The organism is Ferrimonas sp. YIN67 (assembly GCF_057219095.1).
Genome location: NZ_JBXVVJ010000004.1, coordinates 57,672 through 115,342, shown reverse-complemented (window position 1 = coordinate 115,342; position 57,671 = coordinate 57,672). Strand labels below are relative to the sequence as shown.

The following is a 57,671-nucleotide window of genomic DNA, read 5'->3' as shown; positions in this document are numbered from 1 at the left end:
TCCGTGATGGAAAGACTCGGCACCTTAAGCTCACTGGAGAGTCTTTCCGTACCTCCCTTGCGCGAAAAGAACCAGAATTTATGATCCGAGAAACACTGGAAAAAATGATGCAAGAAGCTGAACTGGAGTTTGTCCAACTGCCTCAAGCCGCTAAACAGAAATCCCCCCAACGACACACCAGCGCCAGGTACTGATCCACGTGACCTAAGGTGTCAGTGAATTGAAACCCTCGCTCTAAGGAGTCAGAGTAGGTTCAAGTCAGAACCAACAGGAGTCCCAAAGTGACAGACGCAAAGTTAATCGTGCTCCTAAAGAGCTGCATCACGATAGGGCTGCTCTTGATCTTACTCGGCCTCTATCTCCATAACTTCAGTGAAAAAATTGAAGCTATGGGGGTTACTGGGATCATCTTCAGTGCCATGTGCGTCGCTTTCGGGATGGTGCTGTCACTGCCGACAAAAATGTACCTGACCTTTCTTTTGGTGAAACGCGCAGCGGACAAAGTTCAGAAAAAGTAGCCCTCAGAGAGGGGCTAGGGGGCTCCCTCAGAGTCCATAACTCCCCGCCAAGCCCTGTGCAGCGGCGGCTTACGCTTCGCTAAGCCCTACCAAGCCAAAGCACCGCCCGGCACGCCGCGTCCCACGAACATTAAAAAAGCCCAGGGTCTCGAACCCTGGGCTTTTTTGATCCCGGCCGTTAGGCCGCTACATCAACTGGACATTTATTCCCACTCGATGGTGGCAGGCGGCTTACCGGAGATATCGTAAACCACACGAGAAATGCCATCGATCTCGTTGATGATGCGGTTGGAGACGCGACCCAGGAAGTCGTATGGCAGTTGGGCCCAGACGGCGGTCATGAAGTCGATGGTCTCAACGGCACGCAGGGAGACAACCCAGTCGTACTTACGACCGTCGCCCATCACGCCCACGGAGCGTACCGGCAGGAAGACGACGAAGGCCTGAGAGGTCTTGTCGTACAAGTCGGCTTTGTGCAGCTCTTCGATGAAGATGGCGTCGGCACGGCGCAGCAGGTCGCAGTACTCTTTCTTCACTTCACCCAGTACACGCACGCCCAGACCCGGTCCCGGGAACGGGTGACGGTACAGCATGTTGTACGGCAGACCCAGCTCCAGGCCGATCTTACGCACTTCGTCTTTGAACAGCTCGGTGAGCGGCTCAACCAGACCCAGCTCCATGTCTTCCGGCAGGCCGCCAACGTTGTGGTGGGACTTGATCACGTGGGCCTTGCCGGTGGCAGCGCCTGCGGATTCGATCACGTCCGGGTAGATGGTGCCCTGGGCCAGCCATTTCACGTTTTCGATGCGGGAAGCTTCCTGATCGAAGATCTCGATGAAGGTGTGGCCGATGATCTTACGCTTAGCTTCCGGATCCGCTTCGCCCGCCAGGGCGTCGAGGAAACGCTGCTCGGCGTCGACACGGACGATGTTGAGGCCGAAGTGATCGCCAAACATCTCCATCACCTGATCGCCTTCATTGAGACGCAGCAGGCCGTTATCGACAAACACACAGGTCAGCTGATCGCCGATGGCGCGGTGCAGCAGCATGGCCACTACGGAGGAGTCGACACCGCCGGACAAGCCCAGGATCACCTTGTCAGAGCCCACTTTCTCTTTGATTCGGGCGATGGCGTCTTCGATGATGGCACCGGAGGTCCACTTGGCTTCACAACCACAGATGTTGAGCACGAAGTGCTCCAACATGCGCTTGCCCTGCTTGGTGTGAGTCACTTCCGGGTGGAACTGCACGCCGTAGAACTGACGGGACTCGTCGGCCATGGCGGCGTAGGGGCAGGTCTCGGTCTGCGCAACCTTGACGAAGCCTTCCGGGATGGCGGTGACCTTGTCACCGTGGCTCATCCACACGTCCAGCAGCGCATTGCCGTCTTCGGCGATGGCGTCTTCGATGTTTTCAAACAGCTTGGTGGCTTCCAGCACTTCCACCTGGGCGTAACCAAACTCTTTCTTATCAGAGCAGGAAACCTTGCCGCCGAGCTGCTCAGCCATGGTCTGCATGCCGTAGCACACACCCAGGACCGGCACGCCAGCGTTGAACACGTATTCCGGTGCACGTGGCGAATTGTCCTCGGCCACGGACTCCGGGCCACCGGACAGGATGATGCCGGTCGGGTTAAATTCACGGATCTTTTCTTCGGAAACGTCCCAGCCCCACAGTTCACAGTACACGCCGATCTCACGGGTACGACGGGCCACCAGCTGGGTGTACTGGGAGCCGAAGTCCAAGATCAGGATACGATGGTCATGGATATTGCTCATGAGCTGTCATTCTCTTATCAGTTGTCCAAGCTTTGACGCTTGATATCAAAGAAGCAGGCATCGGTACTAAACCGATGCCTGCCTTGTAGGGATTTTTTTAGCCCAGACGGTAGTTCGGGGCTTCTTTGGTGATGGTCACGTCGTGGACGTGGCTTTCCTTGATACCGGCACCGGAAATACGAACGAATTCGGCTTTGGTGCGCAACTCATCGATGGTCGCGCAACCGGTCAGGCCCATGCAGGAGCGCAGGCCACCCATCTGCTGATGGATGATCTCTTTGAGATGACCCTTGTAAGGAATACGACCCTCGATCCCTTCGGGCACCATTTTATCCGCAGCGTTGTCAGACTGGAAGTAACGATCAGAAGAACCTTTGCTCATGGCGGCCAAAGAGCCCATACCCCGGTAGGATTTGAAGGCACGGCCCTGATACAGCTCGGTTTCACCCGGGGCTTCTTCGGTCCCGGCGAACATGCCACCGGCCATGATGCAGGACGCACCGGCGGCCAGGGACTTGGCGATGTCACCGGAGAAGCGAATGCCGCCATCGGCGATCACCGGAATGCCGTATTCGTCGGCCACGGAGGCGGCTTCGTTGACGGCGGTGATCTGCGGGACACCAACACCGGTGACGATACGGGTAGTACAGATGGAGCCCGGGCCAATGCCCACCTTGACCGCATCCACACCGGCTTCGATCAGCGCCTTGGCACCAGCCGCAGTGGCGACGTTACCGCCGATGATCTGCACGTCCGGGAAGGCGGCACGGGTCTCGCGAATGCGCTGCAAGACGCCTTCGGAGTGACCGTGGGAGGAGTCGATGAGGATCACGTCGACACCGGCGGCCACCAGGGCAGCCACCCGCTCTTCGTTACCGGCACCGGCACCGACCGCAGCGCCGACACGCAGACGACCCAGCTCGTCCTTACAGGCGTTGGGCTTCTCTTCGGCTTTTTTGAAATCTTTAACGGTGATCATGCCCTTGAGGGTGAACGCGTCGTCAACCACCAGGACCTTTTCGATGCGATGCTTGTGGATCAGGGCCTGGGCGTCGGTCAGCGGGGCACCAACCTGTACAGTGACCAGGCGCTCCTTCGGCGTCATCATCTCGGCAACGGTGGCATCCGGGGTATCAACGAAACGCACGTCACGGCCGGTGATGATCCCCACCAGTTCGTTGTTGTCGGCCACCACGGGGAAACCGGCAAAACCGTGCTGTTCACGCATCTCCCACAACTGACGCATGGTCATGCCTGGGGTGACGGTGACGGGATCTTGCACGATACCGGCTTCGTATTTCTTCACCTTGCGGACTTCATCCGCCTGCTGTTCGATGCTCATGTTTTTGTGAATGAACCCGAGTCCCCCTTCCTGGGCCATGGCGATGGCCAGACGGGCTTCGGTCACCGTGTCCATGGCGGCAGACAACAGTGGCAGGTTCAGACGGATCTTTTTAGTGAGCTGAGTACCGAGATCGGCAGTGTTAGGCAGAACGGTCGAGTGGGCTGGGACGAGCAGGACGTCGTCGAATGTCAGGGCTTCTTGCTTGATACGTAGCATGGCAACATTCCACCTAAAGTAGGGTTGGGAGGTTTGAAATATTGCGGCGAGATTATAGCGATCCGCTTGTCCTTGGGCAAATGAAAATTGTCCGGAGTGGGCGATCCAAGTCGCAGTTTCTCCCTGGTTTTCCTCAATTTGAACGACAAACTGAATAAAAAGACACCGACCCATGGCCGGTGTCTTTATGCCTGAGCCGGAAAGGCCTCAGTACCCCCGAAGCTCGATCTCGGCGAAGTTGTTCCAGCCGTGCCGTGATGCGCTGCCTGGATCATTGTTGCCGTTACAGATCAGCCGCACGTAGCGTCCCTGGACTCCGCCCAGATCATAGTCAACCAGGCCCGTGGAATTGCCCGGTGAGACCACGTCACGCACCTGGGTGTAGTTGACGTCATCCTCACTCACTTCGATGCTGAAGAAGTACTGGCGTACATCCCCCTTATCCTGAGCGATGCGGACCTGACTCAGGCTCCGCGACTGGGCGAGGGCCAGGGTGTAGGTGACGCCCAATCCCTCGGCTGACCACTTGGTGGACAGGCTGCCGTCGATGGCATTCGCCGCCGCCCCGCTGCCATTGGGGTTCTCGGCACTGGCCCAGACCGATTCAGGCACCAAGGGTCCGGCCTCCTGGGGCGGGGCAGTGTCCCCTGCCAAAAAGCCCAGGGTACGGCTGGCGAAGGGGTTGCTTCGGGATGAATTGAGAATGGGAAAGACGTATTCCAGTCCACTTTCGGTCAGCCCCAGCCACTGGCTCAGGGTCGCCGCCATCTGCTCATGGCCGAGACTGGGAATGAACCTATTGCCCATGGCGTTCGCCCCGCCCTCGCGAAACTCAGGGAAGCGGCCATAGGCTTTGCCGCCCTTGACCGGCCCCATCACCAAGTGGTTACCGCCCCAGCCGTGGTCCGTTCCCCCTTTGGAGTTATTACGAATGGTCCGGCCAAAATCGGACATGGTAAAGGTGGTGACGTGATCCGCCAGCCCAGACGCATTCAAGGATGCCTGGAACGTCCCCAGGGCCTCATCCAGGGTCGCCAGGTTGCCATTGTTGCTGCTGCTGTGGGAGTCCCACCCCCCCATGGCCACGTAGAAGACCTGACGCTGGTGTCCCAGGGACTCACCCGCCTCGATCATTCGTTTTACCATCTGTAATTGGCCGCCCAGCGAGCCGCCTGTGACGCTAGGATCCGCCGGGAAGTTATTGAGGGTCGAGTTAAACTCCTCGGCCACCGACAACATGGTCTGACGCCGCGTATGGTATTCCTGAACAAAGGGATTTGCGCTGCCCTCGGCCAAATAATCTTTCAGGATTTCACGAAACTCTGGCTCATCTTTCAATGCCTTATAATTGATGCTGCCCCCACCACTCAGGGTCAACTGAGGCGCTTGGTGACCGCGGTTCCAACCGGTCCCCCTAGTGGTCAGGCTTTCGGGGATCACCACGGCGGGATCGTACAGCAGATCCATGCCCATGCCGGCCCAGCCCTGCCCGCCGTAACGCCCGACGTCGGTCCGATAGCTGGTGCGCCAGTAGCTCTGTTGAGTGGAATGGGAGCCCAGGTTGCCAGGCTTGGCCGCGCTGGCCAGGTTATCCTTTGTCACCGGCTCGATCAGGACGCCCACATTGAGGATGGGCACCGCCTGCCCCGCCTGCATCAACTGGCTGACACGAGGCATATTGGGGTTGAGGCCCAGGGGGACACCGTTGTCCGATACCAGGCCGGTCTCCAACATCACGCTGGCGTCATGGCTGATGTCCGGCCGGGCGGTACGATAGTCATCGTAGTGCGGACCGGATTTGGGCAGCACCATATTGAAGGAGTCACAGCCCCCCAGCAGGAATACGCCAACCAGCACCTTGCGGCCTGGCTCGTCAGCGGCGAAGGCGTGCTTGGGCAGGACAAAGCTCATTGGCAGGGCGGCGCCGGTCCAGGCCGCGGCACCGGATTGGAGAAAACGTCTACGGGTCAGTTTCATGGGATCACTCCTGAACACGGAATTCGGATGAGGTGGCGGCAAAGTAGAGCATCTGGCGCACGGTATTCGTCAGATTGCCTCCGGTCTGCTGGGTGAAGATCTGATCCAACGCCCTCTCCAGTGGCGAGCTGAGACGCCCCTTGAGCAGTTGCCGCCCGATCTGAGCGATCAGTGCCTCTCCCCCTTGCGCCTCCGCCAGGCTCACCAGTTCGGCGATGCGAACGTAGATCTTGTTTTCGTCACTCTGATCACTGGCGTAGTCGCTTTGGCTCCACAGGTGGTCGTAGATCCCGTTGCCGATGGAAACCGAACGCAGCCAGTCGAAACCGTCGAGTTCCGGAGCGAGCAGCCCCGCCTGGGCCAGGGGGCCCGTCGGGCTGTAACTGGCATCGAAGAAGTTAAACACCGAGGGGGCAGACAACACATTCTGACCGTGGGCATTACGGAACGCCTTCTGGGCATGAAAGCCCTTGATGGGATCGCCGGGAAATGCCTTCAAAGCACGCAAAAAGGCGGTGATCTGCATGACCGGTTCTCGTGGGCGTGCCACCCTGGGCTCCCCCGTGTCGCGCAAGACTTCGCTATCGCTGAGGATGGCCTGGGCCACGGCCGCCAGATCGCCGCCTGTACTGCGGAACACGGCGGTCACCCGTGCCACGTAATCCGGGCTGGGGTTGGCCGTAACCAGTTTGGTGATCAAAAACTTGGAAACGAAGGGGGCGGTATTGGGGTGCGCCATCAGGAGATCGAGTACGGTATTGAGTTCGGTCTCCGCATCCAGCCCCGCAGGCACCAGCTGCCCCAGGATCCGCTTTTCATCGGTATCGTGCCAACTGCTGTTGGTCACCATGGGCCGGATCAGGCTTCGACTGTCCTGACGCCAGCCGGTAAACACCCGTGCCATCGCCTCCACGTCGGCATCACCATAGTTCTCAACCGGCTGATCATTGCCATCGAGGATCTCCTCACCCCCGTCGGACAACTGGTTGAGGCCGATGGTGAACAACTGCATCAGCTCACGGGCATAGTTCTCATCCGGATAGCTGCCGGAAGACGCGTAAGATTGATTATCGACATAGGTAAGATACACCCCCATCACCGGGGAGCGGCTCACCTCGTACAACAGATCCCGGTAACTCCCCAAGGCATGTTTGACCAGAATATCGTAGTAAGTGGCCATCTCCAGGTGTTTACCGGTGAGCGCCTCATCTTTGTCCGACACCACCAGCAGCTGGCTCAGGGCAAAGGCCATCCGCTGGCGCAGCTGATCCTGGCCCCAGACGGCGTGATCGATCCAGGCGCCCTGACGGTAGATGTACCAGTACTTGCTGCCCTTTAGCTTTAATTGGGGCACATGAAACGAGGGAGCCAGGCTTACCTGTTCGTCCAGCCAGCTGGCAATATCACTCTGCTGCAAGGCCTCGGCTTCCGCTTGAATCGGGCCAAACGTGGCGCAATCCAGGAAGCGAGCTGCCTGCGGGTAACTCAATTCGCTCATAGTTGTTACTCCTTTAACGCAATGAGATGGGGCTTCAAAAGCCTCGATACCCCCGGGTGGCAAGGGCGTGACCTCAAGCTCCCGCCCCCCAAAGGGTTATGTTGTTTTTCAGTGGTTCTTGACTCGCCGATCGAACCGATCTGTTGAATGGAGTAAGTCCCAAAAGGCCCACTCCGCTTTGCCTGCACAGATCAGGGCGCCCCACCATCCTTCCTCGTCACCGGGCAACGACTCCGAGGACTGGCAGGCGTCCCTGCCAGCTCAATGTGACCCGCCGCGGCGAGGCTCCGCCCTCGCCCGACCTTACGCGACAGACGGAGGGACGGCTCGGCACCCGCAACGGGCCAACCTTCGGCTTAGCTCAGGATCAGCTCGGCCCCTCGACCACTCTCCCAATCGGAGAAGCGCACGGCGGAGTACCGCTCATAGGCGTCGATTTGCTTGAGCAACAGGGTTACCTCTCCCTGGCGTCCGGCGATCAGTTCGCTGGCATCGAATTCGAGCCAACTGCCGGCCTGCTGCGGCGTGATCACCTGACTGCTGCCCTGGCGAACCACCGAGGGGGCCGTGTTCCAGGTGACACTGGCCTGGGACCAGGCCGTGTCATCCGCCAGACACAGGGCGATCTCCCGGCTGGGGGTCTCGCCACACCAGGCCAGGTGCAGACGCAGGGTCGCCAGCGACCCTCCACTGCCCAGATCAAACTTGAGCAAGGTGTAACGCACCGAGTTTGGTCTGCCCCCGCGGACCTCGAGACCACTGCCATTGAGGTTGCTATCCGCATAGGTTCCACCTCGGATCCAGCTGTCCTCAGAAACGGCAATGGTACGACTTTGCTGGCCGAGAAAGCTCAGGGTACGACTGGGGAATGGGTTACTGCGCGCGGGGTTCAGGATTGGGAAGATATGATCCAGACTGCTGTCCGTCAGGCCCAGCCACTTCATCAGAGTCGCCGCCATCTGTGCCTGGGCGGTAGAGGGAATAAACTTGTTTTTCCAGTCATCCACGCCACCGGGCTGGAAACTGGGGAAGGTACCATAGGCACGCCCACCATTCACCGGTCCCAGAACCAGCTGGTTGCTACCCCAGCCATGATCGGTCCCGTGCTTGGAGTTGTTACGGATGGTGCGGCCAAATTCGGACATGGTGAAGGTCACCACCTGATCGCTCAACCCCGCCGCATCCAGCGCCGCCTGGAAAGTGCCCAGTAGCTTATCCAGGGTGGCCAGCTTGCCGTCACTGTTCGTTCCATGGTTATCCCAGCCGCCCACCTGGATATAAAAGATCTGGCGCTCATGACCCAGATCCTGCGCCGCCTGGAGCATCCGCTTGACCATGCGGAAACCCTTTTCCGCCCGCGAACCGGTAATGCTGAGATCTTCCGGGTAACGGCTAAACACATCGGCTAACTTGTCTGGATTGTCCAATGCCTGCTGATAACGGGCCGACAACTCCTGCACGCAGGGGGAGCCGTGACCTGCGTCCAGATACTGCTCGTAGATGGCACGAAATGCCGCCTGCCCCTCGAGTGCGCGAAATCCGTTGAGTTCACTCGAATTCAGACTGAGATCCTGAACCTGATCTCCCGCGGTCCAGATCGATCCCCCCGTGGTCATGGCTTGCGGCAACAAGGCCGAGGGATCGTTGAGGATATCCATGGCCATTCCGCCCCAACCCGAGGGTGCCAGCTCGTTCTCCAGTGGCAGATAGGAGCGGTGCCAGTAGCGATACTGGTTGGAATGGGAGCCTATATGGCTGGGCTTCTGGGCCGTATCGATGTTGGCCTGAGTGATCGGCTCGATCAGAGCCCCAACATTGATGATCGGCACTGCGCGGCCATCGCGGATCTGCTGTGCCATCCTCGGCATGTTTGGATTCAGCCCCAGTGGCACGCCGTTATCTGAGATCAGGCCGGTATCCAGCATCACACTGCTGTCATGGCTGATATCCGGACGGGCCAGGCGGTACTCATCATAGTGGGTACCCGACATGGGCAGCACCATATTAAAGGAGTCGCATCCACCCCCCAGGTAAACACAGACCAGGGCCTTGTGACCGGCTTCACCGGCGGCGAAGGCACTGCGGGGTAAGCCGATGTACAGAGGCAGTGCGGCGCTGCTCCAGACGGCGGCGCTGGATTGCAAGAAACGGCGACGTGATAATTTCATGGGATCACTCCTGTACGCGGAATTCGGGCGAGGTGGCGGCGAGGTAAAGCATCTGACGCACCGTATCGGTCGGACTGCCACCGGTCTGCTGGGCGAAGATCTGGTTCAGGGCCGTCTCCATGGGATTGGACAAGCGGCCCTTGAAAAAGCGCAGGCCGATCGCCTGGATCAGCGCCTCCCCGCCTTCATTGCCCGCCAAATCCACCAGCTCCTTAAGAGCCACATAGAGCTTGGTCTTATCCGTCGGGCTGCTGACGTAGTCGGTCCAGCTCCACAGGTAATTACGGATCAGGTTGCCGGCACTGATCAGGCGCAGCCAATCCACGCCATCCAACTCAGGGGCCACCAGCCCCGCCGTCGCCAGGGGACCAACCGGACTGTGATCCGGCGCAAAGAAGTTAAACACCGATGGCGCCGACAACATATCTTGGCCATGACCACTTCTGAAGTCATCCTGCGGATAAAAGCCCCGCGGATCCCCGGCAAAGGCCTTCATGCCTCGTAAGAAGGCGATGACGTGGGTGATGGGATCTTTCGGCCGGCTCACCGGTGGGAACCCGCTGTCACGCAGGACCTCCTCATCACTGATGATGGCCCGGATCACCGCCGCCAGATCCCCCTGGGTGTCCCGAAACACCCCGGCCACACGGGCAATGTACGCCGACGTCGGATTGGAGGTCACCAGCTTGGTGATCAGGAATCTTGAAACAAAAGGCGCCATACAGGGATGGGCCATCAGGATATCCAACGCCTGATTGAGATCCGTCTCAGCGTCCTGCCCCGCCGGCAGCAACTCGCCCAGCAGCACTTTCTCATCAGTATCATGCCACGCGGCGTTGGCCACCATGGGATCGAGCAAACTGCCGCCGTCTCGAGTCCAGCCGGTAAAGATCCGGGCCATCGCCTGAACGTCCTCATCGGTGTAGGTCTCTATCACGCGTCCCTCACCGTCGAGGAGCGGCTCACCATCCAGACCAATCTCCTCCAGACCTATGGTAAACAGCTGCATCAGCTCCCGGGCATAGTTCTCGTCGGGAGCACTGCCGGATACGGCATAGGAACGGTTATCGACGGAGGTCAGGAAGATCCCCATCACCGGCGAGCGGCTCACGTCATACAAGAGATCCCGATAGCTGCCCAAGGCATGCTTCACCAGGATGTCATAGTAAGTGCTCAACTCCACATTTTTACCATCGAGGCCGGCATCTTTGGACGACACAACGAGGAGTTGGCTCAGGGCAAACGCCACCCGTTGCCGCAACTGATCTTCACCCCATAGTGCCCGGTCGACCCAGGCGCCATGGCGGTACTCCGCCCAATACGTGGTACCCGAGGTCTTCTGTAGCAGTTGGGGAACATGGTAAGAGGGGGGGAGGCTGAGCTGATGATCAATCCAATTGCTGCTGTCGCCTTGCTGCAAAGCCTCGATCTCAGGCTGAACCGCGCCAAATGTGGCGCAATCCAGGAATCGAGCGGCCTGCCAATAAGTCATTCCGGTCATGCTAGTTACTCCATTAACTAGTGCAAACTCATCGTCCTACCGAACCGAGTCGGTCAATCAAGCATAACGCTCTCGCCAGTGTTTTGAACGGACGAAAGAGGACGCAAGTGATGGGAAAGTTGCCCACTCCTTTGGCAGACTTTGTCCTTACCGGGTAACGACACTGACACTTGCAGTGCTCGCACAAACTTGTTACCTATAGCGCCAATCCCCCTTTCCCATGCCTGGTCTGTCCGTGTCACAAAATATCCTCACCGTCTCCAGCCTGAACCGTCAGGTTAAAGCCCTGCTCGAACAAAACTGGAGCCGGATCTGGCTCAGTGGCGAGATCAGCAACCTGGCCGCGCCGGCGTCCGGCCATCTCTATTTCACCCTCAAGGACGATCGCAGCCAGTTACGCTGCGCCATGTTCCGCAGCCGGGCGGGCCGCGTGACGTTCCGCCCCGAGCATGGCATGCAGGTGTTGGTCCGGGCCAACCTGACGATGTACGAGCCCAGGGGAGATGTGCAGTTGGTGGTGGAGTCGATGCAGCTGGCCGGCGACGGCATGCTGCAGCAACGCTTCGAGGCGCTGAAGATGCAGCTGGCCGCCGAAGGACTGTTTGCCACCGAGGCCAAGCAGCCCCTGCCGGAAACGATCCGGCGTCTTGGGGTGATCACCTCCCCGTCCGGCGCCGCCATCCGTGACGTCCTCTCGGTGTTGAAACGGCGGGATCCCACCCTGGAGGTGGTGATCTACCCATCCTTGGTGCAGGGCGCCGATGCGGTTCCCCAATTGATTGAGATGATCCGCACGGCGGATGAGCGTGACGAGGTCGATTGCCTGTTGTTGACCCGGGGCGGGGGCTCACTGGAAGACCTTTGGTGTTTCAACGACGAGCGCCTGGCACGGGCCATCTATGAGGCCAGACTGCCCATTGTCAGTGCCGTGGGCCACGAGGTGGACACCACCATCAGCGACTATGTCGCCGATCTGCGGGCCCCAACGCCCTCCGCTGCCGCCGAGCTATTGTCCGGGGATGCAAGCCAACACCGGGCACACTTGGCCCAACACCTGCGCCGTCTAAGGCAGGCCTGGCAGCAATATCAGCGTCATCGGGGCAATGAGATCGCCCTGCTCAGCGCTCGATTGGCTGCCAGCCACCCGAAGGCACAACTGACCACCCACAGTCAGCGACTGGACGAGTTAAGCCTGCGTCTGATCCGCGCCGGGGATGGCGCGCTGCAACAACGCTCACACCGCCTCGACCGTCTGAGTCACAGGCTGGCCACTCAGGATCCCAAGTTCCGGGTCGAGGCGTTTCAACAGAAGCTGGCGGAGTTAAACGGACGCTTAGATCGAGCCACCGGCATTAAGATCGAAAAGGCACGCATCAGGCTTCAGGGTCAGATCCAGGCACTGGAGGCCGTATCACCGCTAGCGGTACTGTCCCGGGGCTACAGCATTTTGCAGGACCAACAGGGACAGACCATCAAGGACGCTGCCACCGTAACGTCCGGCCAGCGCCTGAACGCCCGGCTACATCAAGGCCAGTTGGAGGTGGAGGTGATCGGTCAGCGCCCCACGACCCCAAACGTTTAACCTCCCCCCTCCGACGAAAGCGAAACCGGGCCAAGGGCCCGCCAAGGCACGCGCTGTCACGCCCCTCGGTGGGCCCAAAGCCTGAGACCAGTGGCAAGCCGCCAGTCTAGTCCGGCTGAATATTTTGATTCAGATGGAGCAGATTCTGTGGATCATATTGTTTTTTCACCCGCTTGAGCCGGGCATAGTTGTCCAGATAGGCGTCCTCCACCCTGCCCCCTTCGTCGTCGGTCATGAAGTTGATGTAAGCCCCCTTGGAAGCATGGGGTTGGGCATCATGAAACAGCTGCCGAGACCAGTCGATACAGAGGCCATCATCGGCATGTTCATGCCAACGTGCATGGACATTCATCACATACTTGGCGTCCCGGGCACACCATGCGGTGGCCTCGGCGGGGATCTCATTGGGTTTGCCATCGATCAGGCCAAAGAACACCTCACACTCAGGGGCAGGCAGCTGTTTGGCATAGTGCACCGCTATCCCCACGAGCTCATCATTAAGTTCGGTAAAATTGTGGGTCTTCCAGTAGTTCCGTGCGCCGGCAGCCAACAGGGGATCGAAGGCCTGCTGCCACTGAGCAAACGGCATGGGGCCGATGTGCTCACCAACCGGCTCACCGAAGCCGCGAAGTTTATCCACCAGCTGCTTACCCTGCTCCAGATCGCCACTGTGACACACCGCCAGCACCAGCACCTTGCTGCCATGCACCGACTCGTCCAGGAAGGGCAACGGCGGTGCATGCCGCATCACCACCCAGACATTAAACGCCGCCGGGGTTGTTGGCATCAGATCCCGATACTGGCGCAGCACGGACTCGGCCTGCGCAAGAGGAAAGACCATCAGGCCGGCCAGCACCTCCGGGCCAATGGGGAACGCCTGAAAGTCCCAGCGGGTCACGATGCCAAAGTTGCCGCCGCCACCGCGCAGGGCCCAGAACAGCTCCGGATTCTCACTGCCACTGGCGTACAGGATCTCGCCCTCAACCGTGATCACTTCGGCACCTATCAAGGCATCGACCGTCATGCCAAAGCGTCGAGTCAGCCAGCCAAAGCCTCCGCCCAGAGTCAGGCCACTGATCCCGGTTGTGGAATTGATCCCCGTCGGCACCACCAGTCCATGCGCGGCAGTAGCAGCATCCAAAATGCCCAGGGTGACGCCTGGCTGGACAAAGACCTGTTTGGTCTGCGCCTCGACCGTCACATCCGTCATGCCACTGAGATCGATCATTAGCCCGCCATCGCAACTGGCATTACCGGCGATGTTATGACCTGCGCCCCGTACGGCGATCTCCAGACCGTGGTTTCGAGCAAAATTCAATGCGGCGATCACATCCGCCCTGTCCCAGCAACGCACGATCACCGCAGGACGCTTGTCAGCCATGGCATTCCATAGCTGACGTACATCCTCATATTCTTGATTCTCAGGGGTGAACAAGGTGCCGCCAAGCACTTGTCTCAGGGCCTGAACCTGATTGGGATCCAAGGGAGTCATCTGCATACCTCACGAGATAGAGGGGATCATCCCGGCAAGCGTAGACCATAGTCAGGCTTTCGCGGTCTGATGAGTGGTCAAGCTCTCAATAAGACAAGACAGAAAATGACTAAAGCAGGTACTCCACCCGATTACGCCCGTTTTGTTTGGCCCGATACAACGCCTGATCGGCACGGCAGTAAAGACCCTCCAAGGTGTCCTCTCCCTCGCACCAGGACGAAACACCGATGGACACCTGAATAGACAGCTTTACTCCGGCTTTCACCCTAATCGGCTCTCCCAACAGACCACTGTGGAAACGCCGTATCCGCTCCTCGACCCAATCTGAGACCGATACGGGGATCAACATGGCAAACTCCTCGCCACCAATGCGAGCGATCAGCGCCTCATCATCTATGCTTTCAATCAATTGCTGGGCCAGGTGACACAGCACCTCATCCCCTACCGGGTGGCCAAATTCATCATTGATCTGTTTGAAGTGATCCACATCCAACAGGAGCAGGTACAGGCTCTCCCCCCGCTCCTGTGCGCGACGGATGAAGGCGTTACCACACTCAAAGAAACGCCGACGGTTGGCCAAACCGGTCAAAGGGTCGGTAAATGCCAGGCGCTTGTACCTTTCGATCTTATCCTGTTGCTGGGTGAGATTGCTGACCAAGGTGCACACCGCAGGTTCACCCTCCCAGCTCAGACAAAAATCCACCATTTGCGCACGCAATCGGCTGCCGTTGACGGCCGGTAGCTCCTCCACGTGAAACTGGTTAACCCCTCCATTGGACATTAGGCTCCGATAATTCTCCTGCGCCTGTGGCCAGTGCGCCTCGCCGATCAGGGGACGCAACGAGTCCAGCGCCAGCACCTCGCAGGGAGCAGAAAAACCAAACAGCTGAGCGTAAGAATGATTCACAAACAAGGGCTTAAAATTGCGATGCACCACCAAGGCCATGGGCAGTCCCGCGACCAGTTCCTCAAGTTCCTGGAAGGCCGCGGGATAGATCAGGGTCAAGCGAACCCCTTCTGTCTCAATATCACGACCCGAGAGACAATACAGGGTTTGATCCGAGCCTAACACCAGCTGTCGCTGAACCTTACCGCTGCGTGCAAGGGCCGCCAGGATCGCCGGATCGCTGACGACATCGCATGCCGACTCATTGCTATTAAGTACTTCACTGCCCCGATGCAAAATCGCCTTTTCCGGCAACCATTCCAGCCAACGTTGTAACCTTTCTGGAGCGCTGAATAGCATCCTTCTCTCTTACCAAATCCCCACCCGAAGCAAAGGATTGTACCGAGGCAAAAAGAAGAAGAAAGATATTATTTTATCAATTAAACAATCAGTTACGTCATACCGTTATACTAGGACACCAGTAGTAACGCCGTTCACCTCGTAAGGTTCGAGGATCCATCTACTCAGGGTAAATAACTATGCATAGTGACTGAGGGACAGTCGAAAGCGTGCGATGAAATACCGCCTCAGGGTTCAATTCACAAGGGCCCTATCATCAAATTTCCAGAACTCACCCTCAGAGAATAGGGTCGATCGCCTACAGCAAGTAGGCGTGATCTCTGTAGCGCCGGGGCCATTGCAGCCCCGACTTAACCTTCCCTAAGCCGTCTCAGATCAAGCCGCGGTGATGCAGCAGCGCATCCACTTCGGGATCCCGGCCTCGGAACGCCTGATAGAGGCTTTGGGGCGCGACCGTATCACCGGACTCCAGTACCCGGCGTAACTTGCCTGCCAACACAGGATCAAAGATATCCCCAGCCTCCTTGAAAGCTTCAAAACCGTCACAATCCAGCACCGCCGAATAGAGGTAACTGTAATAGCCAGCACTGTAGCCGCCGGAAAAGATATGAGCGAACGCCGTCGAACGGTAACGGTAAGCAATGGCAGTAGGCAGTTGTATATGCTGAGCCACCTGTATTTCAAACGCTGGCACATCCTGTTCATCGGTCTGCTCCAATGTATGCCAAGCCATATCCAATAAGGCTGCCGCCAAAAACTCTCCGGTGGCAAACCCTTGATTGAATTGGCTGGCATCCAGGATTTTGGCTACCAAAGCCGGAGGGATCACCTCACCGGTTTCCACATGACGGGCGTACTGCGCCAGGACTTCCGGTTCGAGTGCCCAGTGTTCCAGGATCTGAGAAGGGAACTCGACAAAGTCCGTGGCCACGTTGGTTCCGGCCAATGAGGGGTAGTGGCATTGGCTCAGTAAGCCGTGCAACGCATGACCAAATTCATGGAACAGGGTCCTGACGTGTTCGAAATTCAACAGCACCGGAGAGCCGTCCTGGCTGGGAGGGAAATTACAAACGTTCTGAACTATGGGGCGCACCCTACCGTCAAACTCGGATTGCTCACGGAAGAGGGTCATCCAAGCCCCGCCACGTTTGCTGTCACGGGTAAGATAATCTCCGATAAAGGTCCCCAAGTAGCTGCCATCCTGATCCCGCACCTTCCATGCCCGGGCCTGAGGGTGATACAAACAGGCATCGGCCATCGGTTCAAACACCAGGCCATAGAGTCGATTCGCCACATAGAAGGCCCCCTGGATCACACTCTCCAGGCTGAAGTAAGGCATCAATTCGGCATCGTCCAGTTGATACTTCTGCTGACGTAACTGCTCTGCGTAATACCACCAGTCCCAACCCGCCAACTGGAAGTCACTCCCTTCGGCGTTGATCATCCCCTGCAACTCGGCCTGCTCCATCTGGGCCCGCTTTAGGGTATTCCGCCATACGGTGACCATAAGCTCGTTAGCCGCCTCCGCACTGGCCACCATCTTATCTTCCAGGGCGTAATGGGCATGGTGCCGATAGCCCAGCAATTGAGCACGTTCGGCTCGCAGCGCCGCCTGGCGACGCAAGTTCGCCTTATTATCCTTGTCGTTGTCGTTATCAGCACGATTAAGATACCCCTGATACAGGGCCTCTCGGTGGGGCCGGCTCTGGGCATAGGTCAGGAAAGGATAGAGAACGGTGCGATCACACCCAAAGGCCCAGCTGTTTGGCCGTCCTAGAGACTCGGCCTTAGAGGCTGCGGCGGCAACCATCCCATCAGGCAGGCCTGCCAGTTCAGAGGGGTGATGGATATACAGAACAAAGTCATTGTTTTCATTCAGCAAGTTCTGAGCAAATTCAATATTCAGAGTCGCCAGCTCAGCGTTGATCTGAGCAAACCGCTCCTTGGCCTCTCCCGACAGCTTCGCGCCGCCCCGGACGAACTGCTGATAGCGCTTCTCCAACAGGCGGGCGGCTTCTCCCTCCAATGCTCCACGACGACGATAAACCGCTTCAAGGCGAGCAAACAGGGCCGGCTCCATCCGGATCGCGTCATAATGGGCGCTGATCTTAGGACCAAACTCCTGCTCTATCGCCTGGCGCTGAGGATTGGTATCGGTTCCCGCCAGGTTACAAAACAGGCGCCAGATCCGAGTCAGGTCGGCACCGGCTCGCTCAAGCGCTTCCAGGGTATTGGCATAGTCTGGCTCCTCGCACTGAGCCAGGATCGCATCGATCTCCTCGCGATGGCGAGCCATCGCCTGCTCAAGTGCCGGAGCAAAGTGCTCATCCCGGATCTGTGCAAACGGCGGTAAGCTATCCGGGCCGTCGAATTGGATCAAAAGAGGGTTACTGCTCAAAGCCACACTCCTTGAATGAAAAAAAAAGACAGCATAACGCCTTTTTATCCAGACTGGGAGTCAACCCACGAGTGAGAGAGGTTACCACTAGTAATGCTCAAATTATCACCACAAACCCCTCTTGACGGGCGACTTTTTCAGCGAAAAACATCGAGTCTGCTGTTTTTATACCATCCCACTCGAGGCAAATTGGTCGATTTTTAGCCATTTTATGTTGGATTATTTCAAGCTTTCATGCCTGACATTGAGTCAGTCAACCGCAATCACTGATGACCAACATCCGTTGTAATCCCCTTTCCAGGGTATCCAAAGTCACGGGCTTAGTTAAAAAGTCATCCATCCCAGCATCCCGGCACAGGTGCTCATCCTGGGCCGTGACATTCGCGGTGATGGCGATGATCAACGCATGCTTGCTCCGCCCGCTGCGGATCTTCCTGGTCGCGGTGAATCCGTCCATCACGGGCATCTGGCAATCCATCAGGATCACGTCATACGTGCTCTGTTCCGCCTGCTCCACCGCCTCATAACCGTTTTCACACAGAGTCGGTGCACTGGCTCCCAGACGTTGAAGAAACACCTTCATCAACGCTTGGTTACTGCGATTGTCCTCGACCAACATCACCTTAAGCTTCGCCAACAGCCTATTGCCAGGGAGGTGATTCGATCGATGCTCGACCTGTCTACGGTCCTGCCCATAACATAAGGGCACCCGCAGGAAAAAAGTACTGCCCTTCTCCGGCTCTGACACCACACTCAATTCCGCTTTCATCAAGTCCGCCAGTTTTTTACTGATCGCCAGGCCCAGACCTGTTCCACCAAAACGCCGGGTCACCGAAGTGTCAGCCTGGGAATAGGCATCAAAAATCGTCCCAAGCACACCGGACTCGATCCCTATCCCCGTATCCTTAACGGCCAGCATCAACTCAAATTGACTCTCACTGCACGACTGAGCACGCACACTGACCGTCACCGTACCGTTAGGGCTGAACTTGATGGCGTTACTCAGCAGATTATTGAGGATCTGCCCCAACCGATTCTCATCCCCATTGGCAAACGCAGGCAGATCCTCATCCAGATCACTCAAAAGTGTCACATTGTTTGCCAGTGCCTGCCCCGAGAAGGCAGCAATCCGGTGCTGCAGCGACGTGGCCAAAGGAAAGTTGACCGGGGCCAGTTCCATCTTGTTGGAATCCAGCTTGGAGAAATCCAGCACTTCATCGACCGTCTGCAACAAGGCATAAGAGGCATTGGCTATATGAGTGAGATGATCCTGCATCGAGCCATTAAACTGCTCCCGATCCTGCACCATCACATCGACAAAGCCGATGATGGCGTTGATCGGCGTGCGGATCTCATGACTGGCATTCGCCATAAATTCACTTCGAGCCAGCAGAGCCTTGCGCAAGCGGCGATTGAGCTCCTCGTCACTCTTCTGTCTGGAAAACAATTCATTATCTGTATCCCGAAGCGCCTCGACTAAACCGGAGAGCTCGCTGTCACGGGTGAGCTTAGTAACAAACTGGGTCTGGCCACTGCCAAGTTTCGGGAGTTGCTTAAAGATCTCCCCCAAAGGCCGAAGGAACAATTGCGCGACATACAGGTAGGTACAGAAAAAGCCAGCGCACAGGAAGGCCAGTGCGATCACCAGGCGTAAAAGCAGATCATCAACAAAATCGGACGCATCATGGGAGAGGGAGTAATCTACCTTCGCCTCCGCAAGACTCAATTCTCCCTCGGTGGTAAAGCAGCGATTGACGGGATCAAAGGGCAAAAAACCATACGGTGGAGTACAAGCCTGGGCTCCCTCTGTGCGGCGATAGCGAAATGCATCCTTCAATCCCCCTAAGCTGAAGACACCATAGTCCACCTGACTGTGCTCAACCAGAAGCCGAGAGATCCGCTCCTGAGCCAGGCTGACTTCGGCACCGCGGTTCAACAGACTCTCCCCTTGCTGGTTAAGGAGTTGATGCAGTTGCGTCTGTCGCCACTGATAATGGTGCTGCACCGTCCAAAACAACACTAAAACCACCAGCGCCATACACACTATGGTGATGGCACTAAACAGTTTGAGGGTGAGTGTATGTACTTGCATGCTGATAGCGCCTCCTTGCACGGCCGGCCCAACCACATCTCCCGAGCAGTTCGATCACAGTCTAGTTCAGCCACGCATTGATCAGGAGCCGATAGCACTAAGAGTGTACTTTTCTTATGGTACAGGGCCCCAAAACCAGGGCAGGGTCATGAACTTGGTTACAGGGTGCATAGTCATCAGCGGGTGAGTTACACTGATCTTGAGAGCCAAAAAGCAGGAGAAAGGGAATGAACAGCCGATTTATCATCAGTGTCATCGGCCCAGATACACCGGGGCTACTCAAACAGCTGGCGGAGTTGACCCATGCCCGAGGAGGGCGCTGGCTCAACAGCAAGCTCAATAACATGGATGGCCGCTTTATCGCCCTGATAAAACTGGAGGTTCCCTCCGACAAGGCCCCCGAACTTCAGGCTGCGCTACAGGCTTTGGACGAAATTCAGGTCTATATCCACGAGATCGCCACCCCCAGCGATCTGCCTTCGGTACCCGTGGCTTTTCGCATCGATGCCGATGACCAGTTGGGTCTGGTGAATGACATCACCCAGTTGATGGCCAGCCACAACATCAACATCAACCTGTTTGACAGCCATCGCCTTGCCGTATCAGATACGGGGCAAAACCTGTTTACCGCCAAGCTGGAGGTCACCATGCCTGCTGAGCTGGATGCGGGGGAGTTGGCCAAGGAGATGGAAGCCCTGCATGACCACCTGGTGGTCAAAACGATCCCGGCCTTATAACTCCCGGGCAAGGGGGAACGGCCACAAAAAAGGCGCTGCCAATGCAGCGCCTTTTTTCGTTGGTGCAGCTTACAGGAAGCTGGCAATGCCGTATTGCGGCTCCAACATGCCTACGGCCAGCATGGCCACCAGGCAGATCACCAGCACCCCGGCAGGGATCACGATGCGGTCGATCTTGGACAGTTTGGCCGGACGCTCTTTGTCACCGATCAGGCCATTGTTATCCAGCAGCATGGTCAGGGCCCAGGCCAATACCGGGTTGGTCACGGCCGCAGCGAATACACAGATCCCCGCAGACTGGGAGTCCTTGCTGTCTTTGATCATCTGCATACCGGCTTCCAGCAACGGCAGGAAGACCCCTACCAACAGGGCAACGCGCATTACCGGAGGCCAAACCGCAGCATCCATTGGGAAGCCCAGGTAGGCCACCAGGATACACAGGGAGCCCAGCAGGATCGCCCCGCCCGGGATCGGGCGTTTGGCGATGGCGGCCGGGATCATGTAGGTGCCCCAGGAGGAGGTGATGTTACAGCCACCAACGGCAGTACCCACCATCTGACGAACGGAACAAGCGGTCATGGTGTCATCCACATCCATCAGCACACGGTCGGTCTTCTTCGGGTAGTTCAACTCTTGGAAGATACGGTGGCCCAGGAAGTCAGGGGACCACATGGCAACCGCCAGGATGGCGAACGGCAGAGACGCAATAAAATGGCTCGCATTGGGCAGGCCCAGCATCCAGCCCTGCTCGGTGCTTCCCCACCAGTAAACCGGGTTCAGATTTGGCAGGCCAGTAGGCGTCTCAAAGGTCAGATCAAAACCGGCGCCCAGACCCAGTGCAATGAACAGACCGGTGGCCGCACAGGCCGGGATCGCCAACCAGCGTTTGCCGACCTTGGCCAGGAAAGCGTATAGCACGATGGTCACCGCCAGCACGACCAAACCGACATGCCCCATGCCGATACCCTTGGACCAGCTCTGGATATCACCGATCTGGCTCATCGCTCCGGTAAAGCCAAGGAACACAAGCAGGCCCCCGGCTACCCCTTCACTGGTGAGGTTCACCAGTTTGGAGCCCCCTTTAAAGTAACTGAGCAACAGGCCGAAGATCCCAAGCAGGATGGCCAGGGCCAGTGGGTGGGCACCGGCCAGGGCGATCGCCCCGATCAGCGGGATCATCGGACCATGGTTACCGGCGAGGTTAGCACGCGGGTTCAAGAAACCGGAGGCGAGGATACAAAACAGCAATGCCGGGATCAGCATCTCGACTCGGGCGACTTCGATGGCGAAGGCTTTGCCCAGCTCGATGTGTTCCCAGCGGGCGCTCAGGCCTTCGGCCCACGCCATGCCTACGGCGGAGTACATCGCAATAATGCCGATGGTACCGGCCAGGGCTGGAACCAGGTCTTCCCACTCAAAGCGGAAATCCCGGCCCGGCAAGTTCAGGCCCCATCGACGGGGTTTCATAATTTGAAGTTCGTGATCCAGGTAATCACTCCGGGACTCGAACTCGCTGCTAGGGCGATGTAACTCGCGATAGCTCTTTTCTTGGTTTTCCTGCATCGGATAACCGCTCCACGTTTCTTAAGAATCAAATAAATTCTGGCGAGCACTGATGCACCATGCCGTGCTGTTAGACACAGTGACAGTCAGTATAGTTATGCGGCGTATTTTGGACGCTTCCCAGAAGGTTTCCGTGATCCGGATCCAATGTCCGACCAATTGACCAGCTAAAGTAATAGATTTTCACCACTTAGGGAAAAATACCGTTTAAAAACGATTTTCACACACGGCATTTTCGTAATTTAACAACATGTGATTGTTTACCGAGAACGAGCTTTCCTTCACGTCGTCAAACAACAGGTCATCGCGGGCGCAAAAAAACCCACCTCGAAGGGTGGGTTTGTGACTCGCTGGCGAGGGTATTACCAGCCCGTCATGTCCCGAAGGGCCTTACCGATGTCAGCCAGCGAACGTACGGTGCGGACACCGGCGTCTTCCAGGGCTGCAAACTTCTCATCGGCCGTGCCTTTACCCCCGGCGATGATGGCGCCGGCATGGCCCATCCGCTTGCCCGGAGGTGCCGTCACACCGGCGATGTAGGAGACCACTGGCTTGGTCACGTTGGCCTTGATGTAGGCCGCCGCTTCCTCTTCCGCCGTGCCGCCAATCTCACCGATCATCACGATCGCCTCGGTCTGGGGATCGTTCTGGAACATGGCCAGGATATCGATGAAGTTGGAGCCGGGGATCGGATCGCCGCCAATACCCACACAGGTCGACTGGCCGAAGCCTTCGTCTGTGGTCTGCTTGACCGCCTCGTAGGTCAGGGTGCCAGAGCGGGAGACAATGCCCACCTTGCCCGGCTTGTGGATGTGACCGGGCATGATGCCGATCTTGCACTCGCCGGGGGTGATCACGCCGGGGCAGTTGGGGCCGATCATGCGCACGCCTGCCTGATCCAGCTTGACCTTCACATCCAGCATATCCAGGGTGGGAATGCCTTCGGTGATGGTGACAATCAGCTCAATGCCAGCGTCGATCGCCTCGAGGATGGCGTCCTTACAGAAGGGAGCCGGGACGTAGATCACCGAGGCGGTGGCACCGGTGGCTTCCACCGCTTCGCGCACGGTGTTGAACACCGGCAGGCCCAGGTGGGTGGTGCCGCCTTTGCCCGGGGACACGCCGCCGACCATCTGGGTTCCGTACTCAATGGCCTGCTCGGAGTGGAAGGTGCCCTGGCCGCCGGTAAAACCCTGGCAGATCACCTTGGTGTCTTTGTTGATCAAAACGCTCATTACTGGGCCTCCGCTGCTTGAACCACTTGTTGCGCCGCGTCCGTCAGGCTGTTGGCCGCAATAATGTTGAGACCGGACTCGGCCAGCACCTTGCTGCCCAGTTCGGCGTTGTTGCCTTCGAGGCGGACCACGACGGGCACTTTCACACCCACCTCTTCCACCGCACCGATGATCCCTTCGGCGATCAGATCACAGCGCACGATGCCACCGAAGATGTTGACCAGTACCGCTTTGACGTTGTCATCGGAAAGGATGATCTTAAACGCCTCGGTCACCCGCTCCTTGGTGGCGCCACCGCCCACATCCAGGAAGTTGGCCGGGCTGCCGCCGTGCAAGTTGACGATGTCCATGGTGCCCATGGCCAGGCCCGCACCGTTGACCATGCAACCGATGTTGCCATCCAGTGCCACATAGTTCAGCTCCCACTGGGCGGCGTGGGCTTCACGCTCATCCTCTTGGGACGGGTCATGCATCTCCCGCACACTCTTCTGACGATACAGGGCGTTGGAGTCGATGTTGATCTTGCCATCGAGGCAGTGCAGGTTGCCCTGCCCGGTGATCACCAGGGGATTGATCTCCAGCAATGCAAAATCCAGATCCAGGAACATCTGTCCCAGGCCCAGGAAGATCTTGGTGAACTGCTTGATCTGATCGCCTTTCAAGCCCAGCTTGAAGGCCAATTCGCGCCCTTGGTAGGCCTGGGGACCCACCAGAGGATCAATGGCGGCCTTGTGGATCAGCTCCGGAGTTTCCTCGGCCACCTTCTCGATCTCAACACCGCCCTCGGTGGACGCCATAAACACTACGCGCTGGGTGCCACGATCGACCACGGCGCCCAGGTACAGCTCCTTGGCGATATCCGTACACTCTTCTACCAGGATCTTCGCCACCGGCTGACCCGCGGCATCGGTCTGATAGGTCACCAGGTTCTTACCCAGCCAATTTTGCGCAAACTCGCGGATCTCATCCTTGCTGGAGGCCAGCTTAACGCCCCCGGCTTTACCACGGCCACCGGCGTGGACCTGGCATTTCACCACCCACTTGTCGCCACCAATTTTACTGGCCGCTTCGGCGGCTTCCTGAGGGGTGTCACATGCAAAACCTTCGGAGACGGGCAGACCGTACTCGGCGAAGATCTGCTTAGCCTGATACTCATGCAGATTCATGTTGTTCTATCCGTTTTACTTCTCTCGTCCTTCCGATTGTCTTTAAAAGACAACCACTTGGGTAGGGGCATGTTGCCATGCCCCCATACTTTTAATTAGATATCCAACAGCAGACGAGTCGGATCTTCCAGTAACTCCTTGATAGTTACAAGGAAACCGACCGACTCACGGCCATCGACGATGCGGTGATCGTAAGACAGCGCCAGGTACATCATCGGCTGGATCTGCACCTGACCGTCTACGGCCATGGGCCGATCCTTGATGGCGTGCATCCCCAGGATGGCGCTTTGTGGCGGGTTGATGATGGGGGTCGACATCAGGGAGCCGAACACGCCGCCATTGGTGATGGTGAAGTTGCCACCGGACAACTCATCAACGGTCAATTTCCCGGCCTGGCCCTTGACCGCCAGCTCCTTGATCCCTTTTTCGATCTCGGCCACCGACAGCTTGTCGGCATCCCGCAGCACCGGCGTCACCAAGCCACGAGGGGTGGACACCGCGATGCTGATGTCGAAGTAGTTGTGGTAGATGATGTCATCACCATCAATGGAGGCGTTGACCTCGGGGTAGCGCTTGAGCGCTTCGACCACGGCCTTGACATAGAAAGACATAAAACCCAATCGAATGCCGTGGCGCTTCTCGAAGATCTCCTGATACTGCTTACGCAGCGTCATGATGGGCGCCATATTGACCTCGTTGAAGGTGGTCAACATGGCAGTGGAGTTCTTCGCGTCCAGCAGTCGCTCGGCGATGCGCTTGCGCAGACGGGTCATCGGCACCCGCTTCTCGGTGCGATCCCCCAGTTCGGGGGCCGGAGCCTTGGCCTGCTGGGCTGGGGCCGACGGTGCCGTGTCCTTATTCTGAACAAAGGCTTCCACGTCTTCTTTGGTGATGCGACCACCGACACCTGTGCCTTTAAGCTGTGCCACATCCAAGTTGTGCTCGGCGACCAACCGACGTACCGAGGGGCTCAGGGCCTCACTGCTGTGTTCTGATCCCGGGGCTTCTGGCGTGGAGGCTTCCTCCTTGGTCACTTCCTGACCCGCCTTGGCGCCGGCAATAAAGTTGGCGATCACCTGCTCGGCCAACACGGTCTCCCCTTCATTATTGAGGATCTCCCCCAGGGCGCCGTCTTCCGGCGCTGGGACTTCCAATACCACCTTATCGGTTTCAATATCGACCAGAACCTGATCCCGGCTAACCGCTTCTCCCGGCTGTACGTGCCAGGTGGCGATGGTGGCATCGGCGACCGACTCAGGCAGTACGGGAACTTTGATTTCGATGCTCATTATCTATCAATCCTTGTTAAGTACTTACTTCAGGTTGAGCGCGTCGTTGACCAACGCCTGTTGTTGTTTGTTGTGAACCGAGACGTAGCCCACTGCGGGCGCAGCCGAGGCTTCTCGCCCTGCATAGGTCAACTGCCCCCGTGGCGGGATCGCCTGCCAGAAGTGGTGCTGACTGCAGTACCAGGCGCCTTGATTCTGAGGCTCTTCCTGACACCAGACAAAGTCGGTCACATGCTGGTAGTCCGCCAGCACCTTGGCCATCTCCTCGGCCGGGAAGGGGTAGAGCTGCTCCACCCGGATCAGGGCGACATTGCTTAGCTCTTCGCGGCGGCGTTTTTCCAGCAGATCGAAATAGACCTTGCCAGCGCAGAACACCACGCGGTTGACACCGGCAGGATCCAGCTCGTCACATTCACCAATCACGTTCTGGAAGGTACCGCTGGCCAACTCATCCAGCGTGCTGATGGCCAAGGGGTGGCGCAGCAGGGACTTGGGACTCATCACCACCAGGGGGCGACGCATCGGGCGCAGGGTCTGACGGCGGATCATGTGGTAGACCTGAGCTGGCGTGGTGGGCACACACACCTGCATATTGTGATTGGCACACAGCTGGAGGAAACGTTCCAAGCGTGCGGAGCTGTGCTCCGGCCCCTGCCCTTCATAACCGTGGGGCAGCAGCAGGGTCAGGCCACATTGGCGCCCCCACTTCTGCTCACCGGAGCTGAGGAACTGATCGATCACGACCTGGGCGCCATTGGCAAAGTCACCAAACTGAGCCTCCCACATGGTCAGGCCCGAGGGCTCTGCCGTGGCATAGCCGTACTCAAACGCCAACACCGCGGCTTCCGACAGCACCGAGTCGTGGATCTCGATAGGCCCCTGTTTCTCGGCAATATGCCGCAGCGGCATATAGGTCGTCGCGTTATCCTGGTTATGCAACACCGCATGACGGTGGAAGAAGGTGCCACGACCGGAGTCCTGACCGGTCAGACGGACCCGGTAACCATCCTCCAGCAAGGTGGCATAGGCCAGGATCTCGGCCATCCCCCAGTCCAGAGGCTTATCCCCCGCCGCCATCGCTTCACGATCCTTGTAGATCTTGGCGACCCGGGATTGCAGTGTGTGGGATTCCGGAAAGTCGGTGAGTGCGGCCCCCAGAGTCTGCAGGCGCTCAACGGACACCTTGCTCTCCCAGGGCGCATTCCAGTCATGGCCCAGGAAGGGGGTCCAGTCCACCGAATGTTCGGTCATCACCCGCCACTCGGGCACCACACAGTCACCGTGATCGAGCTGATCACGATAGGTGTTGATCTGCTCGGTCACCTCTTCGGCACTCATCACCTGCTGGGCAATCAAGCGGTCAGCATAGATCTTGCGGGGCGTCGGATGCTTCTTGATCTTCTGGTACATAAGCGGCTGGGTCGCATTGGGCTCATCCGCCTCGTTATGACCATGGCGACGGTAGCAGATCAGATCGATGAACACATCCCGGCCAAACTCGTAACGGAAATCCACCGCCAACTGAGCCACAAACGCCACCGCCTCAGGGTCGTCCGCGTTCACATGGAACACCGGTGCCTGCAGCATCTTGGCGATGTCGGTACAGTATTCGGTCGAACGGGTATCCTGAGGGTTGGATGTGGTAAAGCCCACCTGGTTGTTGATCACCACGCGGATCGCACCGCCAATATGGAAACCTCGGGTCTGGGACATGTTGAGGGTTTCCTGCACCACCCCCTGGCCTGCGATGGCGGAATCGCCATGGATGGTGATGGGCATCACCAGCTTGCCGCTGTCGCAGTTGCGACGATCCATCCGCGCCCGCACCGAGCCCATCACCACAGGGGCAACGATCTCCAGGTGCGAAGGGTTAAACGCCAGCGCCAGGTGGACATTGCCCCCTGGAGTGGCAAAGTCTGAGCTGAACCCCTGGTGATACTTCACATCACCACTGCCCAGGGCCTCATCGTGCTTGCCGGCAAACTCATCAAACAGATCCCCGGGCTTTTTCCCCAGGATGTTGACCAGCATATTAAGACGGCCACGGTGCGCCATGCCCACCACCACTTCCTTGGCACCCTGATCACCGGCACGGTAGATCAGCTCCCGCATCATGGGCACCATGGCGTCGCCACCCTCCAACGAAAAGCGCTTGGCACCGGGGAATTTGGCCCCCAGGTATTTCTCCAGCCCCTCGGCGGCATTGAGGCCGGACAGGAGCCGCACCTTATTATCACTGTCGAAACTTGGCTGACCCAGCACCGATTCGAGACGCTGCTGGATCCAGCGTTTCTCGTCGGTATTGGTGATGTGCATGTATTCGGCACCAATATGACCGCAGTAGGTCTTGGTCAGGTTGTCGACCAGTTCACCCAGCTTCATGGTCTCGCCACCATAGGCGTAGGAACCTGTGTTGAACTCCCGCCCCAGATCATCGACGGTCAAACCATGGTGCATGGGATCCAGCTCAACCACGGGATCGCGCTTCCACAGATCCAGGGGATCCAACTTCGCCGCCTGATGGCCTCGGAAACGGTAGGCATTGATCAACTGCAACACGCGAACCTGTTTCTCCGACAGTTCCGGATCCACCGTGGTCTTCTTGGAGCGATTGCTGTCGAGCGCGACTTCTCGGAAATAATCCCGGATCCGCGTATGGCCTACATCGGCGACCGCACCCTCGCCAGGCAGCTCGGCAAAGATCGCCTGCCACTCCTGACCGACGGCACTGGGATCATCCAGATAGGCCTCATACAACTCTTCGATATAGGCTGCATTCGCTCCGGCAAAATGGGAGCTCGCCTGCCAGGCCTTGAGGGAATCCTGTTGCATTCTTGTTCCTTTCGCTTCTCGCGCCCGGGATCGCGACACTCCGGGCAATATATAGAAAAGCCACGCCTTTGCGTAACAAAGCGTGGCCTCCCTTATCAGTTCATAACGCCAACCGCGCCAGTCATATCAGACCGCGCGATTCAGCAGCATAGACTTGATGTGGCCAATCGCCCTGGTGGGGTTGAGCCCCTTGGGACAGACGTTGACGCAGTTCATGATGCCATGACAGCGGAATACGCTAAAGGCATCATCCAGCTCAGACAGTCGCTCATCCGTGGCCGTATCCCGGCTGTCCACCAGGAAGCGGTACGCATGCAGCAAGCCGCTGGGCCCGACAAACTTATCCGGGTTCCACCAGAATGATGGGCAGGCCGTGGAGCAGCAGGCGCACAGGATGCACTCATACAGGCCATCGAGTTTCTCGCGCTCCTCGGGAGACTGCAGATTTTCCCGGGCCGGCGTTTTCCCGTCGTTGATCAGATATGGCTTGATCTTCTCATACTGGGTGTAGAACTGGGTCAGATCCACCACCAGATCCCGAACCACAGGCATACCCGGCAGCGGCCGGATCTGCAGCTTCTTACCCTGGAAGGTGGAGATGGGTGTAATGCAGGCCAGGCCATTCTTGCCGTTCATATTGATGCCGTCGGAGCCACAGACCCCCTCACGACAGGAGCGACGGAACGACAGGCTGGGATCCTGCTCCTTAAGCAGCAGGAGCACATCCAACACCATCATGTCGGCGCCATCCGGCAGATCCAGGGTGTAGTCCTGCATCGTGGGGCGGTTGTCGGTCTCCGGATTGTAGCGGTAGACAGAAACGTCCAATTTCATCGTCTGTCCCCTCCTTAGTAAGTACGCACTTTTGGCGGGAAGGCTTCACGCAGTTTTGGCGTCATATTGACATCGCGCTTGCTCATCTCACCCGTCAGCGGGTTGTACAGGCTATGGCACAGCCAGTTCTCGTCATCCCGTTCGGTAAAGTCTTCACGGGAGTGGGCACCGCGACTCTCGGTGCGGAAGTTGGCCGCCTTCGCCGTGGCGATGGCGGTCTCCATCAGGTTGTCCAGTTCCAGACACTCGATACGCTGGGTGTTAAACGCCTTGGAGGTGTCAGACAGCTTGGCGCTCTCCAGGCGACCGGCGATCGCCTTGAGCTGCTCCAGCCCTTCAGCCATCGCCTCGCCCTGACGGAACACGGAGAAGTTGAGTTGCATGCACTGCTGCAGATCTTTGCGGATCTGTACCGGATCCTCGCCGTTGCCATTTTTACTGGACTCCCAGCGGTTCAAACGGCTGAGGCTGGCTTCCAGATCAGACTCGGAGGCATCACGGGCTTCGCCCTGAGCGTCCAGGGTCTCACCCAGGTGCATACCGGCCGCACGACCGAACACCACCAGATCCAGCAGGGAGTTGCCGCCCAGGCGGTTGGCGCCATGGACCGATACGCAGGCGATCTCACCCACCGCCAGCAGGCCCTGGATCGGCTTCTCATCAGCCCCCACTACCTGGCCATTCACATTGGTGGGGATCCCCCCCATCATGTAGTGACAGGTGGGGATCACCGGAATGGGCTCCACCACGGGATCCACGTGGGCAAAGGTTCGGGACAGCTCACAGATGCCCGGCAGGCGGGACTCCAGCACTTCTTTGCCCAGATGATCCAGTTTCAGCTTGGCGTGAGGTCCCCAGGGACCATCACAACCTCGGCCTTCGCGGATCTCGGTCATGATGGAGCGCGCGACCACGTCCCGTCCGGCGAGATCTTTGGCGTTGGGCGCGTAACGCTCCATAAAGCGCTCACCGTCCTTGTTCAGCAGGTAGCCGCCTTCACCGCGACACCCTTCGGTCACCAGCACACCGGCACCGGCGATCCCCGTGGGGTGAAACTGCCACATCTCCATATCCTGCACCGGCACGCCCGCCCGCAGCGCCATGCCGACCCCGTCACCGGTATTGATGTGGGCGTTGGTGGTGGAGGCGTAGATCCGCCCGGCACCACCGGTGGCCAGCACCGTGGCCTTGGATTTGAAGTAGACGATCTCACCGGTTTCGATATCGATGGCGGTGGCACCCACCACGGCGCCATCCTGGTTTTTCACCAGATCCAGGGCGTACCACTCGGAGTACACCTCGGTTTTATTCTTAACGTTTTGCTGGTAGAGGCAGTGCAGCAGGGCATGACCGGTTCGATCCGCCGCTGCCGCCGTCCGGGCCGCCTGCTCGCCGCCAAAGTTCTTGGACTGGCCACCGAAGGGGCGCTGATACACCTTGCCGTTTTCAAAACGGGAGAAGGGCAAGCCCATATTTTCCATCTCGATAATGGCTTCAGGCCCGGTCTTACACATGTACTCGATGGCGTCCTGATCTCCGATGTAATCGGAGCCCTTGACCGTGTCGTACATGTGCCATTCCCAGTTGTCCTCATGGGCATTACCCAGCGCCACGGTGATCCCGCCCTGGGCGGAGACCGTGTGGGAGCGAGTCGGGAATACCTTGGAGAGCAGAGCACAGGACTTGCCCTCTTTGGAGATCTGCAGCGCGGCACGCATGCCCGCGCCCCCGGCGCCAATCACAATGGCATCAAATTCTTTTACTGGAATAGTCACTTACACACCCCACAGGATCACAACACCGGCGAACATGTACGCCAGCAGAACCAGATTTATGCCAAACTGCAAGAAGGCGCGCAGGCCTACCGGTTTGATGTAATCGGTCAGCACTTGCCACAGACCAATCCAGCCATGGATCAACACCGCCAGCAGGGCAAGCAGGGTATAAACCTTCATGGCGATGCCGGAAAACAGGCCCTGCCAACTACTGAAGGTGATCTCCGGGGTACAGACCAGATAACCCACCATAAAGATCAGGTAACTGGCCAATACCAGGGCACTGGCCCGCAGGAGAACAAAGTCATGGACGCCACTGCGCCCCAGGGTTGCCGCGTTCCTTACCATAACCAGATCCCCGCCAATACGGACAAGAGTGCGGCCAGGGCGAAGGCCACCCGGGCAGAGTTGTTACCACTTTCCATCGAGCCTTCGAAATACCCTAAATCCATCAACAGGTGACGAACGCCACTGCATAGGTGATAGGCAAAGGCCGTCAGGATCCCCCAAAACACCAGCTTGGCGAAGGGTGAGCCCAATAATTGGGAAACGGTTTCGAACCCGGAAGCGGATTCAAGGGAGGTGGCCAGCAGCCACAGGACGACGGCAATTGAGACGAAGAGTACAACACCGGATACCCGATGCAGGATCGATGCAATCGCCGTTGCCGGAAATTGGATCTGTTGCAGATCCAGATAGACAGGTCTTTGCTTATTCACGTTCTGCTCACTCAGCTCCATTGAGCAAATAGTTATCGTTTTATCCTGCTGAACGCGACACCACCCTGTCCCGATAAAAAACAGAACTTACTGCCATCGTTCAGCCCCCTCTTAGTGCGATTTAAGTGCAACAAATCTACTACCTTTGTCGCGCTCTAATCGGTTCGGACTAGCCAATAAAACCCTTGCTGGCGAGCCTTCCCCGGAGGGTCGCGGCCAGTATACACCGCACAAAAACAAATACAAACATCACATTTTTACCAACTATGAGATGTGTGAATTGTTTTCAGAAATGTCAGAAAGATCCAAGTCAAGCGAATGTAACTCAATGGTCACGCCTTTATTGCACGGATGAATGCGAATTGCCTTTTGTGACGTCGCTCACTTAGAATGTCCGGCGTGACAATATGGATAACGATAAAAGAAGTAAGGAGAACCAGCTATGGGTGACCACGTTGCCAAGCTACAGATCCCAGGCCAGGAGACGATCGAACTGCCGATCAAATCCGGCTCTGCAGGGCACGATGTCATCGACATCAGCACTCTGGGCAAGCACGAGCACTTCACGTTTGATCCGGGCTTCCTCGCGACCGCTTCCTGCGAATCCGAGATCACCTTCATCGATGGAGACAAGGGGATCCTGCTGCACCGCGGCTACCCGATCGACCAGCTCGCCACTCAATCCAGCTACCTGGAGGTCTGCTACCTGCTGCTCAAAGGCGATCTGCCGGGCGATCAGGAGATGCAGGAGTTCAAGGATCTGGTGACACGCCACACCATGGTTCACGAACAGTTGGCCAATTTTTACCGCGGTTTCCGCCGTGACGCCCACCCAATGGCCATTCTCTGTGGTGTCATTGGCGCCCTGTCTGCGTTCTATCATGACTCCACCGACGTCAACGACGAGCGTCACCGTGAGATCGCCGCCATCCGCCTGATCTCCAAGATGCCGACCCTGGCTGCCATGGCATACAAGTACAATCAAGGCCAGCCATTCGTCTACCCACGTAACGATCTCTCCTTTGCCGGCAACTTCCTGAACATGATGTTCTCCGTGCCCTGCGAAGAGTATGTGGTCAATCCCGTGGTAGAGCGCGCCATGGATAGGATCTTCATCCTCCATGCCGATCACGAACAAAATGCCTCCACCTCCACCGTACGCCTGGCAGGCTCCTCCGGGGCCAACCCGTTTGCCTGCATCTCCGCCGGTGTCGCCTCCCTCTGGGGCCCGGCCCACGGTGGAGCCAACGAGGCCTGCCTCAACATGCTTGAGGAGATCGGCAGCGTCGATCGCATCCCCGAGTTTGTTGCCCGCGCCAAGGATAAGGATGATCCGTTCCGCCTTATGGGCTTTGGCCACCGGGTGTACAAGAACTTCGATCCCCGTGCCACCGTCATGCGCGAGACCTGCCACGAAGTTCTGGCAGAGCTCAACATCCAGGATCCACTGCTGGATGTCGCCATGGAGCTGGAACGTATCGCCCTGTCCGATGACTACTTCGTTGAGAAGAAGCTGTACCCGAACGTCGACTTCTACTCAGGGATCATCATGAAGGCCATCGGCATTCCCACCTCCATGTTTACCGTGATCTTTGCCCTCTCCCGCACCGTCGGCTGGGTGTCACACTGGCAGGAGATGCTAAGCCAACCAGGCCACAAAATTGGGCGCCCGCGTCAGCTCTATACCGGTGCCCCACTGCGGGATTATGTTCCGGGAAACCAGCGCTAACCCTCGCAAACACCCATAAAAAGCCCGCCATCTGGCGGGCTTTTTGATGGCGAACTCCCAATCATCTGTTGCTGCTTCACACAATCTGCCCCCTGTCATTATCCAGGTAGCCGCAAGCCACCAATTGAAAGCCGCAGCTATCAACGCACGAACCGATAGGCCGCAGCCGGCCCCAGATCCGAAGCAGGCACTGCGCAACCCTAAAGTCATGCCTCAGAATCAACGAGGGTGAGGGCATCAACCGGATGCATACGGGCGCCAAGAGCAACACACCTTTTGCTGTTGGCAGCGGTCCGAAAAGGCATTGCGACACAACCCCATCATAGAATTAAGCCCATGCAAAAAAGGTTTTTTGACATCGCCTTTCCCTTGCCACCACTAGCGACTAGGTTAAGGCTTATCACTAGAGCACAAGGAGGTGTCGATGGCTTTCAAAGAGATGAGTAAGAGCTTTGGGGCACTGCTGCTACTGATGGGTAGCTTCAATGGTTTGAGCTGGGCGCAGGACGGCCAATTCGATGACACCGAGATCGTGAGCCATCAACTCACCGACAGCATCTATATGCTCACAGGCTCAGGTGGCAATATCGGCGTTCTGATCGGGGAAGACGGCCTGCTGATCATTGATGATCAATTTGCCCCCCTGGCCCCCAAGATCCAGGCACAGCTCCAGCGGCTGACACCAGGCTCCAAGGGGTTACCCGACCTGGTGATCAACACCCATCATCATGCCGATCATACCGGTGGCAACACGGAGTTGGGGGCCGATGCCATGATCCTGGCCCATCACAATGTTCGCCGCCACCTCAAGGCCGATGGTCAAACCGACGAGGCGCTCCCGGTCCTCACCTACGATGAGGGCGTAGATCTGCACTTTAACGGCCAGCATATTCGCCTGCGTCATCTGGGGCGGGGCCATACCGATGGCGATACCCTGGTCTGGTTTGAGGAAGCCAATGTGCTGCATACCGGCGATCTCTTCTTCAAAGATCGCTTTCCCTTTATCGATCATCAGCACGGCGGCAGTGTTGAAGGCGACCTTCACCAGCTGATGCAGCTCCTCGAGTGGTGTGATGAGAACACTCAGATCATCCCCGGCCACGGCGAGTTGGCCAATTTGCAGGATCTGGCCCGCTTTATCTCCATGCTGCGACAATCTCTGGAGTGGGCGCAGTCCATGACGGATCAACCCGCCAAAGCCTGGCATGAGGCAGGCCTACCTGAGAGTCTCAAGGGCTGGAGCTGGTCCTTTATCGGTGAAGAGCGCTGGATCGAAACCCTCTGGCTTGAGCAGGAAGCCCACTGAGATGCTGTTTGAACTTATCCGGTTTCTGATCATCGCCCTGCTGCTTAGCCTGTTACCCATCTATCTGGGGGCAAGGCTGCTGCGTCTGGGCAACCCGAGCTGGTACGCCGCCCTGGCAGCCGTGGCCGCCGCCCTCGCCCTGCAGTCACTGACCAGCCAGGTCGTTGATGGTGATGGCTTGGCCTGGGTAGTGGCGATCCTCACCGGGGCCTTCGCCTTTAGCCTGTTTCTCGACAGCCCCTACTGGAAGGCCGTGCTGATCTGCGCCCTGGTACTGCTAGTGCTCTGGGGAGCGAAACAGCAGCTCCTCCCCGAGACCACGCCCTATGACGAACTGCAACGCCTGTTCAAGGCACTGCAAAGCGAGTTGTGGAGCCAGTCTCCCCCTTCGTCGTCACTGCCGAAACAGGAACGCTTGTAGCGGTCACGCTCTCTGCCACGCAGTGAGCCAAAAGCGCGGTATGGGCCTGACGGCCCTGCGGTACGCGACGGCATCGCTGCAGTAGGCGATGAGTAACAGGCGCTTGTAGCTTGTAGCTTGTAGCTTGTAACTTGCAGCTTGCAGCTTGTAGCTTGGCTGCAAGCGGCTAAAAGCAAAAACGCCGTCACAGATGACGGCGTTTGTCGTTGAATGACGCTTCAGCGAGCCAGGATCTGGCGTACCCGCTCCAGATCTTCCGGCGTATCCACGCCGGCACGGGGCATCTCCTTGGCCTCAGCCACGTGGATCTTCTCGCCCTGATACAGCACTCGAAGCTGCTCCAGCGACTCAATGGTCTCCAGTGGGCTGACCGGCCAGGAGACATAACGTCGGATAAAGCCGGCACGGTATCCGTAGATCCCCACATGACGCAGGGCCCCTGGGCTGATCGCCTTGGTGCCTTCGGCAGCGAAGCGGTCCCGGGCCCAGGGAATGGGCGCCCGAGAGAAGTAGAGGGCATGGCCATCTTTGTCACACACCACCTTGACCGCATTGGGGTTGTGCATCTCTTCGGCATCATCGATGCGCACCGCCAGAGTCGCCATTTCGGCAGAGCCCGCGGCCAGATTGTCCGCGACCTGACGAATGTTCGCCTGGGGGATCAAAGGCTCATCCCCCTGAACATTCACCACTATGGTGTCATCACCCAGTGCCAGCCGCTCGACCACCTCGGCCAGGCGCTCCGTACCACTTTGATGATCAGCCGAGGTCATCAGGACTTCAAACTGTGTCCCCAAGGCATCGACCACACGCTGATCGTCCGTGGCCACCACCACACGCTCGGCCCCGCTGGCCTGCGCCCGCTCAGCCACGTGCTGGATCATCGGCTTGCCCGCAATATCGGCCAGGGGCTTGCCCGGCAACCGGGTTGAACCATAGCGGGCCGGGATCACCACCACAAAAGACATCAGTCGTTGCTCTCCAGCGCGGTGGCCCGATCTTCCAGCAGGACCGGGATCCCTTCGGTGATCGGGTATACCAGACGGTCTGCCTTGCAGATCAGTCGCTGGCCTTCACGGTCATACTCCAGCTTGCCCTTACACACGGGGCAGGCAATGATCTCCAGCAATTTATTATCAAACGCCATCGAGCTTTTCCTTCAACTTGGCCATAAATTGGCTATCAAAATCTGGGCCCAAACTAGCAGTTACCGGTAGGTAATACCAGTTATCACGGGCAAAGGCACGGCACTTAACCGCATCTTTTTCAGTCATTAAGAGGGACTGACCGGCGGGGCTCAAGGCCGCCAGGGTCGCCTCATCATAAGCCTGGTGATCCGGGAAGGGGATCTGTCTTTCCAGCTCCAGCTTCATCCCTGCCAGGGTGGCAAAAAAACGGGGAGGATGACCGATCCCCGCCATGGCCACATAGGGGGGGATCGGCGCCACCTCACCTCGACCATTCACCGCCCGCCAGTTGCCCGGCTGCAGGGACATGGGCCACTCGCCGGTGTCGGCCTGTCCGCCGTTGCAGATCACCAGATCACACTGGCCCAGGCGTTCGACCCCTTCCCGCAGCGGCCCCATGGGCAGACGATAACCGTTGCCAAAACGACGCTCGCCATCGATCACCGCCACCTCGAGGCTGCGGCCCAGGCGATAGTGCTGCATGCCATCATCACTGATGATGATGTCCACCTCGCCCGAGTCCACCAGGCACTGGGCTGCGGCCACCCGATCCGGCCCCACCACCACGGGCACGCCGGTACGCTGAAACATCAACAGGGGCTCGTCGCCGCACTCGCTGGCCCGGGTAACCGGACTCAGGCGCAGCGGGTAGTGCTCGGCCTTGCCACCATAGCCACGGCTGATGATCCCCGGGCGATAGCCTCGGGCCTTGAGCAGCTCAACCAGGTAGAGCACGGTGGGCGTCTTACCATTGCCCCCCACACTGATATTCCCCACCACCACCACAGGCAGTGGCAGGCGGTGCTGACGCTTGAGACCAAGCCGGTAGAGACACCGACGCAGGGCCGTGATCCCGACAAACAGGGCGCTTAGGGGCGCCAGCAACCACAGCAGGGGGTGACCCTGCTGCCAGGCGTGTTCTATGCGGGATTGCAGTGACATCACTCGTCGCCGAACTGCAGTTGGTGCAGCTGCCAGAAGGCTCCCCGCTTCGCGAGCAGCTCCTGATGACTGCCACGCTCAATGATCTCGCCCTGATCCATCACCACGATCTCATCGGCAGACTCGATGGTGGAGAGGCGGTGGGCGATCACCAGAGAGGTGCGTCCCTGCTGCAGGGTTTCCAGGGCCGATTGGATGGCCCGCTCGGACTCCGTATCCAGGGCCGAGGTCGCCTCATCCAGGATCAGCACGGGGGCATCACGCAAAATGGCTCGAGCGATGGCGATACGCTGGCGCTGACCGCCGGAGAGCAGGATCCCATCTTCGCCCACCAGGGTATCCAGGCCGTCCGGCAGCTTCTCCACGAACTCCATCACGTGGGCCGCCTTGGCCGCCGCCTCGATCTGCTCCCGGGTCACATCCTCTTTGCAGGCATAGGCGATGTTATTGGCGATGCTGTCGTTAAACAGCACCACCTGTTGAGACACCGTGGCGATCTGCGCCCTCAGGCTGGCCAGTGTCAACTCGGAGATGTCGGTGCCATCGAGGCGAATGGTGCCACTGTCCAATTCATAGAAACGGGGCAGCAGGGTCGACAGTGTGGTCTTGCCAGAGCCGGAGCGTCCCACCAGGGCGACCGTCTTGCCGGCGGGAATGGCCAGATCGATCCCCTTGAGCACAGGCCCTTCTGAGCTGGGGTAACTGAATACCACCTGCTCCAGAGTTACGTCACCTCGGCTGCGCTCAATCACTTGAGTGCCCGTATCCCGGGCATCGGACTCGTCGAGTACGTCAAAGACACTGGATGCCGCGGCGATCCCACGCTGGAACTCGGCATTAACCCGGGTTAGACGCTTTAACGGCGCCAGCAGCCCCATCATGGCGCTGATGATCACCACAAAGGAGCCCGGAGTCATGCTGTTCAACACGCTTTCGAAGCTGGCGGCGAAGAACACGGTCGCCAACGCAAAGGAGCCGATGATCTGGATCGCTGGCTGACTGATCGCCTGGGCCGCAGCCAGCTTCATGTTTTGCTGACGGGTGCGGTTGTTGACCTTGGCAAAGCGCTCCGCTTCCAGCGCCTGCCCGCCAAAGGCGAGCACATTCTTATGCCCTTTCAGCATCTGCTCGGTGGCACTGGTGACCCCGCCCATGGCGGCCTGGATGTTCTTGGAAACTTTGCGGAAGCGGCGGCTGACGAAGGCAATGACCCAGGCAACCGGGGGGCCGATCAGGAAAATGATGGAGGAGAGCTGCCAACTTTCGTAAAACATCATCGCCAACAGCGCCAGCACGGTGAAACCGTCCTTGATCATGGAAACCAAAGCACTGGAGGAGGCCCGAGAGACCTGCTCCGTGTCATAGGTGACCTTGGAGATCAGATCCCCACTGGAGCGGCTGTCAAAATAGCTGACTGGCAGTTTCAGGTACTTTTCAAACACCGCCTGACGCATCGACCGGATCACATGTTGGCTGACCCAGGCCATGCAATAGGTAGAGACAAAATTGGCGCTGCCTCGAAGCACAAACATGCCGATGATGAACAGGGGCACCCAGCGCAGGAAATCCACGTCACCCGGTTGCAACCCGTTGTCGATGAAGGGCTTCAACATGTAGATCAAGGCCGCATCCACCGCGCCGTAAAACGCCATCGCTAAGACAGCGACGATGAAAGCCTTCTTGTAGGGGCGCACATAGGGCCACAGGCGCTTAAAAGTCGGCCAGACCTGGCCGGATTGTTTGTCGCTCATAACAGCCAATTATCAATTCTCGAAAGGCAGCATTCTACTCCGCTCACGGGGCGATACCAATGGCTCAACCACAAAACCCGCGTTCGATATGCCCTATTGCTGGTTATACCACCAGGGGGCGAGCTGACGACGGTAGCGCTCAAGAGTCATTGTGCCATCCGCCTGCCAGCGGAAACTCAGCTGCCCGGTCAGCCCCGACTGCCACGCCTGGCTGCCAACCGCTCGGTATCGTGCAGCCACCTGAGGGTGGGGAAATCCCCAGCGATTGTCCCGCCCGGCCGGATACACCACATGGGCCGGAGGGAAGGCTTCAACAAAGGCCTCGCTGCTGGAGCTCTTCGAACCATGGTGGGGGGCCAGCAGCACACTGAGTGGCCCCGACAGGCCCTGGTTTAACAGGTAGGTTTCCCCCGCCTGCTCGATGTCGCCGGGCAGCAGCACTCGATGCTCACCATCACTGAGCAGGAGCACACAGGAGCCATCATTCCCCATCAGTGGCGCCTGCAGCCAGCGCAGGGAGAGGCCGCGCCAGCTTCGGGGGCCGGTTTCGCAGGGGCGGCCGCCGACGCCGATTTGCTGGGTAACGGGCAGGCTGTTCAGGATCACGCCTGCCCCACCGGCATGATCGTTATCGCCATGGCTGATCACCAGATAGTCGAGCCGCCGGATCCCCCGCTCTCGCAGCAACGGCAGGATGCTGGTTTGGGCATAGCTGAATCCGCCGGGCAGACGGGCACCGGTATCATAAAGCAGTGCTCCCTGCCCTCTCTGGATCAACACCGCCAGCCCCTGGCCGACATCGATCACATCCATGCGCCAATAGGGGAGCGGCCTCACCGCCACAAGTGCCAGAGGCAACAGCAGGATGGCCCCCTGCCAGTGCCAACCGCGCCAGGGCCGAAGCCTCACCAGAGCAACCGCGACCCCTGCCAGAGCCAGAGGCCAGAGCATCCATTGGGCCAGCTCACCATAGCCCCAGGTGGCTTGGCTGGCCCAGGTGCTTACCCCCTCCACCGCCAGCAAAGCCCAATCCGCCGGCCACAGCACCGCCGGCGATGTCCCCAGCAGCACCGCCCCGCCACAGAGCAGGCACAGGGGCAGGATCACCATGGAGAACAGAGGCAGGATCAGCAGGTTGGCCCACAGCCCATGGAGACTGAACTGACCAAACCAGGCACCTTGAACGATCGTGAGTGCCAGGGTCAGGGCACACTGCAACTGGATAAACCACAGCAGCTTCTGCCAGCCACTCTTAGGTTTAGGCAGCCACCAGTTAACGCAAAGGATCACGGTCACGGCACCCAAAGAGAGCCAGTATCCCGGCGTCATCGCCGCCAGGGGCTGCATCAACAGCAGCAGGGCCGCCACACGCAGCAGGATCTCCCAGGGCCGGGCGTTGCGGGCCATCCCCAACAGGATCATGCCCAGCACCACCATGGCTGCGGCGCGCCGGGTTGGCAGGGCAAACCCGGCCAGGGCACCGTAACCGACCACCATCAGTGTCGCCAGCAGGGCGATCCACAGTCGACCACGCCCACGGGGATCCGGATAGATCCTCGGCAACAGCCAACGGCCGCCGCCCAGCACCAGGCCAGCCACTATGGTCAGGTGAAGGCCGGAGATGGCCAGCAGGTGGATCAGCCCGGAGCGCCGCATCTGTTGCCAGCGCGTATCGCTGATCCCTCGCCTGTCGGCCAGCACCAGGGCACGGATCAGATCGCCACGTGCCAGGCCACGCGTCGCGGCCTCCAGCCGGTCCAGCAAGGTGCGTCGCCAATGGCCGGGATCCTCTAATAACACCCCGCTGCGGACATAGCCGCTGGCCCCGATCCCCAGCGCCAATAGCTGACGGCGGCGGTTACCTCCCCCCAAATTCAGGGTGCCCGTGGGATCCTTGAGCTTTACCTCGAGATCATAGCGTTGTCCCAGTTTTAGGGGGGGTCCGTTATACCAAGCTAAATCAATGGTTTCAGCTTGGTAAAATGCCAGCTTTTTGCCATTCAATTGCTCGACGGAGAAACGGGTTCGCTGGTATAGTTCCGCGCCAGTGGGGATCTCGGTCACCACGGCAATGACGCTATGGATCCCCGGTGCCAAGGGCCGCTTCGGATCCGTCAGCCAATGGGCATAGCCATGGCCAAACAGCAGGCCTGCGACCAGTCCCAACAGCACAGGTCGGCGGCCCAGCAGAAACAATGCAGGTATACTTGCAAGCAGGATAGGTACAGGCAGCAGTACAGGCCAGACTACACTCAATGACAGTACTGCCACCCACCCAAACAGAATTCCATTTACCATCAGGGTTTTGATTTCGTCCCAATACGATGCCGAAAAGAACGATTAAAAGGATCATGCCTGATCCGGAAGCAGTCCGGCAGCACAAGTACCTCAAGTTACTTGGCCCATGGATGCAACGGGCTAACATATGGCACCTAAACCGACGCTCCGCCAGCGGTGCGTTGGCTCTGGGTATGTTCAGTGCCTGGATGCCCATCCCCTTCCAGATGGTCTTGGCGGCTATTTTGGCCATCATCGCCGGGGTGAACATGCCCCTGGCCATTGTCACCGTCTGGATCTCCAACCCCCTGACCATGCCCATCATGTTCTACTGTGCCTACCTCATGGGCACCTGGATCATGCGCTGGGAACGCACCGGATTCCATTTCGAACTGAGCTTCCAGTGGCTCGCGGACAGCCTCCACTCCTACGGCCCCCCCTTCCTGCTGGGCTGTGGTTTGTTGGGGCTGATATTCGCCGGTCTCACCTACCTGGTGATCAATAGCCTGTGGCGCTACTCCATCCTGTTTAACTGGCGCAAACGCCGCGAAGACCGAATGCGACGCTACTCCTGAGGTGGTCACCCAGAGCAAAGAGCTCTCTGTCTCTCTTTGCTCTGGGTCGCTGTAACCGGGTCCGCTTCACAATTTTCTTCCATCGAGGGAACCCACCGGACCGGCTGGCGTCGGATAACAGATAATGGCTGACACCGGGGTCACCCCCCATTCAGCTTCGCCGTGTTAATCTACTCGTCCATTCCCGTGCTGTGGCGCGCACCTTCCGGAGGCCCCATGATCAATCCCTTTTTACACCGCTGTCGCCAGGTCCGTTACCAGGTGTACGGCAAAGGGCAGCCCATCAGCCCCCTGCATGCCGTGCTCGGCACCCTCCTGTTGGCCGGTCTGTTTTTCCTGCTGTTGCCCATCTTCCTGTTGATCCTGGCGGCCTCCTTTGGCCTGTTTCTGATCGCCGCGGTCGTCGCCGCGTTCAAAGGCCAGCAACTCAAACGTCAGGCCCAGCAACATGCCCAGACCCACACCCGAGGACCAACCGGGCGCCAGGAGAAGGTGATCAATCCGGACGTCGGTCGCTAAGGCGTTCACGACTCAATCGCAGGCTCAGTGGCAGGCGGCTTGACCCGCCTTCGACAGAACACTGGCTCCATAGATTGCTCTACTGCTCTCCTGAGGCTCACTTTCTGCAAGACCTACGTCCTCTTGATGACGATCAAAACTGGGTATCAAACTCACTGTGGCCCATTGGGAAACTCTTGAAGATCTCCTGCTCACGAAAACACCAACTCAGGTGCTGACCAGCTGGCCATGGGGCTGCACCCTCCGACCGGCCCGATTACCCACCAGACCTTTGCTACTGGTACTTCAACCGGTTGTCTCGATTGAGGATCCCTCCCACGAACCGAGCTGTCCCATACGACATCTTCCGTGACAAGCCGTTGCCCGGTCATTCTCCCCTGCCCTAGAATGAGGCCCTTTCCTCTATTGCCGTTTTTGGAGATCCCATGCGTCACGCCCTGACGATGGCCAGCCTGCTCCTCAGCAGCCTGGCCATCGCCCAACCCGTTACCGTCTACACCTCCCGTCAGGCCGAGCTGATCGAGCCCACCATGGCACTCTTTACCGAGCAAACCGGGATCGCCACCAAAGTGGTCTATGTCTCCCGTATCGGCCTCGAGCAACGCCTGGAGCAGGAGGGGGCCGACTCCCCCGCGGACGTGGTGCTGCTGAACAATGTCTCCCGCCTCATTCCCCTGGTCGAGATGGGCTGGACCGCACCGGTCAATAGCCCCGTGCTTGAGCAAAACATCCCCAGCCAGTACCGGGATCCTGAGCACCACTGGTTCGGTCTGACCCTGCGAACCCGCAACATCTACAGCGCCAAAACCCGCGTCGGGGCCGTTAACCTCAGCTACGAAGATCTGGCCAAACCCGAGTTTCGCGGCAAAGTCTGCATGCGCTCCGGCCGAAGCCCCTTCAACCTGGATTTCATCGCCTCGTTGATCGCCCACCACGGCGAGGCCGAAACCCGCGCCTGGCTCAAAGGGCTGAAAGCCAATCTGGTGCGGCCGCCCCAGGGCACCGACAAAGCCCAGATCAAGGCCGTGGCCGAGGGCGTGTGTGACTACGCCGTCGCCAACAGCTACTACTACGGCTACATGCTCAGAGACGACGCGGAGCGCGAGTTGGCCCAACAGGTGGTGATCAACTTCCCCAACCAGCAGGATCGCGGTACCCATGTGAACATCTCAGGCGCAGTCATGAGCCGCCATGGCAACAACCCCGAAGGGGGCCGGGCCCTGCTGGAGTTCCTCTCCGGCCCGGAAGCCCAGGCACTCTACCCGGCGCTCAATGCGGAGTTCCCCATCCATCCGGATCACGCCCCCAGCGAGATGGTGGCGGCCTGGGGCCCGTTTAACGCCGATCCCATCCCGCTGGCGCAGTGGGCCGGTTACCATCAGGATGCCAGACGCCTGGTGCAGGAAACCGGGTTCGATCAGTAACCCCGGCAAACCGATCAAAAAAGCCGCTTTCCCAGAGGAGAGCGGCTTTTTTATACCCTGACATCATGGCAAGCGTGGCTCAAGCTGTAACCGGCAGGCGGCTGCCCGCCGTGCGGGGAGAGACTGAGAGCCCCAGTTCAGGTTGGGGACGCTTCTTGGTGCTTTAAGCGATCTTATCCAACGTAAAACTGCACTGTGAGTTACACGCTCTCACGGCCACAGCAACTTTGTCCCTGTTGAATGGAGGGACACTTCACCGTCCCATAGGAGCAGAACACGCAGCAGTCACCGGGCAGGGGTTTGAGGAGTACTTGGCAGTGGGGACACTGATAAAACCACTGACACGCGTCCGTAGGCATGGGCTCGGTTGCGAGATGGCCACAATGGGGACAGGTTAAGGTCGAGCGAAGTGTAATGTTCATGATCTCGGCCATGGCTGATGATCGTCACTCTCGCCATCCTATACCTCTCCCCAGGCTAAGGCCAAACGGTTCGGCGCTACCGGGCAAGGAACCCCTCAGGTCCGATATAAAACCTTGATGATGTGCCAGCCAAACTTGGTCTTTACCGGACCCAGCGGCTTGAGGATCTCCCCGCTGAAAACGGCTTTGTCGAAGGGCCCGACCATATCACCCTTGCGAAACTCTCCCAGGCTGCCGCCCTTCTTACCCGACGGACAGCTGGAGTATTTCTTCGCCAGCGTCTGGAAGTTGGCACCCTTCTCGAGCTGCAGGAGCAACTCCTTGGCCTTGGATTCGTGTTTCACCAGGATGTGCAGGGCGGCGGCGGTCTTGGCCATGGGGGGATCTCCGAAAATAGGATTAAGCGCGCGGAGTCTAGCAGGCCCCATGGTCGGGATCTAGCCGCATCCTTGGCATTGAGGCGAGGAGGTGAAGCAACGCCTCAATGTCGGCAAGAGGAAACCAGCTACAACAGCTGCGCCGGCTGCAGTCGACTGGCCTTCCAAGCCGGATACCAGGTGGCGATCAGGGTAACCACAAAGGCCAGCAGGGAGACGGTCACCACGTCCCGCAGCATCAGTTGAGAGGGCAGAAAATCGATAAAATAGACGTCGCCTGAGAGGAAGTGGACCCCAAAGGTTTGCTCGATAAACGCCATGATCTCGGACAGGCGATACGCCACCGCCGAGCCGAACCCGGCCCCCAGCAAGCAGCCCATGGCGCCGGTCAGGGAGCCCTGCACCATAAAGCAGCCAAGGATCCCCCCCTTGCTCATCCCCATGGTACGTAGGATGGCGATCTCCGCTTCCTTGTCCCGCACCGACATCACCAGGGAGCAGATGATGTTGAAGCTGGCCACAGCCACCACCAGCACCAACACCAGGTAAGTGAGCATGCGCACCAACTGGATATCGCTGTACAGGTGTCCCTGGGTACGGGTCCAATCGGACAGCAGGAGATACTGGGCCTGACGAAAGCCCACATTGCGCACCAACTGGGGCGCGGCAAACAGATCCGTCGCCTTAAAGCGCACACCGCCGGCCGCCGGCGTCTCTCCACTTGTGCTCAACCCGGCGATCTGACCGGCAAAGGCCATATTGGTGTAGGCCACGGTACGATCGATCTCTCCCCCAAGATCAAACAGTCCGGAGACGGTGAACACCACATTCTTGGGCGCACTGAGCGGCCCGGCATTGGCGGAGGGGATCAACAGGGCGAGGCGATCACCCACCGTCACATCCAGGGCATCGGCCAGGGCTTCTCCCAGCACCAGGTTGTTCCCCGCCGTCTGCAGACTCTGCCACGCCGCCTGGGACATATAGCTCATCGCCGAGGAGACCCGGGCCTCCTGCTCGGGCAGGATCCCACGGACCGTCACCGGCTTCATCACATCGCCACGCTGTAACAGGCCATCGAGCAGCACAAAGGGGGCGGCTGCGGCAATCCCCGGCTCCGACTCGGCATCCGCCACCAGGGCCGGCCAGTCCTGCAACGCCCCCTCGACGGCGATCAGCTCGCCGTGGGGCACCACCGCCAGCAGGCGCTCGCGAAGCTCCCGCTCGAAGCCATTCATTGCCGACAGCACCAGGATCAAGACCGCCACCCCCAGGGTGATCCCCACCACGGAGGAGAGGGAGATAAAGGAGACGAAACCGTTGGCGGTTCGAGTGCGCAGGAAACGCCAGCCGATCTGAAATGGCAAGCCTTTACCCATGGGCAGGCTCCGCCTGGTTGTCTTGATGCTCCAGGTGACCGTTGCGCATTTCCAGCTGACGATCCAGGCGAGCCGCCAGGGCGCGATCATGGGTCACCACCACGAAGGCCGTGCCCTGCTCCGCCGCCAGCTCTCGAAGCAGTTGATACACCTCTTCGGCCGTGTGCTCATCCAGATTGCCCGTCGGCTCATCCGCCAGCACCAGCGCCGGATGGTTGGCCAGCGCCCGGGCAATGGCGACCCGCTGTCGCTCACCCCCGGACAGCTCGCCGGGACGATGCTCCAGGCGATGGGCCAGGCCCACCCGATGGAGCAGTTCGCTGGCGCGCGCCTTAACCTCGGCAGGCGGCCTGCCGGCGATCCGCAGCGGCATCCCCACATTCTCCAGGGCGGTAAACTCGGGCAGCAAGTGATGAAACTGGTAGATAAAGCCCAGCTTGTCGTTACGAAGGCGGTTACGCTCCCGTTCGGACAGCCGGAGCAGATCTTTGCCCTCGAAGCGGATCCGACCTTCGCTGGGCAGATCCAAAGTCCCCAGCAGATGCAGCAAGGTGCTCTTACCGGAACCTGAGCTGCCAACAATGGCCACCAGCTCTCCGCGATTGACCTCCAACGACAGATCACTGAGCACGCGAGTCTCCTGCTTACCATCCCGGTAGACCTTGCCCAGGCCCTCACAATGCAACAGGGGGGTCGTCATAATGCTCGCTCTCCAAACAACTCAACAAGATACAGAACACAGTTATTCATAACGCAGCACCTCGGCCGGATTGACATGAGAGGCTCGCCAGGCCGGATACAGGGTGGCAAGAAAACTTAAAAACAGGGCCCCGGACACCACCGCCGCCACCTGAAGGGGCTCGATGATCACCGGTAGGGGCTGGCCCGGAGGGAGCAGCCAGATCCCCAAAAGCTCCAGCACAGGTTGCAGGTTGAGCGCCAGCAACAGGCCGAGCACCAGGCCGAGCACGGTCCCCAGGGCCGAGCTGCTCATCCCCTGAACGGTGAAGATCCCCATCACCGCCGGACGAGAGAGTCCCTGGGTTTTGAGGATCGCCACATCACTGGTCTTATCGGTCACCATCATCACCAACGCAGATACGATATTGAAGGCGGCAACGGCGATGATCAGTCCCAGCAACAGGGCCATCATCCGCTTTTCCATCTTCACCGCGGCAAACAGTTGGCCATACTCACTACGCCAATCCGACAGTTCAGGAACCTGGGGCAGATCGCGCCACTGTCGGGTCAACTGGGCACTGAGTTGAGGAGCCAGGAAGGCATCCTGCAGATAGAGGCGCCATTGGGGAGGCTGCCGCAACAAGCGTGCCGCGTCGTCAATATGGATCACTGCCATGCGCGAATCGACGTCAGAACCTAGCTGAAACAGGCCGGCCACGGTGAAGTTTCGCTGGCTGGGCACTCGCCCCATGGGGGTATAACGCGCCCCTTGCGCCGTCATGACCCGAACCTGATCCCCGGCGAAGACCCCCAGCTGGCTGGCCAACTGGTTACCGAGCAAAATTTTATATTCCCCACTTTGCAGGGCTTCATACTGCCCCTGCACCATGTGGGCAGCCAGGGGAGAATAGGGTCGCTCGGCGACAGGATCCACCCCCAGTAACTGCACGCCTCCCATCTGCTGACCCCGCATCACCAGGGCTTCGGAGGCCAGCATGGGGACCTGAGCCAGGATCTGGGGATGGCCGGCCAGATCCGCGCGCAATCGCTGAGGATCGGCGTCGCCAGGGGTGATCACCAGTTGAGGAACAGCACCGAGGATCTGGCCCTTGAGTCGGCCCTCGAGGCCGTTCATCACCGAACTAACGATGATCAAGGCCGCCACTCCGATGGTGATCCCCAATACGGAGAACAGGGTGATAAAGGAAACGAAACGAGTATCCTTGCGGGCACGCCAGTAACGCAAGCCGATAAACATCGGCACTACTGAGGTCATAGAGGCAGGTTGGCTAAAGTCATAAGTTCACGGATAATAATTAAAAATCCATGTGACACACAAGGACTATCCCCCATGGCGTCCGAGGACACCTTTTTTAGCGTCGCCGCGCCCTTTGACGTGCTGATCGATCCCATTGACGTGGATGAGCTCTGGCTCGACGGCCCGCAGTTGGAGCAAAAGATGCCCCAGGCCTTCCGCCTGATGGCCCAGGTCAGTGAACTGGAGCAGCATTGCCTGCCCCTGCTCAAGGGCATGGAGCAACATGCCGCGGCCCTGGCGGACTACCTGCGTCTACAATCGCAGAAAATCGATCTGGTCCTGCAGCAGCAGCTGTCTCAGGATCCCAACGCCCGCTGGCAGGCTCAGGGGATCCGCTTCGGCGGCTCAGGGATCAGTGTCCGCCTGGATACCCCACTGGCAGCCAAAACCCCTCTGGCTCTGAGGATCTTCCTGCCCGATGCGCAGATCGCCGCCTATGCCCATGGCGAGGTAGAGCACTGCAGCGAGCAGGAGTTGGGGCTGATCGCCCAGATCCGTTTTTGCGCCATCCGCGAGTCAGATCAGGAACAGCTGGTACGTGCCAGCCTCCAGGTCCAGCAACGCCAGCTACGCCAACGTGCCCAACGAGCACGAGATGGTCTTTAATTGAACTCAACAACGGCCAGATAGACGGCCGAGGCACGGATCCCAAATGAGTCGTTTCTCTCCCCTGACGCCCCCGGCCCTTGGCCCGGGACACCGCAAACGCCTGACCGGCCTGGCCGGCGCCGCCCGCAGCTTATGTACGGATGCGCTGATCCGTGCCGACCGCGGACTGACGGTGATCCTCACCGAGGACACCCCCACGGCCCTGCACCTGGAGCAGGAGTTGCGTTACCTGAGTCAGCAGGACTACCCGGTCCTGCTGTTTCCCGATCGGGAAACCCTGCCTTACGACAGTTTTTCCCCCCATCAGGATATCGTCTCTCAACGCCTGCAGGCCCTGGCCGCGCTGCCGACCCTGCGCCAAGGTGTGCTGATCCTGCCCGTCCCCACGGCGATCACCCGACTGTGCCCGGTAGATTTTGTCGCCGGTAACGTCCTGTGCTTTAAACAGGGCCAGACTCTGAATATCGAGGCGCTGCGCCAAAACCTTACCGGCGCCGGCTACCACCATGTCGAACAGGTCTACGAGCACGGGGAATTTGCCGTACGGGGCGCCATCGTCGATCTCTTCCCCATGGGCGCCGAGAGCCCCATTCGCCTCGATCTGTTCGACGACGAATTGGAATCCATTCGCCCCTTTGACGTCGACAGTCAGCGCTCACAGGGAGAGATCCCCTCGGTGGAGCTACTGCCGGCCCGTGAATTCCCCACGGACAGCGTGGGAATAGACACCTTCCGCGCCGCCTATGGGGCCAAATTCGGCCGGATCAGCAACGAGCCCGAGTCCATTTATCAGCAGATCAGCAAGGGGATCCTGCCCGGCGGCGTCGAAGCCTACCTGCCCCTGTTCTTCGATCACACAGCAACCCTGTTCGACTACCTGCCCGAGCAGGTGCAACTGCTGACCGTGGGCGATATTCAGCACGGCTGTCAGCACTACCTCAAGGATGCCGAGAGTCGTTTCGAGAACCAGAAGGTCGACCCCCTACGTCCCCTGCTGCCGCCGGACTGCCTCTACTTGCGCGAAGAGGAGCTGTTTGCCGCCATCAAACCCCATGGCCGCATCAGCCTGGAGCCCGACGTATCCAACATCGCCAAAGAGGCCCAGGCCAGCGCCGAGGCGATCAGCGAGATCGAGGTCAACCATCAGCTCAAGATCCCGCTCTCTCCCCTGCTTAAGCAACTGGAGAGCTGGCCGCGTGTCCTCTTTACCGTCGAGTCCGAGGGGCGCAGGGAAGCCCTGCTGGAGCTGCTGCGCAGTGCCAACCTCGCCCCACAAAGCTTCGAACACTGGCGCGACTTTGCCGAGAGCTCCGCCGCCCTGGGCCTGATCGTCAGCCCACTGAGCCAATCCGTGTTCCTCGAACAGGAGAAGCTGGCGTTGATCGCCGAAGAGGAATTGCTCGGTGGCCGGGTTCGCCAGCAACGACGCCAGCGTCAGCGCCGGGGTGTCAGCTCAGACACCCTGATCCGCAACCTGGCGGAGCTCAAAGTCGGTCAGCCCGTGGTTCATCTCAAGCATGGCGTCGGCCGCTACCTGGGCCTGGAAACCCTGGATGCTGGCGGCATGGTGTCGGAGTTTCTGAAACTGGAGTACGCCACCGGCTCCAAGCTCTATGTCCCGGTCAGCGCCCTGCATATGATCAGCCGCTACAGTGCCGGCGACGAAGCCACTGCACCCCTCAATAAGCTGGGCTCCGAAGCCTGGGAGAAAACCCGGCGTAAGGCGGCCGAGAAGGTGCGGGACGTGGCGGCCGAGCTGCTGGAGATCTACGCCCAGCGCGAAGCCAAACCAGGCCATAAGTTTGCCCTGGACAAAGCCGAATACGAGCGCTTCTGCGCCGGCTTCCCGTTCGAGGAGACGCTGGATCAGGCCAATGCCATCGAGGCGGTGCTGCGCGACATGCGCCAGTCCACGGCAATGGACCGCCTGGTGTGCGGTGATGTGGGCTTCGGCAAGACCGAGGTCGCGATGCGCGCCGCCTTTGTCGCCGTCCATGGCGGCAAGCAGGTGGCGGTACTGGTCCCCACCACCCTGCTGGCGCAACAACACTACGAGAACTTCCTGGACCGCTTCGCCGACTGGCCGGTACGGATCGAGGTGATGTCACGCTTCAAGACCGCCAGCGAACAGAAAAAAGCGATGGCCGCCCTGAGTGAGGGCAAGATCGACATCATTATCGGCACCCATAAACTGCTGCAAAGCGAGATCCAGTTTACCGATCTGGGCCTGCTGGTGGTGGACGAGGAGCACCGATTCGGCGTCCGTCAGAAGGAGAAGGTCAAGGCGTTGCGGGCCGAGGTCGATATCCTCACACTGACCGCCACCCCCATCCCCCGAACTCTGAATATGGCGATGTCCGGCATGCGGGATCTCTCCATCATCGCCACCGCCCCAAAACGCCGCCTCTCGGTCAAAACCTTCGTTCGTCCCAACGATGCCGCCCTGGTTCGCGAAGCCCTGATGCGAGAGATCCTTCGTGGTGGCCAGGTGTACTACCTGCACAACAGTGTCGAAACTATCGAAAAGTGTGCCGAAGAGCTGGCAGCCCTGGTGCCGGAAGCCCGCATCACAGTGGCCCATGGCCAGATGCGTGAACGAGATCTGGAACGGGTCATGGGGGATTTCCACCATGGTCGCTTCAACCTTCTGGTGTGCACCACCATCATCGAAACCGGGATCGACATTCCCAGCGCCAACACCATACTGATCGAACGGGCCGACAAATTCGGCTTGGCCCAGCTCCATCAATTGCGCGGCCGGGTCGGTCGATCTCACCATCAGGCCTACGCCTACCTGCTGACCCCAGGCAAGAAACTGACCAAGGATGCCCAGAAAAGGCTCGAGGCGATCGAGCAGCTCGAAGATCTTGGGGCTGGCTTTATGCTGGCCACCCAGGATCTGGAGATCCGCGGAGCCGGTGAACTGCTGGGAGACGAACAGAGCGGTCACATAGGAAAGATTGGCTTTACCCTCTACATGGAGATGCTGGAGCAGACCGTCGAGGCCCTCAAGGCGGGGGAACAACCCTCGATGGAACAGTTATTGGCCGAGCAGACCGAGCTGGAGCTACGCATTCCCGCCCTGTTGCCGGAGGATTACATCCCCCACGTCAATACCCGCCTTTCCATCTACAAACAGGTCGCTTCCTGCAAGGATGAATCGGCCCTGATGGACGCCAAGATTGAATTGGTGGACCGATTCGGCCGCCTGCCAGCACCGGCAGAAAACCTGCTGGCCCTGGCCAAGCTCAAGCTGCGAGCCAGTGCCCTGGGCATTCGCCGCATCGAAGCCAACGCCAAAGGCGGCAGTTTCGACTTCTCCGAGCACACGCCGGTCCAGGCCACTACGCTGATCTCGTTACTGCAATCGCAGCCGAAGAGACTTAGAATGGACGGCCCGACCAAATTACGATTCAATCAGGAGATGGAACCGGCCGCTGATCGTATTAATGCCGTGTCCCACTGGCTGGACCAAGTGTCCACCGATCTTCACAAAGAGGTTTAACGAGCGTGAAAACCCTGTTTACAACCCTGCTGCTGGCCGCCATGACGCTGCCCGCCTCAGCGGAACAAGCCACCTGGTTCGAGGTGGAGGTACTGGTGTTCAGTCGCCCCGATCAAAGCCAGGAGCACTGGCCCGAGGATCAGGCCCCGCTGCCGTCCGTTTCCAGCCTGGACCTGTTAGGCCCACTCTGGCTGCCCGACCTGTCTGCCCTGCAAACGGCGATCACCGCCTGTGACAGCAATGAGTGGCTGCTGGATCCCGAAGGCTGCAATCGGCGCGAACAGCAGACCACGCCGTCCATGCCCAGCCGCGTCCCCGTGGTCGCATCGGCTGCCCGCTTAGGAGATCCGCAGGAAGGACAGCCCTACCTGCTGCCCCAATCCATGCTGCAGTTTAGCGACAAGGCCGAGACACTTCGGCGTCAGGGTAAGACCCTGCTGCTGCATACCGGGTGGCAGATGCCGGTCTTTGGTCGCCGCAACGCCCAGCCCATAGGCCTGTTTGGCGGTATCAACTACGGTGAGGAGTTTGGTCAAGACGGACACCCCCGCCGTTTCCAAGAACCGTCCGAACTGGCTCTGTTCAACCTGTTCAACAGCCTGTTACCCAGCACCAACACCGTTGAGCCGGTCTGGCAACTCGATGGCTGGCTTAATATCTATCTGGAACACTTCCTCTTTATCGAGGCCAGGCTCGACCTGCGTCAACCGGGTAATCGAGTCTGGGGCAGCGAGGATGAGGAGAGCGTCGACGCCTTAATCGACTTTACGCCCATGACGGGGCAAGGGGGATTCGAAGGGGAGGCCGCCGAAGCGCTCTCCGCCAAGGCAGAGCCTTTCCTGTTCACCATTAACCTGGATCAAAACCGCCGGGTGCGCAGCCGTGAGATCCACTATTTCGACCATCCCCAGCTAGGGCTGGTGGTTCAGATCCGCCGCATGGAGCAGCCGCAGGCCAAGACTCAGGGGAACTTGGCGCCAGACGCGCTCAGTCGGTGATCTCAAAGTCCAGATACACCTCGTGGCCATCGTATTCGCCGATCAACACATCTTGAACACTGGCCTGGGCCGGGCCCTCGTGGGCCCAGTCTACCAGGGCGTCGACCGCACTGTCGCCGCCCTGGGCCAGGATCTCAACCCGGCCATCGGCCAGATTACGGACATAGCCAGTGACGCCCAGGCTTCGCGCCTGCTCTAACGCCGTAGCACGAAACCACACGCCCTGAACCTTTCCAGACACTGTTGCCAAGACACTTTTCATTGATGGTTGCCCTTCGCACGCACGGTGCCACGGCGAAGATCCGTAGCAGTCCCTTGATGTTGTAGCGAATGCCCGCTCCGGCGTCCAGAAAAAAGCCACCCGGATGGGTGGCTTTCATTCAGGCGGCTTTTAATTTAAAGGCCTTGATACGCTGCAGGTGAGCACTGATGGACTTAAATTTATGAGCCTGCTCTTCGTCCCACACCACGGGGTAGTAGGGCGACAGAGCCGCTTCGATACGCCCGGTATCCAGCACATCATCATGGGTGGCCAGAATACACAGGGCACGCCCCTGATTCTTACTGCGGAATTGGGAAACACATTTGGTGGCGATGTCGGCATACTCTTCGGGACGATCGATCTTCCCTTCCATGTTCTCTTCCGGCCACAAATTGGGGTTGAACATGACGGCACGGATCCCGCACAGGAAACCGATCCGCTCGGCCCAGAACCCGCCGAGTCCCACACCCACTATGATGGGATCCGGGTCATCGCTGAGCTTGATCTGCTTATCGACCTCCTTGAGCAGATGCTTCATGTCGTGCTTGGGATGCATCGTCGAATAGCTGATAAAACGCACATCATCATCAATAAACTGCAACTGCAGCACCTTTTCATGGTTGCCCGGGCTGGTGGCATCAAAACCATGCAAATAGAGGATCATTCCTTTCTCCTTTGTCGCTGCCGGTAAGGGGATCCCTTATTAGCGTTCTTGCCAAGACGCTCGCAATGTCGCGGCCAGGGTGCTCGCCCGTTGCCAGCGAATCGAGGCCTGTAGTGATCTTGTATCTTGTCCGTCACGACCTTTCAAGGCCAATATCCGTGCGGGCACACTTTCCCATGGCGTGATCTGTCGTGCCACCGTCACCGCCTGGGGCGTCAGGTTGCAGATCAGCGCGATATCGCACCCGGCAGACAACGCCGCTTGGCTTCGCGCCAACAGATCACCGGCCACCGCAGCCCCGGCCATCCCCAGATCATCGGAGAAGATCACCCCCTGGTAGCCCAGTTTCCGCCGCAGGATCTGCTCAAGCCAGACTCGGCTGAATCCCGCCGGTGCACTGTCTACTTCAGGATAGGTGACATGGGCTGGCATCACGGCATCCAGTCGCTTCGCCAGGGCCACGAAGGGCTTGAGATCCTGCTGCTGGATCTCATCCCAGCTGCGCGGATCCACTGGTGCCGCCACATGGGAATCTGCCTGAACACTGCCATGACCGGGAAAATGCTTGCCGACACAGGCCATCCCCGCCTCGGCCATCCCCGCCATGTAGTCACCGGCCAGGGTGATCACCGCCTCCGCTTCCTCGGCAAAGGCGCGCCAGCCAATCACATTTGAACAACCATTAAGATCCAGTACCGGGGCAAAACTGAAATCGATATCCAGGGCCCTCAGTTCGGCGGCCATCAGCCAGCCCATCTCCCGCGCCCAGACGGCGGCCTGAGCCAGATCGCCGTCGGCGCTGGGCAGCAAGCTGCCAGCATAGGGCAAGGCGGTGAATCCCTGGAAGAAACGTTGCACCCGCCCCCCCTCATGATCCACCGACAGCAAGAGTTCTGGACGCCGACGACGGATCTCGGCCACCAGTTCCTGGAGTTGTTCCGGATGGGAAAAGTTGCGGGAAAAAAAGATAAGGCCACCTAAACTTGGACAATCAAGCAGGGCGCGGTCGATATCGGTCAGCTCGGTACCGAGCAGATCCGCCATTATTGGTCCCATGTACATGGCTCCATGGTAGAAATTCGCATTATCGGATTAGCGCTAGTGTACCATCGGCAGTACTCGCCAGTCGCAATCACCTCACAGGGAAGCAAGCATGATCAGCGTATTTGATATGTTCAGCATCGGCATCGGCCCATCCAGCTCACACACTGTGGGCCCTATGCGTGCCGCCAACCGCTTTATCGACGATCTGCGCAAGGAGGACAAATTCAAGGCGGTCACCGAGATCAGGGCCGAACTGTTTGGCTCTCTGGGACAAACCGGTAAGGGGCACGGCACGGGAAAGGCGGTGATCCTTGGACTGCTGGGTGAAGAACCTGAGCATTGCGATCCCGACACGGTGAACGCCAAGCTTGAGCAAGTCGCTCAGGCACAGCAGTTGCTGCTGGGGGGCGAGCACCCCGTCAGCCTAACCCGAGCGAATGGGATCACCTATCATCGCCGCAAGTCTCTGCCTGAACACGCCAACGCCATGTCCTTGCAGGCCTACGCCCGGGGCACCCTGTTGTACGAAAAGACCTATTTTTCCATCGGCGGCGGTTTTGTGCTCGATCAAGACGAAATCAATCAGGATCAGGCCATTAACCAGATCACCCAGAGCCAGCCCTACCCCTTTGACAGTGCCAACGAATTGATGGCTCTGTGTACAGAGAACGGCCTCTCCATCTCCTCTTTGATGCTGGCCAACGAGACCGTGCTACGCAGCGAGGCCGAGATCCACGACAAGCTTTGGCAGATCTGGCAAACCATGCGCGCCTGTGTCGATCGAGGTTGTCGCAGTGAGGGGATCCTGGAAGGGGGCCTGAAACTGCGCCGCCGAGCCCCCTCCCTCTACCGTCGACTGCAAGCGGAAGGCCGCACTAGCCAGGATCCCCTCAACGCCATGGACTGGGTCAACCTGTTCGCCTTGGCCGTTAATGAGGAGAATGCCGCCGGTGGCCGGGTCGTCACCGCCCCCACTAACGGGGCCGCCGGGATCATCCCAGCGGTCCTATGCTATTACGATAAATTTATCCAGCCAGTAGACCAGGAGATCTGCAGCCGTTACCTGCTGACCGCCGCCGCCATCGGGATCCTCTACAAGAAAAATGCCTCCATCTCCGGTGCCGAGGTAGGCTGCCAGGGCGAGGTGGGCGTGGCCTGCTCCATGGCGGCCGGTGCCCTGACCGAGATCCTCGGTGGCACGGCCATGAATGTGGAAAATGCCGCGGAGATCGGCATGGAGCACAACCTGGGATTGACCTGCGATCCGGTGGGCGGGCTGGTTCAGGTGCCCTGCATCGAACGCAATGCCATGGGCTCGGTCAAAGCGATCAACGCATCACGACTGGCCCTACGCGGTGACGGCCTGCACAAGGTGACTCTGGATAAGGTGATCAAGACCATGTGGGATACGGGCATGGACATGCGTTCCAAATACAAAGAAACCGCCAAGGGGGGCCTGGCGGTCAATATTGTCGAGTGTTAAAAGAGCAGCTATTAGCTGTTAGCTGTTAGCTGTTAGCTACCGCAAGGTTACCGCATCGGCAGCTCCATATCCTCGAACATGGCATCGATCTGGGCCTGATCCCGCAGGGAAAGGGCCTGCTCGACCACGGGACGGGTCAGGTGGGGGGCAAAGCGCTCCATGAAGTCATACATGTAACTGCGCAGGAAACTGCCTTTTCGGAAGGCAATCTTGGTGGTGTTGGCTTCAAACAGATGGGAGGCATCCACCACCACCAGATCCTTGCTGTCTTCCGGCTCCAATGCCATGGTCGCCATCACGCCGACGCCCAGTCCCATCCGAACATAAGTTTTGAGCACATCGGCACTGGTGGCAGAAAACACCACACGAGGCTCACCCTCGACCTGGGCAAAGGCTTTTTCCAAGGCGGAGCTGCGGTTAAAGCCAAACACATAGGTTACCAGGGGATACTTCACCAGTTCCTCCAGGCCGACATGGCTGCACTGGGCCAAAGGATGATCTTTATGGAACACAATGGAGCGATTCCAGTGGTAACAGGGCAGCATCACCAGATCATGGAACAGATTCATCCCCTCGGTGGCGATGGCAAAGTCCGCATCGCCCCGTACTGCCATTTCACAGATCTGATCCGGTGTTCCCTGATGCATCAGCAAATTGACGTCGGGAAATCGTTGGATAAATCCGCGGATCACCTCGGGTAAGGCATAACGGGCCTGTGTATGGGTGGTCGCAATATTCAGGTTACCCCGGTCTGGCTGGGTATACTCCGAGGCGACCTTCTTGATCCCCTCCACCTTGCCCAGGATATCACTGGCGATCTCGATCACCTGCTGACCCGCC

General features: G+C 58.9%; 47 protein-coding genes (2 of these 47 cut by a window edge). 14 read left to right on the top strand and 33 right to left on the bottom strand.

Annotated elements, in window-relative coordinates; translation table 11 throughout:
- Positions 1–194, top strand: the 3' portion of a protein-coding gene (locus AC2D8U_RS10960) for a hypothetical protein (RefSeq protein WP_484619091.1). 307 nt of this gene lie to the left of the window's left edge; the window shows 194 of its 501 coding nt (coding positions 308–501); the start codon falls outside the window, past its left edge; it ends in the stop codon at positions 192–194.
- 87 nt (positions 195–281) lie between these two features.
- Positions 282–518, top strand: coding sequence for a hypothetical protein (locus AC2D8U_RS10955; RefSeq protein WP_484619090.1), 237 nt, complete (start codon positions 282–284; stop codon positions 516–518).
- Between the two features lie 203 nt (positions 519–721).
- On the opposite strand, the gene guaA is transcribed toward AC2D8U_RS10955, so the two are convergent.
- From guaA to AC2D8U_RS10925, 6 genes are all read right to left on the bottom strand, one after another.
- Complete coding sequence (gene guaA / locus AC2D8U_RS10950; protein WP_484619089.1) at positions 722–2,296, bottom strand: glutamine-hydrolyzing GMP synthase; 1,575 nt, start codon at positions 2,294–2,296, stop codon at positions 722–724.
- Positions 2,297–2,393: 97 nt separating this feature from the next.
- Positions 2,394–3,857: an IMP dehydrogenase gene (guaB, locus tag AC2D8U_RS10945; RefSeq protein WP_484619088.1), complete on the bottom strand. Its 1,464-nt coding sequence runs from the start codon at positions 3,855–3,857 to the stop codon at positions 2,394–2,396.
- A 207-nt stretch (positions 3,858–4,064) separates the two neighbouring features.
- Entirely contained in the window at positions 4,065–5,834 is a 1,770-nt protein-coding gene (locus tag AC2D8U_RS10940) for a DUF1501 domain-containing protein (RefSeq protein ID WP_484619087.1), read from the bottom strand.
- A 4-nt stretch (positions 5,835–5,838) separates the two neighbouring features.
- Entirely contained in the window at positions 5,839–7,332 is a 1,494-nt protein-coding gene (locus AC2D8U_RS10935; protein WP_484619086.1) for a DUF1800 domain-containing protein, read from the bottom strand.
- Between the two features lie 356 nt (positions 7,333–7,688).
- Positions 7,689–9,500: a DUF1501 domain-containing protein gene (locus tag AC2D8U_RS10930; RefSeq protein WP_484619085.1), complete on the bottom strand. Its 1,812-nt coding sequence runs from the start codon at positions 9,498–9,500 to the stop codon at positions 7,689–7,691.
- 4 nt (positions 9,501–9,504) lie between these two features.
- Entirely contained in the window at positions 9,505–11,001 is a 1,497-nt protein-coding gene (locus tag AC2D8U_RS10925) for a DUF1800 domain-containing protein (protein WP_484619084.1), read from the bottom strand.
- 220 nt (positions 11,002–11,221) lie between these two features.
- Here AC2D8U_RS10925 and xseA point away from each other — a divergent pair, with 220 nt between their 5' ends.
- Positions 11,222–12,583 carry an exodeoxyribonuclease VII large subunit gene (gene xseA / locus AC2D8U_RS10920; RefSeq protein WP_484619083.1) on the top strand — a complete coding sequence of 454 codons (1,362 nt, stop codon included), beginning with the start codon at positions 11,222–11,224 and terminating at the stop codon, positions 12,581–12,583.
- A 106-nt stretch (positions 12,584–12,689) separates the two neighbouring features.
- On the opposite strand, the gene AC2D8U_RS10915 is transcribed toward xseA, so the two are convergent.
- From AC2D8U_RS10915 to AC2D8U_RS10900, 4 genes are all read right to left on the bottom strand, one after another.
- A complete protein-coding gene (locus AC2D8U_RS10915; protein ID WP_484619082.1) occupies positions 12,690–14,075 on the bottom strand; it encodes an FAD-binding oxidoreductase in 1,386 nt (461 codons plus the stop codon).
- Positions 14,076–14,184: 109 nt separating this feature from the next.
- Entirely contained in the window at positions 14,185–15,321 is a 1,137-nt protein-coding gene (locus AC2D8U_RS10910; RefSeq protein WP_484619081.1) for a GGDEF domain-containing protein, read from the bottom strand.
- A 370-nt stretch (positions 15,322–15,691) separates the two neighbouring features.
- The gene (locus AC2D8U_RS10905; protein ID WP_484619080.1) at positions 15,692–17,719 is read right to left on the bottom strand and encodes a M3 family metallopeptidase; all 2,028 of its coding nucleotides are present in this window, start codon (positions 17,717–17,719) and stop codon (positions 15,692–15,694) included.
- Positions 17,720–17,972: 253 nt separating this feature from the next.
- Positions 17,973–19,811 (bottom strand): ATP-binding protein, encoded by a 1,839-nt coding sequence (locus AC2D8U_RS10900; protein ID WP_484619079.1) that lies wholly within the window; start codon positions 19,809–19,811, stop codon positions 17,973–17,975.
- 227 nt (positions 19,812–20,038) lie between these two features.
- On the opposite strand from AC2D8U_RS10900, the gene AC2D8U_RS10895 reads away from it, so the two are divergent.
- Complete coding sequence (locus tag AC2D8U_RS10895; protein ID WP_484619078.1) at positions 20,039–20,548, top strand: glycine cleavage system transcriptional repressor; 510 nt, start codon at positions 20,039–20,041, stop codon at positions 20,546–20,548.
- A 69-nt stretch (positions 20,549–20,617) separates the two neighbouring features.
- Here the strand turns inward: AC2D8U_RS10895 and AC2D8U_RS10890 are convergent, their stop codons facing one another.
- The 9 genes from AC2D8U_RS10890 to sdhC form a co-directional block, all read right to left on the bottom strand.
- On the bottom strand, positions 20,618–22,111 hold the full coding sequence (locus AC2D8U_RS10890; RefSeq protein ID WP_484619077.1) for a DUF3360 family protein: 1,494 nt from the start codon (positions 22,109–22,111) through the stop codon (positions 20,618–20,620).
- Positions 22,112–22,473: 362 nt separating this feature from the next.
- A complete protein-coding gene (gene sucD / locus AC2D8U_RS10885) occupies positions 22,474–23,346 on the bottom strand; it encodes a succinate--CoA ligase subunit alpha (protein WP_484619076.1) in 873 nt (290 codons plus the stop codon).
- The gene (gene sucC, locus AC2D8U_RS10880) at positions 23,346–24,512 is read right to left on the bottom strand and encodes an ADP-forming succinate--CoA ligase subunit beta (protein WP_484619075.1); all 1,167 of its coding nucleotides are present in this window, start codon (positions 24,510–24,512) and stop codon (positions 23,346–23,348) included. The genes sucD and sucC overlap by 1 nt, the downstream gene beginning before the upstream one ends.
- A gap of 95 nt (positions 24,513–24,607) precedes the next feature.
- Positions 24,608–25,801, bottom strand: coding sequence for a 2-oxoglutarate dehydrogenase complex dihydrolipoyllysine-residue succinyltransferase (odhB, locus tag AC2D8U_RS10875; RefSeq protein ID WP_484619074.1), 1,194 nt, complete (start codon positions 25,799–25,801; stop codon positions 24,608–24,610).
- Positions 25,802–25,825: 24 nt separating this feature from the next.
- On the bottom strand, positions 25,826–28,633 hold the full coding sequence (gene sucA / locus AC2D8U_RS10870) for a 2-oxoglutarate dehydrogenase E1 component (protein WP_484619073.1): 2,808 nt from the start codon (positions 28,631–28,633) through the stop codon (positions 25,826–25,828).
- A 126-nt stretch (positions 28,634–28,759) separates the two neighbouring features.
- A complete protein-coding gene (locus AC2D8U_RS10865; protein ID WP_484619072.1) occupies positions 28,760–29,467 on the bottom strand; it encodes a succinate dehydrogenase iron-sulfur subunit in 708 nt (235 codons plus the stop codon).
- Positions 29,468–29,481: 14 nt separating this feature from the next.
- Positions 29,482–31,242 (bottom strand): succinate dehydrogenase flavoprotein subunit, encoded by a 1,761-nt coding sequence (gene sdhA / locus AC2D8U_RS10860; protein WP_484619071.1) that lies wholly within the window; start codon positions 31,240–31,242, stop codon positions 29,482–29,484.
- Positions 31,243–31,590, bottom strand: a complete 348-nt coding sequence (gene sdhD, locus AC2D8U_RS10855) for a succinate dehydrogenase, hydrophobic membrane anchor protein (RefSeq protein WP_484619070.1) — start codon at positions 31,588–31,590, stop codon at positions 31,243–31,245.
- Entirely contained in the window at positions 31,584–31,982 is a 399-nt protein-coding gene (gene sdhC, locus AC2D8U_RS10850) for a succinate dehydrogenase cytochrome b556 subunit (protein ID WP_484619069.1), read from the bottom strand. The genes sdhD and sdhC overlap by 7 nt, the downstream gene beginning before the upstream one ends.
- A 421-nt stretch (positions 31,983–32,403) precedes the next feature.
- Between sdhC and AC2D8U_RS10845 the strand changes: the two genes are divergently transcribed.
- The 3 genes from AC2D8U_RS10845 (at position 32,404) to AC2D8U_RS10835 (ending at position 35,417) form a co-directional block, all read left to right on the top strand.
- Positions 32,404–33,690, top strand: coding sequence for a citrate synthase (locus AC2D8U_RS10845; RefSeq protein WP_484619068.1), 1,287 nt, complete (start codon positions 32,404–32,406; stop codon positions 33,688–33,690).
- A 424-nt stretch (positions 33,691–34,114) separates the two neighbouring features.
- Complete coding sequence (locus AC2D8U_RS10840) at positions 34,115–34,996, top strand: MBL fold metallo-hydrolase (protein ID WP_484619067.1); 882 nt, start codon at positions 34,115–34,117, stop codon at positions 34,994–34,996.
- 1 nt (position 34,997) lies between these two features.
- Complete coding sequence (locus AC2D8U_RS10835) at positions 34,998–35,417, top strand: hypothetical protein (RefSeq protein ID WP_484619066.1); 420 nt, start codon at positions 34,998–35,000, stop codon at positions 35,415–35,417.
- A 218-nt stretch (positions 35,418–35,635) separates the two neighbouring features.
- On the opposite strand, the gene kdsB is transcribed toward AC2D8U_RS10835, so the two are convergent.
- The 5 genes from kdsB to AC2D8U_RS10810 all read right to left on the bottom strand — a co-directional run bounded on the left by kdsB (position 35,636) and on the right by AC2D8U_RS10810 (position 41,553).
- Positions 35,636–36,385, bottom strand: coding sequence for a 3-deoxy-manno-octulosonate cytidylyltransferase (kdsB, locus tag AC2D8U_RS10830; RefSeq protein ID WP_484619065.1), 750 nt, complete (start codon positions 36,383–36,385; stop codon positions 35,636–35,638).
- Positions 36,385–36,564, bottom strand: coding sequence for a Trm112 family protein (locus tag AC2D8U_RS10825; RefSeq protein ID WP_484619064.1), 180 nt, complete (start codon positions 36,562–36,564; stop codon positions 36,385–36,387). Before AC2D8U_RS10825 ends, kdsB begins: the two co-directional genes overlap by 1 nt.
- Positions 36,554–37,540: a tetraacyldisaccharide 4'-kinase gene (gene lpxK / locus AC2D8U_RS10820; protein ID WP_484619265.1), complete on the bottom strand. Its 987-nt coding sequence runs from the start codon at positions 37,538–37,540 to the stop codon at positions 36,554–36,556. The genes AC2D8U_RS10825 and lpxK overlap by 11 nt, the downstream gene beginning before the upstream one ends.
- Before the next feature lie 5 nt (positions 37,541–37,545).
- Positions 37,546–39,297 (bottom strand): lipid A export permease/ATP-binding protein MsbA, encoded by a 1,752-nt coding sequence (msbA, locus tag AC2D8U_RS10815; RefSeq protein ID WP_484619063.1) that lies wholly within the window; start codon positions 39,295–39,297, stop codon positions 37,546–37,548.
- Between the two features lie 93 nt (positions 39,298–39,390).
- On the bottom strand, positions 39,391–41,553 hold the full coding sequence (locus tag AC2D8U_RS10810) for a DNA internalization-related competence protein ComEC/Rec2 (protein WP_484619062.1): 2,163 nt from the start codon (positions 41,551–41,553) through the stop codon (positions 39,391–39,393).
- Between the two features lie 68 nt (positions 41,554–41,621).
- Between AC2D8U_RS10810 and AC2D8U_RS10805 the strand changes: the two genes are divergently transcribed.
- The 3 genes from AC2D8U_RS10805 (at position 41,622) to AC2D8U_RS10795 (ending at position 44,092) form a co-directional block, all read left to right on the top strand.
- Positions 41,622–42,149 carry a DUF2062 domain-containing protein gene (locus AC2D8U_RS10805; RefSeq protein ID WP_484619061.1) on the top strand — a complete coding sequence of 176 codons (528 nt, stop codon included), beginning with the start codon at positions 41,622–41,624 and terminating at the stop codon, positions 42,147–42,149.
- 216 nt (positions 42,150–42,365) lie between these two features.
- On the top strand, positions 42,366–42,668 hold the full coding sequence (locus tag AC2D8U_RS10800; protein WP_484619060.1) for a hypothetical protein: 303 nt from the start codon (positions 42,366–42,368) through the stop codon (positions 42,666–42,668).
- Between the two features lie 425 nt (positions 42,669–43,093).
- Positions 43,094–44,092 carry an extracellular solute-binding protein gene (locus AC2D8U_RS10795; protein ID WP_484619059.1) on the top strand — a complete coding sequence of 333 codons (999 nt, stop codon included), beginning with the start codon at positions 43,094–43,096 and terminating at the stop codon, positions 44,090–44,092.
- A 200-nt stretch (positions 44,093–44,292) separates the two neighbouring features.
- Here the strand turns inward: AC2D8U_RS10795 and AC2D8U_RS10790 are convergent, their stop codons facing one another.
- The 5 genes from AC2D8U_RS10790 to AC2D8U_RS10770 form a co-directional block, all read right to left on the bottom strand.
- A complete protein-coding gene (locus AC2D8U_RS10790) occupies positions 44,293–44,514 on the bottom strand; it encodes a GDCCVxC domain-containing (seleno)protein (RefSeq protein WP_484619058.1) in 222 nt (73 codons plus the stop codon).
- 95 nt (positions 44,515–44,609) lie between these two features.
- Positions 44,610–44,891 (bottom strand): peptidylprolyl isomerase PpiC, encoded by a 282-nt coding sequence (gene ppiC, locus AC2D8U_RS10785; RefSeq protein WP_484619057.1) that lies wholly within the window; start codon positions 44,889–44,891, stop codon positions 44,610–44,612.
- Positions 44,892–45,019: 128 nt separating this feature from the next.
- On the bottom strand, positions 45,020–46,267 hold the full coding sequence (lolE, locus tag AC2D8U_RS10780; RefSeq protein WP_484619056.1) for a lipoprotein-releasing ABC transporter permease subunit LolE: 1,248 nt from the start codon (positions 46,265–46,267) through the stop codon (positions 45,020–45,022).
- Positions 46,260–46,967 carry a lipoprotein-releasing ABC transporter ATP-binding protein LolD gene (lolD, locus tag AC2D8U_RS10775; protein ID WP_484619055.1) on the bottom strand — a complete coding sequence of 236 codons (708 nt, stop codon included), beginning with the start codon at positions 46,965–46,967 and terminating at the stop codon, positions 46,260–46,262. Before lolD ends, lolE begins: the two co-directional genes overlap by 8 nt.
- A gap of 42 nt (positions 46,968–47,009) precedes the next feature.
- Positions 47,010–48,224: a lipoprotein-releasing ABC transporter permease subunit gene (locus AC2D8U_RS10770; RefSeq protein WP_484619054.1), complete on the bottom strand. Its 1,215-nt coding sequence runs from the start codon at positions 48,222–48,224 to the stop codon at positions 47,010–47,012.
- 75 nt (positions 48,225–48,299) lie between these two features.
- Between AC2D8U_RS10770 and AC2D8U_RS10765 the strand changes: the two genes are divergently transcribed.
- Genes AC2D8U_RS10765 through AC2D8U_RS10755 form a run of 3 tightly spaced genes read left to right on the top strand, consistent with a single transcriptional unit; the run spans position 48,300 to position 53,378 of the window.
- Positions 48,300–48,872, top strand: a complete 573-nt coding sequence (locus AC2D8U_RS10765) for a PilZ domain-containing protein (RefSeq protein ID WP_484619053.1) — start codon at positions 48,300–48,302, stop codon at positions 48,870–48,872.
- A gap of 46 nt (positions 48,873–48,918) precedes the next feature.
- A complete protein-coding gene (mfd, locus tag AC2D8U_RS10760; RefSeq protein WP_484619052.1) occupies positions 48,919–52,380 on the top strand; it encodes a transcription-repair coupling factor in 3,462 nt (1,153 codons plus the stop codon).
- A 5-nt stretch (positions 52,381–52,385) separates the two neighbouring features.
- Entirely contained in the window at positions 52,386–53,378 is a 993-nt protein-coding gene (locus AC2D8U_RS10755) for a peptidoglycan binding protein CsiV (RefSeq protein WP_484619051.1), read from the top strand.
- On the opposite strand, the gene AC2D8U_RS10750 is transcribed toward AC2D8U_RS10755, so the two are convergent.
- From AC2D8U_RS10750 to nagZ, 3 genes are all read right to left on the bottom strand, one after another.
- Positions 53,368–53,640 (bottom strand): acylphosphatase, encoded by a 273-nt coding sequence (locus tag AC2D8U_RS10750; RefSeq protein ID WP_484619050.1) that lies wholly within the window; start codon positions 53,638–53,640, stop codon positions 53,368–53,370. The genes AC2D8U_RS10755 and AC2D8U_RS10750 overlap by 11 nt on opposite strands.
- 118 nt (positions 53,641–53,758) lie before the next feature.
- Positions 53,759–54,304: an alpha/beta hydrolase YcfP gene (ycfP, locus tag AC2D8U_RS10745; protein ID WP_484619049.1), complete on the bottom strand. Its 546-nt coding sequence runs from the start codon at positions 54,302–54,304 to the stop codon at positions 53,759–53,761.
- A 39-nt stretch (positions 54,305–54,343) separates the two neighbouring features.
- On the bottom strand, positions 54,344–55,360 hold the full coding sequence (gene nagZ, locus AC2D8U_RS10740) for a beta-N-acetylhexosaminidase (protein WP_484619048.1): 1,017 nt from the start codon (positions 55,358–55,360) through the stop codon (positions 54,344–54,346).
- Between the two features lie 97 nt (positions 55,361–55,457).
- Here nagZ and AC2D8U_RS10735 point away from each other — a divergent pair, with 97 nt between their 5' ends.
- Positions 55,458–56,831 (top strand): L-serine ammonia-lyase, encoded by a 1,374-nt coding sequence (locus AC2D8U_RS10735; protein ID WP_484619047.1) that lies wholly within the window; start codon positions 55,458–55,460, stop codon positions 56,829–56,831.
- 47 nt (positions 56,832–56,878) lie between these two features.
- Here the strand turns inward: AC2D8U_RS10735 and cysB are convergent, their stop codons facing one another.
- Positions 56,879–57,671 carry the 3' portion of an HTH-type transcriptional regulator CysB gene (gene cysB, locus AC2D8U_RS10730; protein WP_484619046.1) on the bottom strand. 182 nt of this gene lie beyond the right edge of the window, so only the last 793 of its 975 coding nucleotides appear in the window; its start codon lies beyond the right edge, outside the window — the gene reads right to left on this strand; its stop codon occupies positions 56,879–56,881.

Excerpts from the sequence above, each read along its gene's own strand:
- ycfP (WP_484619049.1), bottom strand. The coding sequence starts at position 54,304 with ATGATCCTCTATTTGCATGGTTTTGATGCCACCAGCCCGGGCAACCAT.
- AC2D8U_RS10805 (WP_484619061.1), top strand. The coding sequence starts at position 41,622 with ATGCCGAAAAGAACGATTAAAAGGATCATGCCTGATCCGGAAGCAGTC.
- AC2D8U_RS10795 (WP_484619059.1), top strand. The coding sequence starts at position 43,094 with ATGCGTCACGCCCTGACGATGGCCAGCCTGCTCCTCAGCAGCCTGGCC.
- xseA (WP_484619083.1), top strand. The coding sequence starts at position 11,222 with ATGCCTGGTCTGTCCGTGTCACAAAATATCCTCACCGTCTCCAGCCTG.
- AC2D8U_RS10845 (WP_484619068.1), top strand. The coding sequence starts at position 32,404 with ATGGGTGACCACGTTGCCAAGCTACAGATCCCAGGCCAGGAGACGATC.
- guaA (WP_484619089.1), bottom strand. The coding sequence starts at position 2,296 with ATGAGCAATATCCATGACCATCGTATCCTGATCTTGGACTTCGGCTCC.
- lolD (WP_484619055.1), bottom strand. The coding sequence starts at position 46,967 with ATGACGACCCCCCTGTTGCATTGTGAGGGCCTGGGCAAGGTCTACCGG.
- AC2D8U_RS10890 (WP_484619077.1), bottom strand. The coding sequence starts at position 22,111 with ATGCAGGAAAACCAAGAAAAGAGCTATCGCGAGTTACATCGCCCTAGC.
- msbA (WP_484619063.1), bottom strand. The coding sequence starts at position 39,297 with ATGAGCGACAAACAATCCGGCCAGGTCTGGCCGACTTTTAAGCGCCTG.
- sdhC (WP_484619069.1), bottom strand. The coding sequence starts at position 31,982 with ATGGAGCTGAGTGAGCAGAACGTGAATAAGCAAAGACCTGTCTATCTG.
- AC2D8U_RS10750 (WP_484619050.1), bottom strand. The coding sequence starts at position 53,640 with ATGAAAAGTGTCTTGGCAACAGTGTCTGGAAAGGTTCAGGGCGTGTGG.
- odhB (WP_484619074.1), bottom strand. The coding sequence starts at position 25,801 with ATGAGCATCGAAATCAAAGTTCCCGTACTGCCTGAGTCGGTCGCCGAT.
- lolE (WP_484619056.1), bottom strand. The coding sequence starts at position 46,267 with ATGGGTAAAGGCTTGCCATTTCAGATCGGCTGGCGTTTCCTGCGCACT.
- guaB (WP_484619088.1), bottom strand. The coding sequence starts at position 3,857 with ATGCTACGTATCAAGCAAGAAGCCCTGACATTCGACGACGTCCTGCTC.
- sdhD (WP_484619070.1), bottom strand. The coding sequence starts at position 31,590 with ATGGTAAGGAACGCGGCAACCCTGGGGCGCAGTGGCGTCCATGACTTT.
- AC2D8U_RS10735 (WP_484619047.1), top strand. The coding sequence starts at position 55,458 with ATGATCAGCGTATTTGATATGTTCAGCATCGGCATCGGCCCATCCAGC.
- AC2D8U_RS10925 (WP_484619084.1), bottom strand. The coding sequence starts at position 11,001 with ATGACCGGAATGACTTATTGGCAGGCCGCTCGATTCCTGGATTGCGCC.
- AC2D8U_RS10825 (WP_484619064.1), bottom strand. The coding sequence starts at position 36,564 with ATGGCGTTTGATAATAAATTGCTGGAGATCATTGCCTGCCCCGTGTGT.
- ppiC (WP_484619057.1), bottom strand. The coding sequence starts at position 44,891 with ATGGCCAAGACCGCCGCCGCCCTGCACATCCTGGTGAAACACGAATCC.
- AC2D8U_RS10790 (WP_484619058.1), bottom strand. The coding sequence starts at position 44,514 with ATGAACATTACACTTCGCTCGACCTTAACCTGTCCCCATTGTGGCCAT.
- nagZ (WP_484619048.1), bottom strand. The coding sequence starts at position 55,360 with ATGGGACCAATAATGGCGGATCTGCTCGGTACCGAGCTGACCGATATC.
- AC2D8U_RS10865 (WP_484619072.1), bottom strand. The coding sequence starts at position 29,467 with ATGAAATTGGACGTTTCTGTCTACCGCTACAATCCGGAGACCGACAAC.
- sucA (WP_484619073.1), bottom strand. The coding sequence starts at position 28,633 with ATGCAACAGGATTCCCTCAAGGCCTGGCAGGCGAGCTCCCATTTTGCC.
- mfd (WP_484619052.1), top strand. The coding sequence starts at position 48,919 with ATGAGTCGTTTCTCTCCCCTGACGCCCCCGGCCCTTGGCCCGGGACAC.
- AC2D8U_RS10910 (WP_484619081.1), bottom strand. The coding sequence starts at position 15,321 with ATGCTATTCAGCGCTCCAGAAAGGTTACAACGTTGGCTGGAATGGTTG.
- sucD (WP_484619076.1), bottom strand. The coding sequence starts at position 23,346 with ATGAGCGTTTTGATCAACAAAGACACCAAGGTGATCTGCCAGGGTTTT.
- AC2D8U_RS10770 (WP_484619054.1), bottom strand. The coding sequence starts at position 48,224 with ATGACCTCAGTAGTGCCGATGTTTATCGGCTTGCGTTACTGGCGTGCC.
- kdsB (WP_484619065.1), bottom strand. The coding sequence starts at position 36,385 with ATGTCTTTTGTGGTGGTGATCCCGGCCCGCTATGGTTCAACCCGGTTG.
- AC2D8U_RS10835 (WP_484619066.1), top strand. The coding sequence starts at position 34,998 with ATGCTGTTTGAACTTATCCGGTTTCTGATCATCGCCCTGCTGCTTAGC.
- sucC (WP_484619075.1), bottom strand. The coding sequence starts at position 24,512 with ATGAATCTGCATGAGTATCAGGCTAAGCAGATCTTCGCCGAGTACGGT.
- AC2D8U_RS10895 (WP_484619078.1), top strand. The coding sequence starts at position 20,039 with ATGAACAGCCGATTTATCATCAGTGTCATCGGCCCAGATACACCGGGG.
- AC2D8U_RS10915 (WP_484619082.1), bottom strand. The coding sequence starts at position 14,075 with ATGACTCCCTTGGATCCCAATCAGGTTCAGGCCCTGAGACAAGTGCTT.
- AC2D8U_RS10765 (WP_484619053.1), top strand. The coding sequence starts at position 48,300 with ATGGCGTCCGAGGACACCTTTTTTAGCGTCGCCGCGCCCTTTGACGTG.
- AC2D8U_RS10900 (WP_484619079.1), bottom strand. The coding sequence starts at position 19,811 with ATGCAAGTACATACACTCACCCTCAAACTGTTTAGTGCCATCACCATA.
- AC2D8U_RS10840 (WP_484619067.1), top strand. The coding sequence starts at position 34,115 with ATGGCTTTCAAAGAGATGAGTAAGAGCTTTGGGGCACTGCTGCTACTG.
- AC2D8U_RS10940 (WP_484619087.1), bottom strand. The coding sequence starts at position 5,834 with ATGAAACTGACCCGTAGACGTTTTCTCCAATCCGGTGCCGCGGCCTGG.
- AC2D8U_RS10800 (WP_484619060.1), top strand. The coding sequence starts at position 42,366 with ATGATCAATCCCTTTTTACACCGCTGTCGCCAGGTCCGTTACCAGGTG.
- AC2D8U_RS10935 (WP_484619086.1), bottom strand. The coding sequence starts at position 7,332 with ATGAGCGAATTGAGTTACCCGCAGGCAGCTCGCTTCCTGGATTGCGCC.
- AC2D8U_RS10930 (WP_484619085.1), bottom strand. The coding sequence starts at position 9,500 with ATGAAATTATCACGTCGCCGTTTCTTGCAATCCAGCGCCGCCGTCTGG.